The 54018-nt window shown below is 71.5% G+C and carries 56 protein-coding genes and 1 tRNA gene (1 of these 57 only partly in view); 26 read left to right on the top strand and 31 right to left on the bottom strand.

Translation table 11 applies throughout. The annotated features are described in order from the left end of the window. Positions 1 to 2, top strand: a 2-nt sliver of a protein-coding gene (locus ACH4OW_RS22800; protein WP_360130801.1) for an alpha/beta hydrolase. Its footprint begins 925 nt before the window's first position; just 2 of its 927 coding nucleotides fall inside the window; the start codon falls outside the window, past its left edge; the stop codon is cut by the window's left edge — 2 of its three bases fall inside, at positions 1 to 2. 143 nt (positions 3 to 145) lie between these two features. Next, on the top strand, positions 146 to 343 hold the full coding sequence (locus ACH4OW_RS22795; protein WP_360130804.1) for a hypothetical protein: 198 nt from the start codon (positions 146 to 148) through the stop codon (positions 341 to 343). A gap of 42 nt (positions 344 to 385) precedes the next feature. Here the strand turns inward: ACH4OW_RS22795 and ACH4OW_RS22790 are convergent, their stop codons facing one another. The 3 genes from ACH4OW_RS22790 to nth all read right to left on the bottom strand — a co-directional run bounded on the left by ACH4OW_RS22790 (position 386) and on the right by nth (position 3427). Further along, the gene (locus ACH4OW_RS22790; protein ID WP_360130807.1) at positions 386 to 1588 is read right to left on the bottom strand and encodes a MarP family serine protease; all 1203 of its coding nucleotides are present in this window, start codon (positions 1586 to 1588) and stop codon (positions 386 to 388) included. Positions 1589 to 1601: 13 nt separating this feature from the next. Then, on the bottom strand, positions 1602 to 2306 hold the full coding sequence (locus ACH4OW_RS22785) for a CoA pyrophosphatase (protein WP_360130810.1): 705 nt from the start codon (positions 2304 to 2306) through the stop codon (positions 1602 to 1604). Positions 2307 to 2443: 137 nt separating this feature from the next. Then, positions 2444 to 3427, bottom strand: coding sequence for an endonuclease III (nth, locus tag ACH4OW_RS22780; protein ID WP_398029809.1), 984 nt, complete (start codon positions 3425 to 3427; stop codon positions 2444 to 2446). A 320-nt stretch (positions 3428 to 3747) separates the two neighbouring features. On the opposite strand from nth, the gene ACH4OW_RS22775 reads away from it, so the two are divergent. Further along, positions 3748 to 4422, top strand: a complete 675-nt coding sequence (locus ACH4OW_RS22775; protein WP_003981529.1) for a Crp/Fnr family transcriptional regulator — start codon at positions 3748 to 3750, stop codon at positions 4420 to 4422. A gap of 106 nt (positions 4423 to 4528) precedes the next feature. Here ACH4OW_RS22775 and ACH4OW_RS22770 read toward each other — a convergent pair whose 3' ends face one another. Next, positions 4529 to 5611, bottom strand: a complete 1083-nt coding sequence (locus ACH4OW_RS22770; RefSeq protein WP_398029808.1) for an agmatine deiminase family protein — start codon at positions 5609 to 5611, stop codon at positions 4529 to 4531. A gap of 125 nt (positions 5612 to 5736) precedes the next feature. Here ACH4OW_RS22770 and ACH4OW_RS22765 point away from each other — a divergent pair, with 125 nt between their 5' ends. Further along, a complete protein-coding gene (locus tag ACH4OW_RS22765) occupies positions 5737 to 6321 on the top strand; it encodes a TetR/AcrR family transcriptional regulator (protein ID WP_398029807.1) in 585 nt (194 codons plus the stop codon). 77 nt (positions 6322 to 6398) lie between these two features. Here the strand turns inward: ACH4OW_RS22765 and ACH4OW_RS22760 are convergent, their stop codons facing one another. The 9 genes from ACH4OW_RS22760 to ACH4OW_RS22720 all read right to left on the bottom strand — a co-directional run bounded on the left by ACH4OW_RS22760 (position 6399) and on the right by ACH4OW_RS22720 (position 13952). Further along, positions 6399 to 6662: a hypothetical protein gene (locus ACH4OW_RS22760; RefSeq protein ID WP_360130822.1), complete on the bottom strand. Its 264-nt coding sequence runs from the start codon at positions 6660 to 6662 to the stop codon at positions 6399 to 6401. Next, on the bottom strand, positions 6662 to 6937 hold the full coding sequence (locus tag ACH4OW_RS22755; RefSeq protein ID WP_360130825.1) for a hypothetical protein: 276 nt from the start codon (positions 6935 to 6937) through the stop codon (positions 6662 to 6664). The genes ACH4OW_RS22760 and ACH4OW_RS22755 overlap by 1 nt, the downstream gene beginning before the upstream one ends. Before the next feature lie 40 nt (positions 6938 to 6977). Beyond that, a complete protein-coding gene (locus tag ACH4OW_RS22750) occupies positions 6978 to 7844 on the bottom strand; it encodes a peptidoglycan-binding protein (protein WP_360130828.1) in 867 nt (288 codons plus the stop codon). Between the two features lie 76 nt (positions 7845 to 7920). Next, the gene (locus ACH4OW_RS22745) at positions 7921 to 8577 is read right to left on the bottom strand and encodes a hypothetical protein (RefSeq protein WP_398029806.1); all 657 of its coding nucleotides are present in this window, start codon (positions 8575 to 8577) and stop codon (positions 7921 to 7923) included. A 125-nt stretch (positions 8578 to 8702) separates the two neighbouring features. Beyond that, positions 8703 to 8924, bottom strand: coding sequence for a hypothetical protein (locus ACH4OW_RS22740; RefSeq protein WP_398029805.1), 222 nt, complete (start codon positions 8922 to 8924; stop codon positions 8703 to 8705). Continuing rightward, positions 8921 to 11308: a hypothetical protein gene (locus tag ACH4OW_RS22735; RefSeq protein ID WP_398029804.1), complete on the bottom strand. Its 2388-nt coding sequence runs from the start codon at positions 11306 to 11308 to the stop codon at positions 8921 to 8923. Before ACH4OW_RS22735 ends, ACH4OW_RS22740 begins: the two co-directional genes overlap by 4 nt. After that, on the bottom strand, positions 11295 to 12140 hold the full coding sequence (locus ACH4OW_RS22730; protein WP_360130840.1) for a hypothetical protein: 846 nt from the start codon (positions 12138 to 12140) through the stop codon (positions 11295 to 11297). The genes ACH4OW_RS22735 and ACH4OW_RS22730 overlap by 14 nt, the downstream gene beginning before the upstream one ends. Before the next feature lie 6 nt (positions 12141 to 12146). Beyond that, positions 12147 to 13256, bottom strand: a complete 1110-nt coding sequence (locus ACH4OW_RS22725; protein ID WP_398029803.1) for a hypothetical protein — start codon at positions 13254 to 13256, stop codon at positions 12147 to 12149. A 69-nt stretch (positions 13257 to 13325) separates the two neighbouring features. Beyond that, on the bottom strand, positions 13326 to 13952 hold the full coding sequence (locus ACH4OW_RS22720; RefSeq protein ID WP_360130846.1) for a hypothetical protein: 627 nt from the start codon (positions 13950 to 13952) through the stop codon (positions 13326 to 13328). A 74-nt stretch (positions 13953 to 14026) separates the two neighbouring features. Here ACH4OW_RS22720 and ACH4OW_RS22715 point away from each other — a divergent pair, with 74 nt between their 5' ends. Then, complete coding sequence (locus tag ACH4OW_RS22715; RefSeq protein WP_360130849.1) at positions 14027 to 14443, top strand: DUF3592 domain-containing protein; 417 nt, start codon at positions 14027 to 14029, stop codon at positions 14441 to 14443. A gap of 48 nt (positions 14444 to 14491) precedes the next feature. On the opposite strand, the gene ACH4OW_RS22710 is transcribed toward ACH4OW_RS22715, so the two are convergent. The 7 genes from ACH4OW_RS22710 to ACH4OW_RS22680 all read right to left on the bottom strand — a co-directional run bounded on the left by ACH4OW_RS22710 (position 14492) and on the right by ACH4OW_RS22680 (position 17888). After that, positions 14492 to 14866 (bottom strand): hypothetical protein, encoded by a 375-nt coding sequence (locus ACH4OW_RS22710; RefSeq protein ID WP_398029802.1) that lies wholly within the window; start codon positions 14864 to 14866, stop codon positions 14492 to 14494. Positions 14867 to 14931: 65 nt separating this feature from the next. Further along, a complete protein-coding gene (locus ACH4OW_RS22705) occupies positions 14932 to 15222 on the bottom strand; it encodes a hypothetical protein (protein WP_360130855.1) in 291 nt (96 codons plus the stop codon). A 94-nt stretch (positions 15223 to 15316) separates the two neighbouring features. Next, the gene (locus ACH4OW_RS22700) at positions 15317 to 15901 is read right to left on the bottom strand and encodes a phage tail protein (RefSeq protein WP_398029801.1); all 585 of its coding nucleotides are present in this window, start codon (positions 15899 to 15901) and stop codon (positions 15317 to 15319) included. Between the two features lie 106 nt (positions 15902 to 16007). Then, positions 16008 to 16415, bottom strand: coding sequence for a hypothetical protein (locus ACH4OW_RS22695; RefSeq protein WP_360130861.1), 408 nt, complete (start codon positions 16413 to 16415; stop codon positions 16008 to 16010). A gap of 299 nt (positions 16416 to 16714) precedes the next feature. Next, positions 16715 to 16897, bottom strand: coding sequence for a helix-turn-helix domain-containing protein (locus ACH4OW_RS22690; RefSeq protein WP_360130992.1), 183 nt, complete (start codon positions 16895 to 16897; stop codon positions 16715 to 16717). Further along, on the bottom strand, positions 16897 to 17634 hold the full coding sequence (locus ACH4OW_RS22685) for a hypothetical protein (protein ID WP_398029800.1): 738 nt from the start codon (positions 17632 to 17634) through the stop codon (positions 16897 to 16899). Before ACH4OW_RS22685 ends, ACH4OW_RS22690 begins: the two co-directional genes overlap by 1 nt. Then, on the bottom strand, positions 17631 to 17888 hold the full coding sequence (locus tag ACH4OW_RS22680) for a WhiB family transcriptional regulator (RefSeq protein WP_398029799.1): 258 nt from the start codon (positions 17886 to 17888) through the stop codon (positions 17631 to 17633). Before ACH4OW_RS22680 ends, ACH4OW_RS22685 begins: the two co-directional genes overlap by 4 nt. A gap of 235 nt (positions 17889 to 18123) precedes the next feature. Here ACH4OW_RS22680 and ACH4OW_RS22675 point away from each other — a divergent pair, with 235 nt between their 5' ends. After that, a complete protein-coding gene (locus tag ACH4OW_RS22675; protein WP_360130869.1) occupies positions 18124 to 18564 on the top strand; it encodes a helix-turn-helix transcriptional regulator in 441 nt (146 codons plus the stop codon). 21 nt (positions 18565 to 18585) lie between these two features. Next, positions 18586 to 18984 carry a hypothetical protein gene (locus tag ACH4OW_RS22670; RefSeq protein ID WP_398029798.1) on the top strand — a complete coding sequence of 133 codons (399 nt, stop codon included), beginning with the start codon at positions 18586 to 18588 and terminating at the stop codon, positions 18982 to 18984. 43 nt (positions 18985 to 19027) lie between these two features. Here ACH4OW_RS22670 and ACH4OW_RS22665 read toward each other — a convergent pair whose 3' ends face one another. From ACH4OW_RS22665 to ACH4OW_RS22650, 4 genes are all read right to left on the bottom strand, one after another. Then, the gene (locus tag ACH4OW_RS22665; RefSeq protein ID WP_360130875.1) at positions 19028 to 19858 is read right to left on the bottom strand and encodes an MBL fold metallo-hydrolase; all 831 of its coding nucleotides are present in this window, start codon (positions 19856 to 19858) and stop codon (positions 19028 to 19030) included. Next, the gene (locus tag ACH4OW_RS22660) at positions 19855 to 20787 is read right to left on the bottom strand and encodes an NUDIX hydrolase (RefSeq protein WP_398029797.1); all 933 of its coding nucleotides are present in this window, start codon (positions 20785 to 20787) and stop codon (positions 19855 to 19857) included. Before ACH4OW_RS22660 ends, ACH4OW_RS22665 begins: the two co-directional genes overlap by 4 nt. A gap of 158 nt (positions 20788 to 20945) precedes the next feature. Continuing rightward, positions 20946 to 21410 (bottom strand): RidA family protein, encoded by a 465-nt coding sequence (locus ACH4OW_RS22655; protein WP_360139946.1) that lies wholly within the window; start codon positions 21408 to 21410, stop codon positions 20946 to 20948. Continuing rightward, positions 21407 to 21568, bottom strand: a complete 162-nt coding sequence (locus ACH4OW_RS22650; protein WP_003981536.1) for a DUF4177 domain-containing protein — start codon at positions 21566 to 21568, stop codon at positions 21407 to 21409. The genes ACH4OW_RS22655 and ACH4OW_RS22650 overlap by 4 nt, the downstream gene beginning before the upstream one ends. 265 nt (positions 21569 to 21833) lie before the next feature. Between ACH4OW_RS22650 and ACH4OW_RS22645 the strand changes: the two genes are divergently transcribed. Together ACH4OW_RS22645 and ACH4OW_RS22640 are read left to right on the top strand one after the other, a co-directional pair. Further along, positions 21834 to 22880 (top strand): ArsA-related P-loop ATPase, encoded by a 1047-nt coding sequence (locus tag ACH4OW_RS22645; protein ID WP_360139949.1) that lies wholly within the window; start codon positions 21834 to 21836, stop codon positions 22878 to 22880. Further along, complete coding sequence (locus ACH4OW_RS22640; RefSeq protein WP_398029796.1) at positions 22877 to 24301, top strand: ArsA family ATPase; 1425 nt, start codon at positions 22877 to 22879, stop codon at positions 24299 to 24301. The genes ACH4OW_RS22645 and ACH4OW_RS22640 overlap by 4 nt, the downstream gene beginning before the upstream one ends. Before the next feature lie 342 nt (positions 24302 to 24643). Here the strand turns inward: ACH4OW_RS22640 and ACH4OW_RS22635 are convergent, their stop codons facing one another. Beyond that, entirely contained in the window at positions 24644 to 25036 is a 393-nt protein-coding gene (locus tag ACH4OW_RS22635; protein WP_360139955.1) for a WhiB family transcriptional regulator, read from the bottom strand. Positions 25037 to 25537: 501 nt separating this feature from the next. On the opposite strand from ACH4OW_RS22635, the gene ACH4OW_RS22630 reads away from it, so the two are divergent. Continuing rightward, positions 25538 to 27754 (top strand): transglycosylase domain-containing protein, encoded by a 2217-nt coding sequence (locus ACH4OW_RS22630; RefSeq protein WP_398029795.1) that lies wholly within the window; start codon positions 25538 to 25540, stop codon positions 27752 to 27754. 183 nt (positions 27755 to 27937) lie between these two features. On the opposite strand, the gene ACH4OW_RS22625 is transcribed toward ACH4OW_RS22630, so the two are convergent. Beyond that, positions 27938 to 28402: a GatB/YqeY domain-containing protein gene (locus ACH4OW_RS22625; RefSeq protein WP_360139961.1), complete on the bottom strand. Its 465-nt coding sequence runs from the start codon at positions 28400 to 28402 to the stop codon at positions 27938 to 27940. Between the two features lie 227 nt (positions 28403 to 28629). Here ACH4OW_RS22625 and ACH4OW_RS22620 point away from each other — a divergent pair, with 227 nt between their 5' ends. The 6 genes from ACH4OW_RS22620 (at position 28630) to ACH4OW_RS22595 (ending at position 36279) form a co-directional block, all read left to right on the top strand. Further along, on the top strand, positions 28630 to 29568 hold the full coding sequence (locus ACH4OW_RS22620; RefSeq protein WP_360139964.1) for a metallophosphoesterase: 939 nt from the start codon (positions 28630 to 28632) through the stop codon (positions 29566 to 29568). Positions 29569 to 29803: 235 nt separating this feature from the next. Beyond that, positions 29804 to 30619 carry a Pr6Pr family membrane protein gene (locus ACH4OW_RS22615; protein ID WP_360139967.1) on the top strand — a complete coding sequence of 272 codons (816 nt, stop codon included), beginning with the start codon at positions 29804 to 29806 and terminating at the stop codon, positions 30617 to 30619. A 12-nt stretch (positions 30620 to 30631) separates the two neighbouring features. Further along, a tRNA-Pro gene (locus ACH4OW_RS22610) sits at positions 30632 to 30705 on the top strand. Between the two features lie 609 nt (positions 30706 to 31314). Continuing rightward, a complete protein-coding gene (locus ACH4OW_RS22605; RefSeq protein ID WP_398029794.1) occupies positions 31315 to 32151 on the top strand; it encodes an HNH endonuclease in 837 nt (278 codons plus the stop codon). A 716-nt stretch (positions 32152 to 32867) separates the two neighbouring features. Then, complete coding sequence (locus tag ACH4OW_RS22600) at positions 32868 to 34949, top strand: N-6 DNA methylase (RefSeq protein WP_398029929.1); 2082 nt, start codon at positions 32868 to 32870, stop codon at positions 34947 to 34949. Between the two features lie 412 nt (positions 34950 to 35361). Then, complete coding sequence (locus tag ACH4OW_RS22595) at positions 35362 to 36279, top strand: hypothetical protein (protein WP_398029793.1); 918 nt, start codon at positions 35362 to 35364, stop codon at positions 36277 to 36279. On the opposite strand, the gene ACH4OW_RS22590 is transcribed toward ACH4OW_RS22595, so the two are convergent. Beyond that, positions 36221 to 37258, bottom strand: coding sequence for an ArsR/SmtB family transcription factor (locus ACH4OW_RS22590; protein WP_398029792.1), 1038 nt, complete (start codon positions 37256 to 37258; stop codon positions 36221 to 36223). The two genes, ACH4OW_RS22595 and ACH4OW_RS22590, sit on opposite strands and share 59 nt — an antisense overlap. A 150-nt stretch (positions 37259 to 37408) precedes the next feature. Here ACH4OW_RS22590 and ACH4OW_RS22585 point away from each other — a divergent pair, with 150 nt between their 5' ends. From ACH4OW_RS22585 to ACH4OW_RS22575, 3 genes are all read left to right on the top strand, one after another. Then, complete coding sequence (locus ACH4OW_RS22585; RefSeq protein WP_398029791.1) at positions 37409 to 38680, top strand: alpha/beta hydrolase; 1272 nt, start codon at positions 37409 to 37411, stop codon at positions 38678 to 38680. An 89-nt stretch (positions 38681 to 38769) separates the two neighbouring features. Then, on the top strand, positions 38770 to 39021 hold the full coding sequence (locus tag ACH4OW_RS22580) for a hypothetical protein (protein WP_398029790.1): 252 nt from the start codon (positions 38770 to 38772) through the stop codon (positions 39019 to 39021). A 14-nt stretch (positions 39022 to 39035) separates the two neighbouring features. Continuing rightward, the gene (locus tag ACH4OW_RS22575) at positions 39036 to 40208 is read left to right on the top strand and encodes an SPFH domain-containing protein (protein WP_398029789.1); all 1173 of its coding nucleotides are present in this window, start codon (positions 39036 to 39038) and stop codon (positions 40206 to 40208) included. Between the two features lie 109 nt (positions 40209 to 40317). Here the strand turns inward: ACH4OW_RS22575 and ACH4OW_RS22570 are convergent, their stop codons facing one another. The 3 genes from ACH4OW_RS22570 to ACH4OW_RS22560 form a co-directional block, all read right to left on the bottom strand. Further along, positions 40318 to 40878 (bottom strand): hypothetical protein, encoded by a 561-nt coding sequence (locus tag ACH4OW_RS22570; protein WP_398029788.1) that lies wholly within the window; start codon positions 40876 to 40878, stop codon positions 40318 to 40320. Between the two features lie 99 nt (positions 40879 to 40977). Continuing rightward, a complete protein-coding gene (gene ctaD / locus ACH4OW_RS22565; RefSeq protein WP_398029787.1) occupies positions 40978 to 42765 on the bottom strand; it encodes a cytochrome c oxidase subunit I in 1788 nt (595 codons plus the stop codon). A gap of 197 nt (positions 42766 to 42962) precedes the next feature. Continuing rightward, a complete protein-coding gene (locus ACH4OW_RS22560) occupies positions 42963 to 43709 on the bottom strand; it encodes a response regulator transcription factor (RefSeq protein WP_360139994.1) in 747 nt (248 codons plus the stop codon). A gap of 455 nt (positions 43710 to 44164) precedes the next feature. On the opposite strand from ACH4OW_RS22560, the gene ACH4OW_RS22555 reads away from it, so the two are divergent. From ACH4OW_RS22555 to ACH4OW_RS22530, 6 genes are all read left to right on the top strand, one after another. Next, positions 44165 to 45625 (top strand): globin domain-containing protein, encoded by a 1461-nt coding sequence (locus ACH4OW_RS22555; RefSeq protein WP_398029786.1) that lies wholly within the window; start codon positions 44165 to 44167, stop codon positions 45623 to 45625. Beyond that, complete coding sequence (locus ACH4OW_RS22550; protein ID WP_398029785.1) at positions 45622 to 47094, top strand: protoporphyrinogen/coproporphyrinogen oxidase; 1473 nt, start codon at positions 45622 to 45624, stop codon at positions 47092 to 47094. Before ACH4OW_RS22555 ends, ACH4OW_RS22550 begins: the two co-directional genes overlap by 4 nt. 231 nt (positions 47095 to 47325) lie before the next feature. Then, positions 47326 to 47700 (top strand): hypothetical protein, encoded by a 375-nt coding sequence (locus ACH4OW_RS22545; RefSeq protein WP_360140003.1) that lies wholly within the window; start codon positions 47326 to 47328, stop codon positions 47698 to 47700. A gap of 206 nt (positions 47701 to 47906) precedes the next feature. Beyond that, complete coding sequence (locus tag ACH4OW_RS22540) at positions 47907 to 48299, top strand: hypothetical protein (RefSeq protein ID WP_398029928.1); 393 nt, start codon at positions 47907 to 47909, stop codon at positions 48297 to 48299. A 130-nt stretch (positions 48300 to 48429) separates the two neighbouring features. Beyond that, positions 48430 to 49809 (top strand): cryptochrome/photolyase family protein, encoded by a 1380-nt coding sequence (locus ACH4OW_RS22535; RefSeq protein WP_398029784.1) that lies wholly within the window; start codon positions 48430 to 48432, stop codon positions 49807 to 49809. Positions 49810 to 49992: 183 nt separating this feature from the next. Beyond that, positions 49993 to 51018: a hypothetical protein gene (locus ACH4OW_RS22530; protein ID WP_360140009.1), complete on the top strand. Its 1026-nt coding sequence runs from the start codon at positions 49993 to 49995 to the stop codon at positions 51016 to 51018. A 56-nt stretch (positions 51019 to 51074) separates the two neighbouring features. On the opposite strand, the gene ACH4OW_RS22525 is transcribed toward ACH4OW_RS22530, so the two are convergent. Continuing rightward, entirely contained in the window at positions 51075 to 51920 is an 846-nt protein-coding gene (locus ACH4OW_RS22525; RefSeq protein ID WP_398029783.1) for a class I SAM-dependent methyltransferase, read from the bottom strand. A 69-nt stretch (positions 51921 to 51989) separates the two neighbouring features. Here ACH4OW_RS22525 and ACH4OW_RS22520 point away from each other — a divergent pair, with 69 nt between their 5' ends. Next, positions 51990 to 53858 (top strand): prolyl oligopeptidase family serine peptidase, encoded by a 1869-nt coding sequence (locus ACH4OW_RS22520; protein WP_398029782.1) that lies wholly within the window; start codon positions 51990 to 51992, stop codon positions 53856 to 53858. Positions 53859 to 54018: the final 160 nt, after the last annotated feature.

Below are 54018 nucleotides of genomic sequence, written 5' to 3'. Positions count from 1 at the left end.
AGGCCCGGGGCACCTGCGCCGGGTGGGGCGGCACGCCGAGCTGATCCGAACGCACGTATGTCGAACAGCCAATTGCCGCCCGCATAGGCCAATTGACGGCCCGCCGGGCGGTTACGGACCCCGGGGCCCGGGCAGAGTCGTGGGTATGGGCTGGACGCACGACTACCGTGACGTGGCACGCAACCGCCGCAGCAGCGCCGCTGCAGTGGGCACACAGGAGAGGGGCACCTCGGACCTTGTGTCCGGTGAGTCCCCCGACCTCGCCCACCCGCTGGGGATTCCGCGCATCCTGCGCCGCCGGGCGCGCTGGATGACCGCGCGCCTCAAGCATCCACGGGCCTGATCCCCGCCGGAGCCCGCCGGCACCGGCGGGGACCACCGGCCCTCACATCGCGCATCCCTGACTGTCCACCGGCCGCTCGGCCGTACGCCCCTTGGTGATGTCCTCGCGGATCTCGTCGGCGGTCAGCGCGTACCCGGTGTTGGCGTCGTCCCGGGACTTGGCGAAGACGACTCCGTACACCTCGCCGCTCGGCGTGAGCAGCGGGCCGCCGGAGTTGCCGGGCCGGACCGTGGCGTACAGGGAGTAGACATCACGGTCGACCGTGCCGCGGTGGTAGATGTCCGCGCCGTTGTTGGCCTGGATACGGCTGCGGACGCGGGCGGCGCGGACGTCGTAGCCGCCGTTCTCCGGGAAGCCGGCGACGATGGCGCTCTTGCCGCTGCTCGCGTCGTCCGGCGCGAAGCGCAGCGCGGGCGCCGGCAGCGACGGGACGTCCAGGACCGCGATGTCGCGCTTCCAGTCGTACAGGACGACCTTCGCGTCGTAGGTGCGGCCCTCGCCGCCTATCTGGACGGTCGGTTCCTTGACGCCGCCGACGACGTGCGCGTTGGTCATGACCCGGTGCGGCGCGAAGACGAAGCCGCTGCCTTCGAGGACCTTGCCGCAGCTCGGAGCCGTACCCACGACCTTGACTATGCTCTTGCGCGCCTGGGCCGCGACCGGGCTGCCGGCCAGCTTGGGGTCGGGCGCCGGCACCGAGTGGATCGGCTCGTTCGAGAACGGCGTGAAGACCTGCGGGAAGCCGTTCTGCGCCAGGATCGAGGAGAAGTCCTGGAACCAGGTGCTCGCCTGCCGCGGCATCACCTGCTGGACGCCGAGCAGCACCTTGGAGTTGCGGACCTCCTTGCCCAGCGTCGGCAGCGAGGTGCCGGCCAGCGCGGAGCCGATGAGCCAGGCGACCGCCAGCATCGCCAGGACGTTGACCAGCGCGCCGCCGGTGGCGTCCAGGGCGCGCGCCGGTGACCAGGTGATGTAGCGCCGGACCTTGTTGCCCAGGTGGGTGGTGAGGGCCTGGCCCACGGAGGCACAGACGATCACGATGGCGACCGCCGCGATGGCCGCGAAGGTGCCCGGTGTGGCGTCTTCGGTGATCTCGTTCCAGATCACCGGCAGCAGATAGACCGCGACCAGGCCGCCTCCGAGGAAGCCGATCACCGACAGGATGCCGACGACGAAGCCTTGGCGGTACCCGACGACGGCGAACCACACGGCGGCGACCAGCAGCACGATGTCCAGGACGTTCACGCCCGCCACCGTCTCACGCGCGCCGGTCGAGCGGGACCTGCTTGGTGCGGTCCCACGGCCGCTCCCACCCCGCGAAGTGCAGGATCCGGTCAATCACCCCGGCGGTGAAACCCCAGACCAGCGCGTCCTGGACGAGGAAGGCGGGGCCCACGTGACCGCTGGGGTGCCGGGCGGTGACCCGGTTCGCGGGGTCCGTGAGATCCGCCACGGGAACCGTGAAGACCCGGGCGGTCTCCGCCGCGTCCACCGCGCCGACCGGGCTGGGCTCGCGCCACCAGCCCAGGACCGGAGCGACGACGAAGCCGCTCACGGGGATGTACAGCCGCGGCAGCACGCCGAAGACCTGGACGCCGGACGGGTCCAGGCCGGTCTCCTCCCACGCCTCGCGCAGCGCGGCGCGCACCGGGCCCGGCCCCTCGGGGTCGCCGTCCTCGGGGTCGAGGGCGCCGCCGGGGAACGAGGGCTGGCCGGCGTGCGAGCGCAGGGTGCCGGCGCGCTCCATCAGGAGCAGCTCCGGGCCCCGGTCGCCGTGGCCGAACAGGACCAGTACGGCGGACTGCCGGCCGCCGCTCTCGGGCGGCAGGAACCGGCTGAGCTGGTGGGGCTCGATCGTGGCGGCGGCGCGGGCCACCGGCGTCAGCCACCCCGGCAGGCCCTCGGCGGTGACGGCCGCCTCGTACGCCGCGGTCTTCCCGTACTGCTCCCGTGCGCTCGTCATACGCGCCCCCTCAGGCCCTTGGATCGGTGGGATCGATGGTCATTCGGCCGTGGCCGGTCCTATTCGGGCTGAGTCCGTTTGCGGCCGGTTCGGTTCCGCTCCGGCATGTGACGGTTTCGTCCCGGCCTGGGCGGCGGTCAACGGCCCGCCAGCGGGGGCGCGGGCTGTCCCGGGTAGTCGGCCGGGGGCCGCAGCCGCTGGCCCGGCTGGCCGCCCTTCTCGTACTTGAGCAGCTTCTTCGCCTTCTCCGGGTCCAGCTCGCCCTCGCCGTACGAAGGGCAGTCGTGCGCGATGGGGCAGGCGCCGCAGGCGGGCTTGCGGGAGTGGCAGATACGGCGGCCGTGGAAGACGACGCGGTGCGAGAGCATCGTCCACTCGCTCTTCGGGAAGATCTCGGCGATCTCCGCCTCGACCTTCTCCGGGTCCGTCTGCTCCGTCCAGCCGAAGCGCCGGACCAGCCGCCCGAAGTGGGTGTCGACCGTGATGCCCGGTACGCCGTAGGCATTGCCCAGGACCACGTTGGCGGTCTTGCGGCCGACGCCCGGCAGGGTCACCAGGTCCTCCAGGCGGCCGGGGACCTCGCCGTCGAAACGGTCCCGCAGCGCCGCCGAGAGGCCCAGCAGGGACTTCGCCTTGGCGCGGAAGAAGCCGGTCGGCCGGATCAGCTCCTCCAGCCGCTCGGGATCGGCGGCGGCCATGTCCTCGGGGGTGGGGTAGGCGGCGAACAGGGCGGGGGTGGTCTGGTTGACCCGCAGGTCGGTGGTCTGCGCGGACAGGACCGTGGCGACCAGCAGCTCGAAGGAGTTGCGGAAGTCGAGCTCGGGGTGGGCGTACGGGTACACCTCGGCCAGCTCGCGGTTTATCCGCCGGGCCCGGCGCACCATGGCCACCCGGGACTCGGCCTTGGCGGCGGGAGCCTTGGCGGCAGGGGCCTTGGCCGCGGCCTTCTTGGCTGTCGCGGCGGACTTCTTGACGGTCGCGGCGGACTTCTTGGCCGTCGCCGCCGTCTTCTTCGCGGTCGCGGCGCTCTTTTTGGCGGGCGCCGCCGTCTTCTTGGCCGTGGCCGTCTTCTTCGCGGCAGTGGCACCGGTTGTAGCCGTGGCGGCCGACTTCTTACGCACCGCCGCCTTACGCGGCTTCTGTCCGGGTTTCACCGCCTTCGCGGCCTCGCCGGGCGCTTGTTCGCCCACAGCAGAATCACGGCCCGCACTCACTCGCTCAGCCCCCTTGCCCTGTGCTCTCACCGGCGTATTGGACACTCGGCCAGACTAAGGCCACCCACTGACATCCGGTCCGACCACCGGTGCTCGTGGGTCCAATCGGCCCCCTGCCGTATGGCTTGCGCCACGGGTCCGGCATCCTTGTGATTGATCGCACTGTTTTGCATTCCGGCATGATGGGGACCAAGGTCCCTTTGAGCATGTCGACAAGGAGAGATCTCGTGGACGACGTTCTGCGGCGCGCACCGCTCTTCGCGGCGCTCGATGACGAGCAGGCGGCCGAGCTGCGCGCCTCGATGGGAGAGGTCACGCTCGCCCGCGGCGACGCCCTGTTCCACGAAGGGGACCCGGGCGACCGCCTGTACGTGGTCACCGAGGGCAAGGTGAAGCTGCACCGCACTTCCCCGGACGGCCGGGAGAACATGCTCGCCGTCCTCGGCCCCGGTGAGCTGATCGGCGAGCTCTCGCTGTTCGACCCGGGCCCGCGTACCGCCACCGCCACCGCGCTGACCGAGGTCAAGCTGCTCGGCCTGGGCCACGGCGACCTCCAGCCCTGGCTGAACGCCCGCCCCGAGGTGGCCACGGCGCTGCTGCGCGCCGTCGCCCGCCGCCTGCGCAAGACCAACGACCAGATGTCCGACCTGGTCTTCTCCGACGTGCCGGGCCGCGTGGCCCGCGCGCTCCTGGACCTGTCGCGCCGCTTCGGCGTGCAGTCCGAGGAGGGCATCCACGTCGTACACGACCTCACGCAGGAGGAGCTGGCCCAGCTCGTCGGCGCCTCGCGCGAGACGGTCAACAAGGCCCTCGCGGACTTCGCGGGCCGCGGCTGGCTGCGCCTGGAGGCGCGCGCGGTGATCCTGCTGGACGTGGAGCGCCTGGCGAAGCGCTCGCGCTGACGCGCACCGGCTGCACGGCACAGGCAGCACCGAAAGGGTCCTTCTCCTGCGGGAGCGGGACCCTTTCGCATGAAACCGGCCGACCGGCCCTACGGCCCGCGGTCGGCTACGGCGCCACCGGCAGCTGCTGCGTCGCGCAGTGGATGCCGCCCCCGCCCTCACCGACCGCGTCGATCCTGAGCTGCCGGACCTCCCGCCCGGGGTGCAGCTCGCGCAGCGTCCCGGCGGCGCGGTCGTCGGCCCGGCGGTCGCCGAAGCACGGCAGGACGACCACGCCGTTCGCCACGTAGTAGTTGAGGTACGAGGCGAGGAACTCCTGACCGCGGTCACCGATCGCGTACGGGTCGGGCTCCGCGATCTCGACGAGTTCCAGCCGCCTGCCGCGGGCGTCGCGGGCCTCCTCCAGGACGCCGCGGGCCTGCTCGTACACCCGCGTCCAGACGTCCGGGCCGTCCCCGTGCCAGGGGCGGTTCAGGGCGACGACGCCCGGCTCCACGAAGCGCGCGACGGTGTCGACGTGGCAGTCGGTGATGTCCTCGCCGCGCACGCCCGCGACCCAGATCACCCGGGTCGCGCCCAGCACGCGCTTGAGCTCCCGTTCGATCTCGTCCCGGGTCCTGCCGGGGTTGCGGTCCGGGTCGACCAGCGAGCTTTCGGCGACGAGCAGCGTTCCCTCGCCGTCCGTCTCGAAGGAGCCGCCTTCGGCGGTGATCCCGGCGCTGACGCGGGCGATGCCCTCGTGGCGCAGCAGGTTCCGGGCGACCTCGGCGTCGTGCGGGTGGCGCTGTTTGCCGCCCCAGCCGTTGAAGTGGAAGTCGACGCCTTCGCGTGCGGCGCCCGGCCGGATGACGGTGACCGGCCCGGTGTCCCGTATCCACAGGTCGTCGACCGGGATCGGTACGACCTCCACCGACGTGCCGCACGCCCGGCGGGCTCGTTTCTCCTCCTCCGCCGGGCCGGCCAGCAGGGTGACCGGCTCGTACTCGGCGAGCGTGCGCGCCAGCCGGGCGATGTCGCGCTGCACGGCGGGGGCCTGGCCGCCCCAGAGGGAGCCGGCCGGCGGCCAGGCGAGATACGTCGCGGCGTGGGGCCGCCACTCGGCGGGCAGGTGTACGGCCGCCTCGTCAGGCATGTACATGTTCTCCCACTCCCGCTCCTCTATCCGGTTCCATCCGGTGGCAGCCGCCACGAGGCCGACTTCTGACTGAAATTTCAGTCAGGGCCTACGTCGAACGTAGCACCGGGAAGAACCGACGGCGACCGGGTTCCGGCCACCGTCCGCCGCGTCCCGGCCACGGAGTACGGTGGGCGACTGTGTCCGAGCGCCGAGTACAGATCCTGGAAGCCGCGACCCGCACCATCGCGCGGAACGGCGTACGCGGCCTGCGCGTCGAGGAGATCGCGGCCGCGGCCGGCGTGTCGACCGGGCTGATCTACTACCACTTCGGCGGACGCGCCGAACTGCTGCGCCGCACCCTGGACTTCATCGGTGAACGCGCCGAGCGCTACACGGCGCCGGACCCGGAGACCGCGCGCGCCGCGGGCCCGCGCGCCCGGTTGGAAGAGATGCTGCTGCGCGAGCTCCAGGACTCCCCCGAGATGGTCGAGAACAGCACCGCCTGGGGAGAGTTCCAGTCCAGCGCCGTTTTCGACGCGGGGCTGCGCGCGCAACTGCGCGAGGCGACCCGGCAGTGGACCGACGACCTGTCCGACCTGATCCGGGAGGCGCAGATCGCCGGGACGGCCGACCGGGACGCCTCGGTGGCCGACGCGGCCGAGCGGCTCACCGCGCTCGTGGAAGGACTCAGCACCCGCTGGCTGAGCGGTTCGGTACCGCTGGAGCGGGCCCGCGAGCTGCTGCGCGGCGGCATCGAACGCGAGCTGGGCCCGGCGGAATGACGAAAGCCGGCCCCCGCGACCTGTTCGAGGTCACGGGGGCCGGGTGCCGGGTCAGGGGGAAGTGCGCGGACTCCGGGTCACCGCGCGAAGGTGCCGTACGCCGCGGTCAGGAGGGCCAGGACGCCGGTGAGGGCCGCCACCGACGGCAGCGGCCACCGGATGCGTTCCAGGGCGTCCAGGCGGGCCTCGTGGTCGGCGAGCTGCTTGTCGGTCTGGTCGCTGCGCTGGACCAGCAGGGCGAGCGAGCCGTCGGCGCGGGCGAAGCCCGCCTCGACCGTGCCGCGCAGCCGTTCGAGTTCCACGACGACCGGGCCGGCGCCACGCGGTTCGTGATCGGTCATCAGCGGCCCCGGCCGGTGGACGCGAGCCGGCGCCAGTGCTCGTCGCCCGGCGGTTCGGTGCGCAGCCAGGCGGGCAGCAGGGCCTGCACGCCCGGCAGGGCCATCACCCGCGCGAGCCCGCCGGCCACCGCGAGCGCGCCCGCGACCCAGGGGAGGGCCGCCGGGACGCCCGACGCCTGGACGACGGCGGGCAGTACGAGGGCGATGCCCACGGCGGCCTGCACGACCGTGCGGACCGTGCGCTTGAGGGCGTCGTGCCGGGAAGAGTCGCTCATCGAGGGATCCTTTCGGTCGGAGAGAGGGTCGGAGGGGCGGTCAGGCGGCGCGCGGCACGCGCAGCCGGTCCCAGCTCACGCGCCCCGGTATGCCGTCGGCGTCGCCGCCGGTGTACCCGAGTTCGCGCTGCCAGGCGGCGTACGAGTTCCGGTCGGCGGCCGTCCATTCGGGGCCCGGGCCGACCTCGTACCGCCCGCAGCCTTCGGCCACCAGCCGCCGGCCCATCTCGGTGATCACCGGGCTGCGCCGTCCCGCGGCGAAGAACGCGGCCCCGGGGAAGGGTTCGCAGGAGGGTGCGGGGCCGGGCGTGGCGGGTGACGGCGCGCCGCCGAGGCGCTTGGCGATGCGCGTACGCATCGCCGCCATCGAGAAGGACGGGTCGATCTTGCGGGTCGTCCACTCCTTGTGGCCGATGACGCTCTCCGCGTGCCAGCCGTGGGCCCGGCACACCGCGGCGGCGATCCGCTCCACGGCGTCGAGCTGGGCGCCGGGGTAGGAGTCCCGGCCGTTGCCGAGGTTCTCGATCTCGAAGCCGTAGAAGTGGACGTTGCCGTCGACCGTGTCGGGCCCCGGCCGGGCGGGCGGCGCGGACTCGGCGCGTACGCAGTCGTACGCGGCCCGGGCGCCGCGGCCCGCGTGGTTGGTCCGGCCGTAGCCGACCAGGTGCACCGAGCCGTCCTTGGCGACGACACCGATGCACAGCGGTCCCGGCAAATCGTTCATGCCGTCCCGGCACAGGGCCACGCTGTCGCGGCCCGCCGTGTGATGCAGCATCACTCCGTGCACCGGGCCCCAGGGGCCCTTCTGGTTGCGGTTGTGGGTGCGCCAGCCGTCGTGCTCGACGACCCGCACGCCCTCGGCGCGCAGGGCGTCGAGGAAGCGCTCGGCGCTCAGAGGTATGGCCATGGGTGGGTCTCCGTACAGGTGCGTGTCAGGGGGTGCGGTGCGGGGGCCGCGCGAAGGTGGCGGCCCCGTGGGCGGTTCAGGCCGGGTCGACGCGGACGAAGCGGTTGTCGTAGTTGGCGGTGGTGGTCGCGGCGCTCGCCCGGTAGCAGGGGGTCGCGGTGTAGGCGCCGCCCGGCGTCAGGCCCGTGACCAGGAACTGGGTGGTGGACGAGGCGCGCGTCGGGCCGCCGGCCAAGGCGGCGCGCTCGTCGGCGGCGGCCAGGGTGACGGTGGTGCCCTGGCGGATGGTCGCCCCCATGTAGCCGACGGGGGTCCCGGAGGCCCCGGCGGCCGCGGTCACGAACATGTAGGCCCCCACGGTGACGATCACCTTGCCGGAGACCGGCGCGGTGAAGGCCGTCGGCATCGGGTCGCCCACGGCGTCGGTCAGCGTCTCGGTGTACGTGGTGGACACCGTCGTACCGCCGTCGTAGTTGGCGCGCAGGGCGGGGGCCGGCGTCACCTGGGACCAGTGGCCGGCGGCGTAGTGGAAGAGCCGGCCCGGGTTGTCGAGCCAGGCGACCATGCCCGCGACCGGAGAGGTGACCCGGGCGTCACGGGTGGCGGCGTCGGCGAAGCGCAGCACGGTGCGCCCGTCGACCGCTTCGGCCAGCGACTGGAGGTGGACCGGGATGTCGGCGAGGTCGGCGGGCTGGGGGTAGGGCAGGTTCCCGAGCGGGGTGGTCTTGCTCATGCGGTCTCCAGTTCCAGGGGTGGGAGGGGGCGTACGGGCAGGCGGAGGTGCCCGTACGCGGGTGGGCGGCGTACGGGTGAGGGGCCGCGGAAGGCGGTGGCCGGAACGGCGGGGCGGGGCCCGGGTCAGTACCCGACCTCCGGCGGCAGGGTGTCCACCACGGTCCCCGCGTCCCCTTCGCTCGCCGCCGGATCGTCGACCGGCACCGGCACGGCGGGGGCCGGCGGCGGCTGGCCGGGCTGCGGCCCTCCGTCGGACGGCGCGTCCGGCACGGGCTCCGTACCGGGGTCAGGATCGGGTACGTCCATCGGCGCCGCCCCGGCGCCCGGCAGCAGCGACTCGCTCATTGGGGGACCTCCTTGATCTCCAGCAGCTCCCGGTACGTGGTCTTCGCCGTCGTGAGGTCGGCCAGCGTCGGGTAGGCCGCGGTGACGGCCGCGTACCGCCGCCGCTGTCCGTACGCCGGGTCGACCGGCGGGTCCGGGGCCAGGCCCGTGTCCTCGGGAACCCCGTTGAAGGCGGCGCCCCTGAGGGTGAGCACCTGCTGCGGGGCGGCGCCCGCGGTGCAGGTCGTGCGGATGCCGACCACCCAGGCGAGGGTCTGGAGGCTGGCCCCGGCGGAGTCCACCACCCGTACGACGTCACCCAGCTGGACGCGCGGGTCGTGGAGGACCTCGACCTCACCGAGCAGCGGCACCGGGTACCGGCCGGCGGCCAGCATCACCTGGGAGAGCGCGGAGGCGGCGGCGGAGGACTGCACCCATTCCGAGGCGGGCGCCAGCAGCTCCTGTTTGCCGTAGTAACGCTGGCTGAGCGAGTTCCACCTGGCCACCTTGCGCTGCTTGGGGTCCTTGGCCGGCTTGAGGGTCTCGATGTAGACCGACGGTTTGCCGGCCTTGGTGACCGTCCATACAGGTGCCGTGCCGCGATTGGTGAAGCGCACGATGAAGGACGCGCCCACGCGCCGGCAGGCCACCGAGACGCTGCCCTTGACCGCGCTGCCGCCGGTGGCCGCCGTGCCGAAGCGCACCTTCGCGCCGCCGTCGATCGGCACGACGTCGTCGTCGGTGACGGGCGGGCCCACGTCGGACTCGTCCTCGGCCATCGCGTACGCGACCTCGACGGACTTCCCCGGGTCGATCTTGCGCACCGCCGTGTCGGTGACGGTGGTGCCGACCGTGGCGCCGATCCCTCCCCAGTCCTCGTAGGGCTGCTCGCAGTAGTTGCGGCAGGCGTCGATCTCCTCGGTGACGGTGAGGGCGGCGATCTCCCGGGTGCTGGAGACCGTGAGGTCGGCGCGTACGGGCGCGGTCTGGAAGCGGGACGAGTTGTGCCAGCGGAAGACGCCGTACTCGTCGAACTCCGCGGTGGACATGCTCGCCTTGGCGATCTCGGAGATCACGTCCCACTGCGAGCCGGACACCTTCGGTACGGAGATCAGCGGCAGGACGACGTCGTCGAGGACGGCGCCCTTGCTCCACTTGCCCCGCTGCTCCCACTGCTCGGGCGGGTACGACGCGGTGTCGGCCCAGATCCGGTCGGTCACCTGGAGGCACTCCACCGCCATGTCGGTGACGAGGTCGACGCGGTTGAGCTCGGAGCGCGGGTGGACGCCGTCGGCGCCGCCGAACGTGCCCTTGCCGCCCACGTGGTACGACCCGTCGGGGCTGGTCAGCCGCGGCTGGACGACCGGGGCCACGGTGGCGCCCGACGAGGTGGTGTCGACCATGAAGCCGAGGTGCCACACCCCCTTGAGGGCAGCGAACTTCGGGAACGTCCACTGGAGGGCCTGCCCCGCCCCGTTGATCTTGCCCGAGGTGACCGTGACGTTTCCCGTGCCGGTGTCGAACACGCAGCTGATGTGCCCCAGCGCGCCGGCGCTGCGGTCCATGACGACCTTCAGTTCGAACCGGTTGCCCTTGGCCAGCGCGGTGTTGACCCAGCACTCGACCTGGAAGACCCGGCCGGGGACCGTGAAGCGGGAGCGCGGCATCCAGGAGGCGGTCAGCCCGGCCGCCTTGGGCATGAGCGCCAGCTCGAAGGGCGCGCCCTCGCGGACCCAGTCGTACTCCGACGGCACGGGGAAGGATTCCGGCTGCCCGTAGGAGGCGTTGAAGCCGCCGTGCAGCGACGCGTAGAGCACGGTGAGCGGATTGACGTCGTCCGGATCGGTGTCGGGGTCGAACTCCGGTGCGCGCGGCGGCGGGCAGGTGTGGATGCCCGCCTGGCGCAGCAGCTCGTCCACACACCAGGTGCCGGACGCGACCGGCCGCTTCCAGTAGAAGCCGTGGTACGGCCGCGGCAGGGCGGCAGGGCCGCGCAGCCGCTCGGCGCCGTCCAGGCACTGGACGGTGACGGTGTCGGTGCCCGAGGCCGCCTCCCGGGACCGCACGGTCCCGCGGAAGGCGGGCAGCAGGCGGCCGGTGAGCCCGGCCCGGTGGACCGCGGACTGGCCAGGACGTACGGCGTCGCCGGTGGCCCGCGGCGCCCACGCCGAGTACAGGCGCGGACCCGGCACCCCGTCGGCGCCGCCGAGCTGCAACTCCAGCTGCGCCGAGGCACTGCCGGAGAACGCCCGCATCGACTCCGGCAGGTCGGTGTTGTAGGCCCGCTCCACCTTCCACGACTGGACCTGCGGGCCCAGTTCGCGCCCGCCGAGGCGCGTGGAGTGGGCGGGTGCGCGCAGCGGCGCGGCGAGGGCCGCGTCCAGCGCTTCGTCAGAAGGCTGCACCGAGCACCTCCACCAGATCGATGCTGATATTGCGATAGGGAAGGCGGGAAGCGGGCGTGTCGGTGAAGGCGGTGATCGCCATCGCCGGGCAGCCGTCGCCCAGCGCATACGGCTCCGGAGGCTCGCCCATCGTCAGGCAGGCGCCGCCCAGGCCGGTCAGGCCGGTCGCGCCGGGCTTGCCGACAGGGGTGACGAACGCGGCGCCCTCGGGGGCGGTGCCGGTCACCACGGGGCCCGCCGCGCTGACGCTGGACAGGTAGCCGCCGTCGGCGCCCTTCCAGTCCAGCTGGGCGGAGCACAGGCCCGGGTTCCAGTCCGGCGGCACCATCCAGGACATCGCCATACCCGGTACGACGGGGTGGCCGGCCCAGGTGTCGTGCCGCCAGCCGATGGCGGTGGCCGCGTCCTGGCAGTCGCCGATGACGGCGTCGCCGACGAACGGGCTGATGGTCAGGGCGCCGGACACGGTGAACCAGTGGTCGGCGCCGTTGGCGCGCTCGCTCTGCCCGGCGGCCTGGAGCGGGTCCAGAAGGTTGACGGAGGCGGGGTCGATCAGCGCGACGGCGCCGCCCGCGTACACGTTGCGGCCGAGCATGCCGGCGCCGTTGACGCGTCGCGCGAGCCGGGTCAGGTGCTGGGCGTCGGCCGGCTCCAGCCACTCCCACGCCAGCTTCAGACGGCGGGTCGTACGGGCCGGCGCGACCGCCGTCACCCGGCCCTCGAGGGACCGGAATTCGGACAGGTTCAGCTCGGCGCTGCGGTCCCAGCTGCGCGCGGCCTGACTGATCTCACGCAGCAGTCCGGGCTTGCCGATCCACAGGTTTCTGGGCATCCGGGCTCACCTCCTGGCGAGTTGGCGCCGGCCGAGGAAGACCGCGCGGGCGATGGTCTGGGAGTCGACCTGGACATGGACGGGACGGTCGGCGAGCTCCTCGACGGCGCGGGCCAGCCGGTGCAGGGCGGCGCTGCCGCCGGGGTGCCCGCCCATCAGCCGCTGCAGCTTGCTCAGCGGGATGACGGCCTCGGCCTCGCCGCCCTCGGCGATCAGCGCGAGGCGCCCGCCGCGGCGGGCCGGGACGATGCCGCCCTCGGCGAGGGCCGGGATGTTGGGCAGGGTGGGGATGCTCAGCCCGAAGGACTTGCCGCCGAAGACCGGCACCCAGCCCGGGATGTTCACCTTGATCCGGTTGAGGCCGCGGATGGCGCCGTTCATGGCGTTGATCAGGCCGCGGATCGGCGCGGTGAAGAGGTTCACCACGCCCCGCAGGACGGGCGTCAGGAACTTCATCGCCCGGTCCGTGGCGCTCTGGATCGCCCGCCAGGCGACCTCGAAGCCCCTCTTGGCGACCGCGACGACCTTGTCCATGCTGACGAACTTGGCGATCAGCGGCGCGAGCAGCGTCATGATCAGCCCGAAGGGGCTGGCGGACATCGCCAGGTTCAGCCCCTTCTGCGCGAGCGAGGCGCCCTTGAGGCCCTTGCCGAGCCCGCCCATGGACTTGCCCGTACGGTCCGCGTTCTTGCCTGCCTTGCCGACGGACTTCTCCACGGCGTCGGACTGTTTCTTGACGTCCCGCAGCGCCTTCTGCGCCGTGTTCGCGGACGACTTGAGCTTGTCCAGGGACGACTTGAGCTTGTCGGTGCCCGCCTTGGCCTTCGTGAAGGCGCTGGTGGACTGGGTCACGGACGTCTTGACCTTGTTGACGCCGGTGCCGGCCTGCGTGGCCCCCGTACGCAGCTTGCCCAGCGCGGTGTTGGCCTTGCCGGCGCCGGTGGCCAGCTTGGTCAGCGAGCCGACGCCCTGGGTCGAGGCGGTCCTGACCCGGTTGATCCCGCTCTGGGCCTGGGCCCCGGAATTCTTGATTCTGTTCAGCGCCCCCGTACCGGCCTGGGCGCTTCTCTGTAGCCTCCCCATACCGGACGAAGCCTGGGACAGGGAATTGCGCATTCCGCCCAGGCTCTTGGTTGCTTGGTTGACTGCCTGCTTGAAATTCATGTCCACCCCACGGTGAGCCGCTCAGGCGAGGGAAGATGCGGCGTTCTCGGCTTCCTTGGCCAGCGCCTGCATATCCTTGCGAAATTGAACGAAGGAGGAGCTGCTGGCCTTTCTAGCGTCGGCCACGGACTTCGCCTCCTGACTGGCCTTGCGCTCCAGCCGGTGCACTTCCTGGTACAGCCGGCGAACGTCCTTCTGAACTTTCTGCGCCTCTTTCAGGGACTTCTGCGCCTTTTCGGCGGCGGTGATCCGCTCGTAGTCCTGTCCGAAGGAGGGGTTCGCGGCGCCGCCACGCCGGGGTGCGGCGGCCAGCCGGCTCGCCCGCTCCTGGGCCTGCTTCGCCGTCCGGTACGCCTTGTCGGCCTCCTTCACGCCCGCCGCCAGCTTCTTGTCGGCGGCCTCCAGCTTCGCCTTGGCATCCCGCGCGTGCGGCCAGGTCCACTTCTGGACACCGGCGATGACGATGCCCTTCTCGTCCACCTTCAATCCGGTGAAGTCGATCTTTACGGGGGTCAGCCCCAGGGCAAGTCCGGTGAACCCGAACTTGAGGAATTCCACCGAGGTGGCGATGCCGTTCAGCTTGTGCTTGAAGACATCGGCCTCACTTTTCGTCCAGAGATACAGGACGCTGTCGTCCTTCTGTCCCATGTCCAGTCTCCTAGGAGGTTGCATGGCCCACCGATACCTTGTGCACGGTTCGCGCGCCCGGTACTGTCCGGCGAATGAACGGCCTCGCCTGGGTGTCCATAGCGGTATCGCTGTTACCGATACCGTTCATGATCTGGTTCGGTTTCCATCCGCTGTGGGTGGACCGGCGGCTGCGCCGGGCCGGCGTCGAAACCACCGCCGAATGCCGGGGATGCTCGGTGTCCGAGGGCCGTTTCTCGACGAGCTTCGAATTCCTGGACGCCGGGGGATTCCGTACGGTCTACATCTCACCGCTCCTCGACGGCCCGGTGGCCGCCGCGGGGGAAAAGGTGGCCATCGTCTACGACCCCCGCAAACCCGGGCGGGCCCGGACCCGCAGGGAACTGCGCCGGCGGTCGCCCGCCTGGTTCAGCCTGGGCGTCCTCGGCGCCATCGAGCTGTTCTTCCTGTGCTCGATGGCGGCGGTCTTCCGCTATTTCGACGTCTGGTGAACGAGGCGGTGCGGCAGGGCAGTTGTCCGGCGCGGCGGAGCGTACGGCTTAGCTGAAGAAACGAATCAGCTCCGCGGCGGACGGCCCCGCCGCATCCCCCGCCGGAGCCGCAGCACCCGACGCAGCTGCCTGCGCACCGTCGTCCACGGCCCCGGACTCGCCTTCCGGTCCGGCTCCCGGACGCCGGAGCGGCTCGGGGTACTCCAGCGGCTCCGTGTCCTCGTCCCTGTTGACCGTGGCGAACATCCAGTTCGCCACCGCCAGGTGGTCCGCGACCGTGGCCAGGAGGTGGTCGGTCACCGACCACTCGGCGGCCTCGTCGTGCAGCGCGCGGGCGACCGCGCCGTCGCGTGGCAGGTGCGCGAGCAGCACCGAGAGCCGGCGGGCGGACAGCCGGCCGCGGTGCCAGTCGAGCAGGTCCACGCCGTAGTGGTGGAGCAGGTCGGCTTCGAGGGCCTCGGCGTGTTCGTCGACGAACGCGTCGAGGCTCAGCCTTCCCCCAGGCCGAGCCCGGTCTCGGTGCCGTACGCCTCCAGGATCGCGGCGATGTCCTGCATCGTCGCCTCGTGGCGGTCGAAGCGCTCGAACTGCGCCTGGCCCAGCAGGATGCGCAGCAGCCCGTCGACGTCGTTGTCGTCCAGGGCGCGCAGCGCGCGGGCGGTGTCGCGGGGCAACTCGGTCGGCAGCTCGAAGACCTCGTCGTCCAGCTGGAAGGACCAGGCCGTGCCGAGCGCTTCGAGGCGCTGGGCGCGGGCCGCGTTGACGTTGAATCCGGCCATGCGGAAGGGCTCCTTCAAGAGTGGGGTGTGCGGGTGGGTGCCGGAGCGGGTACGGGCGGCGGCGTCCGGCCGCCGCCCGTACCCGGCGGCCGGATCAGGCGGCCGGGGCTCCGTAGGCCTTGTCCTTCATCAGGATGGTCGCCAGCGGCTTGGTGTCGTCCACGGCCAGCGCGGTGAAGGTGACGCCGAGCTTGACCGCCCCGGTGCGGGTCAGGGCCATCTCCTCGGTCTCGGTGACCTGGCCGCGCTGCATGATGAAGCGGTACGTGGCCTCACCGCCGTCCGAGAACTCGATGGCCAGCGCCCGCTCGTCCTTCTTCGGGTTGCTGGCCAGCTCGTACTTGAACTGCCCGTTGGCCGGGGTGCCGACCGCGGTGACCGCGTCGCCGCCCATGAAGAAGGGCAGCGTGTCCTTGTTGAGCTGGAGCAGCTGGAACTTCACGGTCAGGTCGCGGTCGGAGTAGATGAACCGCGCCGGGCTCACCGACTGCCAGGTGTCGACCGGGTCGATCTTGTCCTTCTTGTTGAACTTGATGCCGTCGGTCGTGGTGTAACCGAGGTCGGCCCACTCGGCGGACCAGGGGGCGGCGGTGTCGGCCGGGATGGCCGTGCCCGCCTTGGCGACGAGGATCTTGCCCGTTCCGGCGACGCGGATCTCGGAACCGTTGTTGCCTGCCATGGGAACTCCTGTGTGTGGTGGGTATGACGAAGGCCCCGCCGGTCTCGACGGGGCCCGTATGGGGAGCGGCGCGCCCCGGTGGGCGGCACGGCCGCGGGTGGAGCGGTCAGTTCGCGCGGATCAGCAGGCGCACCGTGGACAGGTAGCGGTTGCCGGCCGGGCGGTTGTAGTCGGGCAGCCAGCGCGGGCCGTCGGCCTCGACGACGTCGGTGACGTACGCGCTGCCGTAGGTGGTCCCGCGGGCCGTGAAGAGCGCGGCGCGGGCGGCCAGCGCCACCGTGTGCGCCGCCGTCTTGTCGGGTCCGTAGACCTCCAGGTCGACCAGCGGCTGGTCGAGCCGCTGGTCGTCCACCCAGGCACCGCCGGTCCGGGAGACCAGCACGGCCTTGGCCGTGCCGTCGAAGCCGGCGGGCGGCCGGTTGTCGACCACCGTGCCGGCCAGCTCGGGGCGGTTCTTGAGGTGGTCCACGACCAGGCGTTCCACGTCGGGGAAGGCGATCAGGGCATCACTCACATGCGGTCTCCTTGTCGACGGCTCCTTGGCGGAGGAAGAGGTGCGTGCGCGGTGCCCGTACGGGCGGATGGAGGAAGGAGTACGTACGGGCGGCGCGCCGCGGACATGCGAAACGGCGGGCCGTCCCGGGTAGTCGGGCACAGCTCCGCCGCTGCTCCAAGTGTGAACGACAGCGCGCGAGCGCGCAACCAAGGCCCGCGCCGGGCCCCGTACGCGCAACGAAAGAGCCCCGCCTCACCAGCATCTGGTGAGGCGGGGCTCATACGCCGGGCCTTCTCTTTAGAACCTGCCGCTACCGGTCACAGCTCGCTTCTGCGGCGGGTGGCCCGCTCGGCGGCGAAGACGTCCTCCAGCCGGAAGAGCAGCGCCCTCCCCTGCCGCCCGACCGCGGCCAGGTGGCCCTGCTGGACCCATTTGCGGATGGTGGCGGCGCTGACGCCGACCTCCGCCGCGGCCAGCGCGCCGGTCAGCAGCCCCGCGATCACAGGGCCGCCCCGTTCGCCGTGCGCCGCGGCCCGCCGGGGCCGCCGGTGCCGCCGAGTTCGGCCCACCGCGCCTCCGGCCAGGTGTGCCGGTAGGCGGGGCTGTCCGTGCAGCCGCAGTCCTCGTCCGTACAGCGGCAGGCCGGGTTGATGCAGAGCACCGCGCCGCGTACGGGAAAGGCGCGCAGCGACACCGAGTCGCACCACGGGCAGCGGCCGTCCACCCGCACCAGCGGTTCGACCTCGCCGAGCGCGCGGCCGCAGCGCCGCACCATCCGCCGGGCCTCGGCCAGTACGTGTGCGGCGAGCACCGGGTCGGCGGCGGCGCGGTCGAGCAGTTCGGCGATGCGGCGCAGCCGCGCCGGTACGTCCGCCTTGCGCGGCCGCCCCTCCCGGAGGCGGTCGCAGACCGCCTCCTCCAGTTCGACGACGCCGTCGGTGATGTCGCGCAGCGCGTCGGAGACCTCCAGGCGCAGCGGTGCCGCGCCGCCGCCGAGCGGGGCGATCCCGTTGCGCTCGTTCCAGCGGGCGGCGGCGCGGTCGGCGCGCGCTTCGTCGGCCTGCCGTTCCAGGGCCGCTTCGTCCAGGACGTAGGAGGGGCGGGAGCCGGGCCGGCCGGGGACGAGTTCGGTGACCAGCTCGGAGAATTGGCGGCTCAGCATGCCGAGCAGGGCGCGGGTGCGGGTCGCGGTGCCGGTCGGTGCCGCGGCCGCCGCGGCTTCGATGATCAGGTTCATGACAGAGGGACCTCTCGGCCGTTGCTCCAGAGCCGTCCGCCGCAGACGCCGTCGAACCAGGTGTTCGCGGGGTCCACGGTACGCAGACAGGTTTCGATGACAGGACAGGCGTTGCACGCACGCAACACGGGACGGGCCTCGGTGACCGTACGGGAGAAGACCGCGGCGACCGGAAGGTCCGCACAGCGGGCACGCTCCCGCCAGTCCGGGAATTCGGGGGCCGGCCGCGGTATGAGCGGGGTCTGCTGCGTCATGTGCACTCCGATGAGAGGTGACCGGACGGAGTGGGGGGACCGTGGGGGAGAATATTCGAACGCCTTTTCGAGGCTCTAAGAATCTTGCCACGTTGCGCGCACGCACGCAACTCACACACCCTTCACATCCCCTACACGACGCGTTCTTCCCACTCCTCTATGGCCACCGGACCCGCGGCATTTCGCTCGCGCACGCGCGTTAGGCTGTCGCGCGGATGGAGGGAGCGGACTGCCCATGAAGGACGAACTGGAGGACTTCGCAGCCTGGATGGAGGACCTGATGAGGTCCCGGGGCTACGACATCGACCATCCGCGCGGCGGCGGACGGTCCAAGATCGCCGACGATGCGGGGGTGCACCGCGCCGCGGTCACCCGGCTGCTCCAGCGGCAGAGCATGCCCGACCTCGCGACGATGCGCGGCCTGGCCCGTGCGCTGGAGGTGCCCGTACGGGACGTACTGATCCGATCGGGGAAACTGACCGAGGAGGACCTGCCACTGCCCGTGGCGTACTCTCCCCGCGGCACGGACCGGACCCGCGCCATCACCCTGGAGGAAGCAGCCGAACTTCTGGAGGTCCCGGAAGACCGGCGGGCACTCTTCGTCCAGGTGGCAGCACCGTTTCTGCCGTCGGAGGTGAGCAGCCCGCGGCAACGCCGGGCGGCGGGTGCCGGCTGAGGAAGGATCAGGGGGACACAGATGGGCCATGACGACGGGACAGCCGAACACCGGCGCCCCGGAGACGTCCGCGACGCCCCGGTGCAGGGCGACCGGGACTCCGCCCGGACCGTCACGCTCGGCTCCCGTGAACTGGCGGACCTGCTGCTGGAGATGGGCCGCGCGGCGACCAGCGGCGAGCTGGGCGTCTACCGGCACGACGAGCTCGACCGGGCACACGAATCGGGCTACGCGCAGGGGTGGCAGGACGCGGTGCAGTTCCTCGCCGAGCAGGGCGGCGCCGACCCGCAAACCACCTCGCTCGCCGAGGTCATCGCCCTCATGGACGCCCCGCTCCCGGCGCCGCGCGCCAGCGAACTGCGCACCCAGGAGCCCCTGATGCCGCACCGCAAGCGCAAGCCCGGCGAGCGGTCGGGGTGAGCGGTCGAAGTGAGCGGTCCGGCGCCTGCCGGGTGAGCGCCCCTCAGATCAGCCCGTGCTCCCCCAGGTAGTCCAGCTGCGCCCGTACGGACAGTTCGGCAGCGGGCCACAGCGTGCGGTCCACGTCCGCGTACACGCTCGCGACGACCTCCGACGGCGTCCGGTGCCCCGCCTCCACCGCCGTCTCGACCTGCGCCAGCCGGTTGGCGCGGTGCGCGAGGTAGAACTCCACGGCGCCCTGTGCGTCGTTCAGTACGGGCCCGTGGCCCGGCAGCACGGTCGTGACGCCGTCGTCCACCGCCAGGGACCGCAGCCGCCGCAGCGAGTCCAGGTAGTCGCCGAGCCGGCCGTCCGGGTGCGCGACGACGGTGGTGCCGCGGCCCAGGATCGTGTCGCCGGTCAGCACGGCGGCGTCGGCCGGCAGGTGGAAGGAGAGCGAGTCGGCGGTGTGCCCCGGGGTCGGCACGACCCGCAGCTCCAGGCCGCCCGTGGTGATCACGTCGCCCGCCGCCAGCCCCTCGTCGCCCAGGCGCAGCGCCGGGTCCAGGGCCCGTACGGGCGAGCCCGTCAGCTCGGCGAACCGCCCGGCGCCCTCGGAGTGGTCCGGGTGACCGTGCGTCAGGAGGGTCAGCGCGACCCGCTTCCCGGCCTGTTCCACGGCGTCGACGACGGCCTTGAGGTGGGTCTCGTCCAGCGGGCCCGGGTCGATGACGACCGCGAGGCCGGAGTCCGGCTCGGCGACGATCCAGGTGTTGGTGCCGTCCAGGGTCATCGGGGACGGGTTCGGGGCGAGCACGCACCGGGCGCGGTCGGTGGCGGGCCCGGCGATGTCCCCGCCTCGGGGCTGGCCGGGAAGGGCGGCTGCGTACGTCATGCGGTGGGCTCTCCGGAGGTCGTGGACGGGGCGGTGGCGGCCGGGGCGGACCGCGGCCCGGCGCCGATGCGCTTGGTGAACTCCTCGTGCCCCGGCCAGCTCAGCACGATCTCGCCGTCCCGGATCTCCGCCCGCGCGAGGACCGGCGCCAGATCCTGCCCGCCGGCCGCGGCGAGGGCCTCGGCGGCCGTCCCGTACGGCTCCAGGCCGCGCAGCGTCGAAATCGTCGGCGGCATCATCAGCAGCTCGCCGCGGTCGTAGCCGGCGGCGGCCTCGGCGGGGCGTATCCACACCGTACGGTCCGCTTCCGTAGAGGCGTTCCGGGTGCGCTGGCCCTCGGGCAGCGCGGCCACGAAGAACCAGGTGTCGTAGCGGCGCGGCTCGAACTCGGGGGTGATCCAGCGGGCCCACGCCCCCAGGAGGTCGCTGCGCAGCACGAGGCCGCGGCGGTCCAGGAAGTCCGCGAAGGACAGCTCGCGGGCGACCAGCGCCGCGCGGTCCGCCTCCCAGTCGTCGCCGGTGGTGTCCGCGACCACGGTCCCGGCGGAGGACCCGGCGAGCAGCACGCCCGCCTCCTCGAAGGTCTCCCGGACGGCCGCGCAGACGACGGCCTGCGCAGCCGCCTCGTCCCCCGCGCCGAAGCCGAGGCGGGCGGCCCACTCGGCACGCGAGGGCCCGGCCCAGGCCACCGGCCGCTCGTCGCGCGGGTCGACGGAACCGCCGGGGTAGGCGTAGGCGCCGCCGGCGAAGGCCATGGAGGTGCGTCTGCGCAGCATGTGAACGGCGGGGCCGCCCGCGCCGGTGTCCCGCAGCAGCAGGACGGTCGCGGCCCGGCGGGGCGCCGCCGGAGTCAGCTCGCCGTGCGCGAGGGCCCGGATGCGGTCCGGCCATTCCGGCGGATACCACTGGCCATTGGGGGTCGACGACATGGCCGGATGCTATGCGTTTGCGGCCGGATGTTCGAGAGGGCGCCGGAGGCCGGAGCGCGCCCCGACGGCGGCCGCCGGGCCGGCGTACGGCGCATACGGGCGCGGGGCGGGCCGGTTCCCCCGGCCCGCCCCGCGACGTCGTACGCGGTCACGTGACGTCAGTCCGCGACCTCGACCTGCATCTCGACCTCGACCGGCGCGTCGATCGGCAGCACGGCCACGCCCACGGCGGAGCGGGCGTGCACGCCCTTGTCGCCCAGCACCTCGCCCAGCAGCTCGCTGGCGCCGTTGACGACGCCGGGCTGGCCGGTGAAGGCGGGGTCCGAGGCGACGAAGCCGACGACCTTCACGACCCGCACGATCTTGTCGAGGTCGCCGATCACGGACTTCACGGCGGCCAGCGCGTTCAGCGCGCAGGTCGCGGCCAGCTCCTTGGCCTGCTCGGGGCTGACCTCGGCGCCCACCTTGCCGGTGGCCGGCAGCGCGCCGTCCACCATCGGCAGCTGGCCGGAGGTGTGGACGTACGCGCCCGAGCGCACCGCGGGCTGGTACGACGCCAGCGGCGGCACGACCTGCGGCAGCTTCAGGCCCAGCTCGGCGAGCCTGTCCTCCACCGCGCTCATGCCTGCTTCTCCCGCTTCAGGTAGGCCACCAGCTGCTCGGGGTTGTTCGGGCCCGGCACGACCTGGACCAGCTCCCAGCCGTCCTCGCCCCAGGTGTCCAGAATCTGCTTCGTCGCGTGCACGAGCAGCGGCACGGTCACGTATTCCCACTTGGTCATGGGGCGAGCGTAATGCCTGTCCCCACGGTGCGCGGACGCGGCGGGGCGACCCGTCCGCACGGCGGGTTCCGGACCTTCCGCCGGCCCGTCCGCACGGTGGGTTCCGGACCTTCCGCCGGCCCGGTCGCACGGCGGGTTGCGGGCCTTCCGCCGGCCCGGCGCGGCACCGCGCCCACCGCGCACCGCACCCCTTCCGCGCCCCCGGCGCACAACCCGTCGCCGGTCCCGTGCGTAGCCCGCCCCCGGACTGGTTAGGCTCCTTGGCGTGAGCAGGCTCCATGTCGTCAGTGGCAAGGGCGGTACCGGCAAGACCACGGTCGCCGCTGCCCTCGCCCTCGCCCTGGCCACCGAGGGACGCCGTACCCTCCTGGTCGAGGTCGAGGGCCGGCAGGGCATTGCCCAGGTATTCGAAACCGAAGCGCTTCCCTACGAGGAGCGCAAGATCGCGGTGGCGCCGGGGCCCGACCCCAGAGGTGCGCCACGCGGCGATTCCGCCGGGAGCGGCGGCGCGCGGCGGGCGGGCGAGGTGCACGCACTCGCCATCGACGCCGAGCGGGCCCTCCTGGACTACCTCCAGATGTTCTACAAACTCGGCGGCGCCGGCCGGGCCCTGAAAAAACTCGGCGCCATCGACTTCGCCACCACCATCGCGCCCGGCCTGCGGGACGTCCTCCTGACGGGCAAGGCGTGCGAGGCGGTGCGCCGCAAGGACAAGCGCGGCCGGTACGTGTACGACGCGGTCGTCATGGACGCCCCGCCCACCGGCCGCATCACCCGCTTCCTGAACGTCAACGACGAGGTCGCGGGCCTGGCCAAGATCGGCCCGATCCACAACCAGGCACAGGCCGTGATGCGCGTCCTGAAATCCCCGGAGACCGCGGTCCACCTGGTCACGCTCCTGGAGGAGATGCCCGTACAGGAAACCGTGGACGGCGTCGCGGAGCTGCGCGCGGCCGGACTGCCCGTGGGCGGCGTCGTGATCAACATGACCCGGCCCGAGGTGCTGGACACCGGCGAGGTCGACATCGCCGCCAACGGGGCGCGCCGCGGCATCGCCGAGGCGCTGGCCGGCGCCGGGCTGAGCGGAGGCCGCCGTGGCGCGGCCGGCGTGACGTGGGCGGACGGGCTCATCGACCCGCTCCTCGAAGAGGCCCGCGAGCACGCGCAGCGCGTCGACCTGGAGCGCACCGAGCACGCCGAGCTGGCGGGCCTCGGCCTGCCCACCTACGAGCTGGAGCTGCTCCCCGAGGGAGTGGACCTCGCCGGGCTGTACCGGCTGGCGAGAGACCTGCGGAAACAGGGGCCCATATGACCGAGGAAGCGAGCACCCCGGACGAGAGCGCCACGCAGGCCCGGCGCACCGCGCCGCACGCCCCCGGGCACGGCGCGCTGGACTCGCCCGCCGCCCCTCTCGAAGTCGATGCGCTGCTGGACGACCCGCACACCCGCATCGTGGTGTGCTGCGGCTCCGGCGGCGTCGGCAAGACCACGACCGCCGCGGCCCTCGGCGTACGCGCCGCCGAGCGCGGCCGCAAGGCCGTCGTGCTGACCATCGACCCGGCCCGCCGGCTGGCGCAGTCGATGGGCATCTCGGAGCTGGACAACGTCCCCCGCCGGGTCAAGGGCGTCGACGAGAGCGCGGGCGGCGAGCTGCACGCCATGATGCTGGACATGAAGCGCACCTTCGACGAGATCGTCGAGGCGCACGCGGACGCCGAACGGGCCCGCGCGATCCTGGAGAACCCCTTCTACCAGTCCCTGTCGGCCGGCTTCGCGGGCACGCAGGAGTACATGGCCATGGAGAAGCTGGGCCAGCTGCGCACCCGCGACGCGTGGGACCTGATCATCGTCGACACACCGCCCAGCCGCTCCGCGCTCGACTTCCTGGACGCGCCCAAGCGCCTCGGGTCGTTCCTGGACGGCAAGTTCATCCGGATACTCATGGCGCCGGCGAAGGCCGGCGGGCGGGCCGGCATGAAGTTCCTCAATGTCGGCATGTCGATGATGACCGGCACGCTCAGCAAGATCATGGGCGGCCAGCTCCTCCGCGACGTACAGACGTTCGCGGCCGCCATGGACACCATGTTCGGCGGCTTCCGTACGCGCGCGGACGCGACGTACCGGCTGCTCCAGGCGCCCGGCACCGCGTTCCTCGTGGTGGCGGCGCCGGAGCGGGACGCGCTGCGCGAGGCGGCGTACTTCGTCGAGCGGCTGGCCGCCGAGCGGATGCCGCTGGCCGGGCTCGTCCTGAACCGGGTGCACGGCAGCGGCGCCGCGCAGCTCAGCGCCGAACGGGCGCTGGCCGCAGCCGAGGCCCTCGCGGACCGGGCCGCCGCCGAGGACGACCAGTGCGAAAATCTTGGTGGCGACGGCATTGTGGATCTAGAGGGCGGGAAGGCTGATTCTCGTACCGCCGACGGCCACTCCCCCGCCGCGGCGGCCTCACCCCCAACGGACGACACTCCCTCGGCGGCCCGCCTCGCCGCCGGACTGCTGCGGTTGCACGCCGAACGCATGCAGGTGCTCGCACGCGAGCGGCGCACCCGCGACCGCTTCACCGCGCTGCATCCCGAGGTACCGGTGGCGGAGATCGCCGCGATGCCCGGTGACGTCCACGACCTGGCAGGACTGCGCGCAATCGGCGACCGCCTCGCGGTACAGCAGCGCGCGGTTCAGCAGCACGCCGTAAAGCAGCACGACGACGCCCACCACGCCGACGGCCACACCGCCTAGGACTGGCACCGCCCCTCGGACGGCCGCCCACGGCTCTCCAACCCCGGTACGTTGCGGCATGCTTCATCCACAGCACCGGTCACAGGGCCAACCGGGGCATGGCTGACCGACCCACCGGCCACCCTGCCCGAATCCGGCCGCATACGGGCGCCTACGGCCCTGGGCACGACCTGGGCATGCCTGACCGCCACAACGGGCCCTGCCGCCCTGCCCGACACAACGGCACCGACATAACAGCGCCGTCACAACGGCCCTGCCCGTCACACCGCACAGCTACCCGGGCACCACGCACCGCACGACCGACACTGGACCGGTCGGCGTACGGCCTACGGCCACCGCCGTCTATCCGACGGCGGCGTAGTTGTCGTAGGTGCCGTCGTAGCGGTCGCCGTACGCATTGTCGTAGGTGTTCTCGTACGTCTCGTCGTCCTCACAGTCCACGGGCAGGATGCCCGTGCTGCGCTCGTATTCCGTACGCGCCGTCTCCAACAGCCGGCGCCACGAGGTGACGGTCGGGCGGCGGCGCAGCAGCGCCCTCCGCTCGCGCTCGGTCATGCCGCCCCAGACACCGAACTCCACGCGGTTGTCCAGGGCGTCGGCCAGGCACTCCGTCCGCACCGGGCATCCGGTGCAGACCGCCTTGGCGCGGTTCTGGGCCGCCCCCTGAACGAACAGCTCGTCCGGATCGGTGGTGCGGCAGGCTGCCTGTGTACTCCAGTCGGTTACCCAGCTCATGCTGGCGCCGTCCTCTCCCGAATCGAGGCTCCCCCACGGCGGCAAGCGGCATATTCACCGTTGCCAGTTGAGGACGTTACGGAAGGCAGGCAGGGCGCAACACCCCCTTCGGGTCCAATCTTGGATGGCCCGAACGGACTATGCGTACGCGGCAGATCACCCAACGGAGTGAGCCGACGGCATACGTCACCTTCCCGGCAGTGTGGGGCACTTCACCAATGCCACAGCGGGATTCGGGCGACACATCCGGGCGTAAGGGACACGGTCCGCGGGGGATTGCGGGGTTGACGGGCCGGCACGATCTGCCTTCCCGGACCGGACGGAATCAGATTAAGCGAACAGATGCCCGCCTGTCCGGCGATTGAGAACGTCCCCACCTCGTGAAGTCGAGATCACCGGCCGCCCCGCCCACCGCCCCCCAATGTCACGGTCCGGTACGCGAACGGCCTGAGGGGGCTCCGCTCCTCCTGAACCCCGCCTCCTAGGGATTAGGGTGCCCTTATGGGTAAGAAGCGCGACGGCGGGGGTCTGACCAAGACCCAGCAGGCCGCTAAATTCCTGGGCGTCAGCGTCCTCGCCGGAGCGGTGCTGGCGGGCCTGGCCCTCCCTGCCGCCGGCGCGCTGGGCCTCGCGGCCAAGGGATCGGTCGAGGGCTTCGACGAGATCCCCGCCAACCTCAAGACTCCGCCGCTCAGCCAGCGGACCACCATCCTCGACGCGAACGGCGGCGAGATCGCCAAGGTCTACTCGCGCGACCGCACCGTGGTCGACCTCAAGGAGATGTCGCCGTACATCCAGAAGGCGATCGTCGCCATCGAGGACGCGCGCTTCTACCAGCACGGCGCGATCGACCTGAAAGGCATCCTGCGCGCGCTGAACAAGAACGCGCAGTCCGGCGGCGTATCCGAGGGCGCCTCGACGCTGACGCAGCAGTACGTGAAGAACGTCTTCATCGAGGAGGCCGGCGACGACCCCGACAAGGTCGCGCAGGCCACCCAGCAGACCATCGGCCGCAAGGTCAAGGAGCTGAAATACGCGATCCAGGTCGAAGAGGAGCTGGGCAAGCAGAAGATCCTGCAGAACTACCTGAACATCACCTTCTTCGGGCAGCAGGCGTACGGGGTCGAAGCGGCCTCCCAGCGCTACTTCAGCAAGCACGCCAAGGACCTGACGCTGGACGAGTCCGCGCTGCTGGCGGGCATCGTGCAGTCGCCTAGCCGGTACGACCCGGTCAACGACCCCAACGAGGCGATGCGGCGCCGCAACATCGTGCTCCAGCGGATGGCCGACACGAAGGCCGTCACACAGGCCCAGGCCGACGCCGCCGCCAAGAAGCCGATCAAGCTCAAGGTCAGCCGCCCCAAGAACGGCTGCATCACCGCGGGTTCGGGCGCCGGCTTCTTCTGTGACTACGTCCGCGAGGTGCTGCTGAACGACCCGGCGTTCGGCAAGACCAGGAAGGAACGCGGAAAGCGCTGGAACCAGGGCGGCCTGACGATCCGTACGACGCTCGACCCGCAGACCCAGCAGTCGATCCAGTCGGCCGTCACCGGCCGGGTCTACGACAACGACCCGGTCGCCGCGGCGGCCACCATCGTCCAGCCCGGCACCGGCAAGATCCTCGGCATGGGCCAGTCGCGGCCGTACGGCTTCGGCACCCACCAGACCCAGATGAACCTGTCCGTCGACCAGAAGATGGGCGGCGGCGCCGGCTACCAGCCCGGCTCGACGTTCAAGCCGGTGATCGCAGCGGCGGCCCTGGAGGCGGGCAAGAGCCCGGAGCAGTCGTACTCGTCGCCGTACAAGATGCCCTACCCGAGCCCGATCTCCACCTGTACGGGCCAGTGGACGGGCAGCGCCCCGGTCCAGAACGAGAACACCTCGGAGGTCGGCCCGTACAGCATGAAGGAGGCGACCGCGAAGTCGGTCAACACCTACTTCGTACAGCTGATCAGCGACATCGGCATCTGCCCCGCGACCAAGATGGCCGCCAAGATGGGCATCCAGCGGGCCGACGGAAAGCCGGTGGAGCAGAAGCCCGCCATCGCGCTCGGCTCCCCCGAGGTGTCCCCGCTGACCATGGCCAACGCGTACGCCACCTTCGCCAACGAAGGCATCGCCTGCACGCCGGTCGCCATCGAGTCGATCACGGACACCACCGGCAAGGCGCTGACCGTACCGAAGACCAGCTGCCGGCGCGCGATGTCGCAGCAGACCGCCAAGACCATCAACACGCTGCTCAAGGGCGTGGTCGAGGACGGCACGGGCAAGCAGGCCGGGCTACAGGGCCGGGACAGCGCGGGCAAGACCGGCACCACCGACAGCCGGTACGCCGCCTGGTTCACCGGCTACACCCCGAACATGGCCGGCGCGGTCTGGGTCGGCGACCCGGCCCACAAGCGCCAGATGTTCGACATCACCATCGGCGGCACCTTCCACGACAAGGTGTACGGCGCGGACACCCCCGGCCCGATCTGGCGCGAGGCGATGTCGGGCGCGCTGTCGGGCAAGCCCGCCCCGTCGCTGCCCACCGTCCCGATCGGCGACGACGGCAAGAACAAGGGCGACGGCAAGAACGGCGGCGGCCGGCCGCGGCCCGGCGGGGGCGGCGGGGGCGGGGGCGGCCAAGGTCACGGCGGCGGCCACGGCGGCGGCCACGGCGGCGGCAAGCCGGGCGGCGGCTGGGACATCCCCGGGTTCCCCGACATCTTCGGCTGACCCCGGCCGGCCGCGGTGCCGGTCGTCGGCGGCACGGCGGCCGACGGCCGGCAGCACGGCGCTTATGGCATTAACGGCGCCACGGCGCTCACAGCGCTCACAGCGCCCACAGCGCCCACGGCGAAGGGGCGCCCCCACCGGATCACCGGACGGGGGCGCCCCTTCGCCGTCGTAACCGCTACCTCACCCGGCGAGCAGCTTCTTGACGACCGCGGCCACCCGGCCGCCCTCGGCCCGGCCCGCGATCTTCGGGTTCACGATCTTCATGACGGCGCCCATGGCCCGCGGCCCCTCGGCGCCGCCCGCCTTCGCCTCTGCCACGGCCTCGGCGACCAGGCTCTCCAGCTCCTCGTCCGACAGCGGCTTGGGCAGGTACTCGGCGAGCACCTCGCCCTCCGCGCGCTCCCGCTCCGCCGACTCGGCACGACCGCCCTGGTCGAACGCCTCCGCGGCCTCCCGGCGCTTCTTCGCCTCACGCGCGACGATCTTCTCGACCTCGGCGTCCGACAGCTCGCGCGCCGAGGTACCGGCCACCTCTTCCTTCTGGACGGCGGTCAGGGTGAGGCGGAGGGTGGAAGAGCGCAGCTCGTCACGGGCCTTGATGGCCGTGGTGAGGTCGTCCTGCAGCTTCGACTTGAGCGTGGTCATGACGTCGAGTATGCCCGTACCCGGCGCCGAACGCCCCACCATTACGTACCGGTGGCACCGGCCGGCCCGGTACCTTCGCCGCTGCGGCGGCTGGTGCGATGCCTTCGCCGCCGCGGCGGCCGGTGCGGTCGGTGCAGCCGGCGCGGTCGGTGCAGCCGGCGCCACCAGGTACCGACGCCGCACCGCCGATGCGCGTCTCCCCCGCTCCCTCTGCAACGATGGGGAGTATGCGCGCCCGTTACGGAGTCCCCCTGTCCATCGCCGCGGCCGGTGCGGCGGGCCTGGCCTACGCCGCCGGATTCGAAGCCCGCTCCTTCAGACTGCGCCGGGTCACCGTGCCCGTACTACCGCCCGGCATGCGGCCGTTGCGCGTCCTGCAGGTCTCCGACATCCACATGGTCGGCGGGCAGCGCAAGAAGCAGCGCTGGCTCCAGTCGCTGGCCGGGCTGCGCCCCGACTTCGTCGTCAACACGGGCGACAACCTCTCCGACCCCGAGGGTGTCCCGGAGGTGCTGGACGCGCTCGGCCCGCTCATGGAGTTCCCCGGCGCGTACGTCTTCGGCTCGAACGACTACTACGGGCCGAAGCTGCGCAACCCCGCCCGCTATCTGATCGAAAAGGCTCAGAAGCGGCACGGCCTGAACGGCAACCCGCCCGCCGTCGGCGTCATCCACAACCCCTGGGAAGACCTGCGCGACGCCTTCGACACAGCCGGCTGGGTCAACCTCTCCAACACCCGCGGCCGCCTCAAGCTCGACGGCACGGCCGGCGGCTTCGAGATCGCGCTCACCGGCCTGGACGACCCGCACATCAAGCGGGACCGCTACGCCCAGGTCGCCGGCGGCCCGGAACCCGACGCGGACCTTTCCCTGGCCGTCGTACACGCCCCGTACCTGCGCACCCTGGACGCCTTCACCGCCGACGGCTACCCGCTGGTCCTGGCCGGGCACACCCACGGCGGCCAGCTCTGCATCCCCTTCTACGGGGCGCTGGTCACCAACTGCGACATCGACACGCAGCGGGTCAAGGGCCTGTCCACCCACACAGCGGGCGGCCACACCTCCTTCCTCCACGTCTCCGCAGGCTGCGGCACCAACCGCTACACCCCGGTCCGCTTCGCCTGCCCCCCGGAGGCGACCCTCTTGACCCTTACGTCCCGGGACTGACGCACCGAACGGGGCCCGGCCACAGCCACCGGGCCCCACAGAACCGGCCCACAGGACCGGGGCCCACGGGACCGGCCCACAAACCGGGGCCCACGGGCCCGGGCCCCACAGGACTGGCCCCTCCCCCACCTCCCCCCACCTCCCCTCCCTCCCCTGCCTCCCCCTCCCCTGCGGATTCCCACACACCTTCCACACACCATCCCCATCCCGCCCCACTCCCGTCTAGCGTGGGGGGATGATCGACCCCACCAGCGCCCGCGTCCCCCGCTCCCGACCGTCGCAGGAGACCTCACACGCCTCCTCCCGCTACGCCCGCGGAGCGGCGTTCGCCTCCGCCCAGACCCCGGCGTCCGCGGTCGTGCCCCCAGTCCGCCGCCCGCTGGCCGCCGCCTTCCGGCTGCTGATCGCGCTGGCCGCGCTGACCGGCATCGTCCTGGACGTCGCGATCACCCCGGACCTGAGCCGCCTCTTCAGCTACTTCACGGTGCAGTCGAACATCGCCGTGGCGGTCTGCTTCGCCTGGTCCGCCCACCGCGCCTGGTCCGCCCGCCCCCCGATATCCCCGCGGATCACCGGCGCGGTCCTCCTCTACATAGCCATCACCGGCCTCGTCTACCACTTCGTCCTCACCAACGACTCCAGCGGCTTCTCGATGACCGGCACCCCGGAGAACGACACCCTCCGCACCGTCTCGACCCACCTGCTGCACACCGTCACCCCCATCGGCGCCGCCCTGGACTGGCTCCTGCTCACCCCGTCCCGCGGCTTCCGCTGGCGCTTCGCCGGCCAGTGGCTGGCCTACCCCTTCCTCTACCTCCCCTTCGCCCTCATCCGCGGCGCCCTGATCACCCCGGGCGCCGAAGGCCGCTACCCGTACCCCTTCCTCGACGTCGAGATCCACGGCTACGCGGGCATCGCCCTGAACACCCTCATCTTCGGCTCGGCCTTCTACGCCCTCGCCCTGGTCCTCGTCGCGATCGACCAGTTCAGGCCCCAACCCCGTCGCCCCGAGAACCGGATTTCACCTATGGGGATCGGTCCGCTAAAGTAGAGCTCGTTGCTTCGGGGTGTAGCGCAGCTTGGCAGCGCGCTTCGTTCGGGACGAAGAGGTCGTGGGTTCAAATCCCGCCACCCCGACTGAAGGAACACCAGGTCAGGGCCTGATCCACCTAGTGGGTCAGGCCCTGACTCGTTCTCGAAGACTGTTCGGACGCAGCGACCCGCATCTGCACGCTTGCGAACTCCGGCCGCCAACTCGAACCCAGCCGAGGACAACCCGTGGATTACGCCTTGATCACCGACGACGTCAGTGACATCTTGGAGCCGGCCGGGCGACCTTGTGTGATCTGCGGCACGGTAATGGAGTACGGGCGCCCGCGCAGTCAGAAGTACTGCTCCGATCCCTGCCGTGCTGCGGCAGCCAAAAAGCAGCGGGCCGAGCGCCCGAAGAGCACTCCGAGGAAGCGCCGCCCCAAGCCGACGCTCACGCCGGGGACCCCGCCCGTACCCGACCCAGCCAGGACCCGCGAGGTACCTGGCGACCCATATTGGGGACCCATCCTCGCCGCCGCCGCTCGTGCCACCGGTGGTCAGCCGTGCCGGGTCTGCGCCGAACCCCTCTCCGCCAAGGCGCCATGGTCCTACCGGGACCGACATGTGTGTTCGTCCCGGTGCAATGAGACACTCAAGCGCCGCACAGCAGCCAGGCTCCGACGCGGCGAAATCGACCTCAACTCGATCCCTGGCATGGGCACCCGTGCCACCACAGATGAGGAACAGCACGCTCACTTCGGCCGCGATCGCCAGCCGAACGTCTTCCGCACCAGGGACGCTGACGCCGACTTCCCCTACGAGTTCTACGGGCTCGGCCCCATACCGGGTGACGCCGTCGAGCGGCACGGATCAGTCACCACGTATGCCACCGCTGCTTCTCTGGACGCGAACTGGCTTGTGGATCTGGTGCGGAACAATTCCGAAGACAATGCGGAACCGCTCCTCGCGATCCATAAGCAGACCGGCGCACACCTCGCCTATACGCACCGCACCACGTGGTGGACCAACGTGCCGGGCCAGGAACATCCTCTCGAACAGAAGCGGTCCTTCGAGGGCGAGGACGGGCAGCGATGGGTCTGGCAGAACGAAGTCATTCGAGACGTGGACGAGAACGGTAAGACCTACGACTGGGAAGCCTGGGTCTGCGTAGCCGAACGCACTCCGATCCTTTGGACACCCGCGTACACCGCGCGCTCCGAAAAGCAACGGCGCTCCACCAGAGCACGCAACAGCTATCAGGCCCGTATGCGCGATTATGGCGTCCTCGACGCCGACGCAAACCCAGTGGATCCTCTGGACATCTACGAACGCGACCGATGGATTTGTCAGTTGTGCCACGGAGGTATCGGATCGGCAGTTGACTGGCCTGATCCGTGGTCGGCAACCCTCGACCACATCAAGCCGGTCTCACTGGCCGGCAAGCACGAGCCGGAGAACCTTCAAACCGCCCACTGGATCTGCAATGTCCGCAAGGGAGATGCTTGGGGGCCAGGGGAGGCCCCGTCTTCCGCTGAAGAGGACCCGGCCTGATGCCCCTGGCCGGATTACCCAATCAGACTCTGGTCGCTGACCAAACCCCTTCTGATTGCGACCGACCAGCACCCCGATAACCCCGTCCGGGGTACTGCGCAGTGGGACACTCCTCTGACAACGTCGGCCCGTCGGCGGACGCACCGGCGGGGTAACCGCCTTACGGGCGCGCCGAGCAGTTCCACGGCACCGCACACAACGCGCTGAAGAGCTGGACAAGTCCGCCGCCCTGTTCTCAGGCGAAGGCACCCGCACAATGTGACCCGCGCCACAACTTGGGGTCACCTCCGCCACTACCCACCAAGCGCCGCGCTCCCCTCCGCACGCACTTGATCAGCAAACTCGCCCTCGAAAGGGTTGCGCAGCATCGCTGCGCACTCGCGCCTCATGCCCACAGTTGCGGGTTAACCGCCGTACGCCAAGCGTTGATCGCTGCTAGATTCCCTCTCACCTAACTCCTGCTCCAGATTGGAGCGGCCACCACGCGAGTGGATGCCTTGAGTGGGCGCCTGCGCAGTAAGGCTGCGCAGTTTCGGCAGATGAAGGTAGGGGGCCCTAAGGTGAAGTCACTCTTCGAGCTGCTTGGGAAAGCGATCCAGAGCACAGGCATGACACTGCGTCTGTGCCTGCTGCTGATGGTTGTCGCCACAACGTCGTATGTGATCGGTCAGCTGAAGTAAACCGGCACGAAACGAGGAGACTCGCACGTGGACATCATGAAGACGGAGGACCAGGCCGCGGTTGTAGTCGACCGGGCTTGGCGAGCATACGTCCCCTTCCAGCGGGGTCGGAACACGTTCGGCGACCTTACGTCCATGCTCGCAATCCTGGTTCTTGCAGGGTTCGTCGAGTCGGTGGGCGAACCGGAGGACGAATTCGTCAAGCGGTGGGATCGAGCAGTAGCGGAGGCCCAAGTCGGTATCTCGCCACTGATGGACCTGGGCGCTGCGATGAGGAGTGCCAGCAGGCATGCGCGCTTCCCCCTGCCCGACATCGACAAGCTGGGTATCGGTTTTCTCGACAGTGGCGAGGGGGCGGACGACGTTCCGTGGGCAGCCTCCTTTCTCAGCGCACTGACGCAACGCCCGCCGACGCTGGCCGGGGCCGACTTGACGGAAGTTTGCGAACTGCTCCTCGAACGGCACGTTCAGGAGGGCTCCTTTTCCGCGGGAGAGTTTTATACACCGCGTGCAGTCGCGAGCCTGCTGGTCGAATTCGCGTCTCCGCAGCCCGGGGACCGGATCCTGGATCCGGCCTGTGGATCTGGCGGTCTCCTCGCAATCACAGCGCAGCGAGTCGCCGAACTCGGCCGCATCGACGGAGCTTCCTTCGAGGCATACGCCACGGATCGCAGTAACCCGCCGCTGGCGATGATGAACCTGGCCATTCACGGAGTGGATCAGCCGCACGTAGGCGCTTCCGACCCAGTGTCACTGTTTCAGCGCCGGGGCCACGGCCTAGCCGACCTGGTGCTGAGCAATCCCCCCTTCAACCAGCGTATCGACGACACCCACGTCGTCGACTGGCCCTTCGGCCGGCCACCCGAGTCCAATGCGAACTTCGCTTGGCTTCAGTTGGCGTGGAACAAGCTGAGCGAGAACGGGCTTGCGGCGGTGATCATGCCTCCGCGCGCCGCTTGGTCCAATGGCTGCGAGGCGGATATCCGCAGGCAGATGATCGTCAACGGCACGCTCCTTGCCATTATCGCGTTGCCATCGCATCTCTTCGCTCCGCACACTTCCATCCCCGTGCACATCTGGATACTTGCCCGCGACAAGTCACTCCACTTGCCGGACGGCGACGGGGATACCGTCCTCTTCATCAACGCCGACCGCCTCGGTACTCAGCTACCGCGGCGACCGCGCGTACTGACCGCAGAGGACACACAGCGCATCAGCAGTCGGTTTCACGCGTGGCTCAGGTCTCCTCGTGCAACGCCCGATGAACCAGGGTTCTCTCGTTCGGTCGCGCACGAAGAGATCCTTGAGAACGAGGGCAGTCTCGACCCCCGGCTGTACGTCGGAGATGAGCAAGAGCGGCAGCCGACGGCACTGGATACCAGTCACATGCTCGATGAACTGGATCAGCATCACGATGCGACGTCCAGTTCGAGCATCGCCCTCCGGAAGAGCTTCCACACGTGCGAGCGGCTGACGCGCAGCGGTGCCGAAGCTCCCCGCATGCCGCTCCGGAGCATTGTGAGTGGCACGGTGGAAGGTGAGTTCCGGGGCTCAACGCCGGGCCTGCTCCTCGCCGGACCTTCGGGAAGCCTCATCCGCGCCGAACACTACGTGCATACAGGCATCCCCGTCGTTATGCCCAAGGACCTGACAGGCAACGGCTTCGACGTGGCGAGCATCAGACACATCACCGGGGAACAAGCCGAACGCCTGGAACGCTTCCGTCTCCGCCGTGACGACGTGGTGCTGGCGCGCCGTGGAGAGCTGGGGCGATGTGCTGTCGTACGTGAGGAACAGCAAGGTTGGGTCTGCGGAACCGGCTGCTTCGTACTGAGGCCCCCCACCGAGCTGAACGCCGACTACTTCGCTGCGTACCTCCGCAGTCCGGAGGCGCGCAGGTGGCTCGTGTCCCACTCCACCGGGAGTATGACCATGAAGACCATTTCTCTTGACGTACTGGCAGAGTTGCCGGTTCCACTGCCCGATCTCGGGGCACAGCAAGCCATCGCCGGCGCGATGGCTCGACTGGACGAGCATGAGCAGCTGTTGCGGGACCAGCTCGCACAAACACAGAGGATCCGCAATGGTGCACTGAAGGGGATCCTGTCGAGCTATTAGGTCAGCACTCACCTCGGCCATCAGAATGCGGCACGGCACACGGAGGGCAGAAGTGCGGCGTGTAGCGGTCTGAACAGAGCCACCAGATGCAGCAGCGGCACAGCGATCAGGGGCGCGGCACCGGGGCGGGGTCGGCCAGGTGCCGGTCGCGGGGTGGGGCTCGGGGTGGGGTTCGGGGTGGCCGGGGGGTCGTTGACGAGGGGGCGGTGGGGCGCTTGTCTCCCAAAGGACCGGGGGAAAGAACTACCCGCCCACCCACCCTCCCGGCCTGCGTCACCCGTCCGGGTGAGCAGCTTGCGGGGGCGGGATTCGGGCGGTTACGTTCGCCGCGACAACCACAGACAGAGACGGCCCCCGCCGGGACTGGCATCCCGAACGAGGGCCTGACCGCTCAGGAAGCGAGACCTTCCCGATGGCTGACTCGCAGTTTAACGCGTCTCCGCGCGCGGATGCCGGAGCTCCGACATCCGGCGTGATCCACGTACGTACCCGGCTCACCGCCGAATTCACCGTGCTCTCCAACGCCCTGGCTCAGCGGCGCGGCAGCGCGGTTACGGTTGGCGTCGCCGCCTACATCCTCTCCCTGCCGGACGGCGCGCCCGTCAGCATCGTCGCGCTGTGCGAGCACTTCACCGAGGGCGAGATCCTGATCTCGCGGGCGCTTCGGGAGCTCGAAGAGGCCGGGTACCTGGAGCGCCGCCGCGTGCGGCTGGCCACCGGGCAGGTTCGTACGCGGACTCGTTTTTACGATGTTCCTGGGGGTGGCCCGGGGCCGGGAGGCGATCCGGGGCCGGGGCCGGAAGGGCCGCCCCCGTCCCCTGGTCCGGGAGCGGGCGGGGTTCCTGGTCCGGGTGTGGCAGGGCCTGCTGCTCCAGGTCCGGCCGTTTCCGTGACGCCCGCCTCGCTCGCTGACGCCGATCCGAAGGCTGTCGCCGTGCTTGCCGCCCTGCGCCGGGTCGACCCACGTTTGGTTCTGTCCAAGGAAGAGGCTGCGCGGCTGGCGCCGGGTGTCGCCGAGTGGCTCGCGGACGGTGTCGAAGCGGGCCAGATCATCGAGCGGCTCACCGCTGGGCTGCCCGGTCGCTTCCGTGCCCGGCCCGCGAGCATCCTCGCCTTTCGCCTGCGCGAGACGCCCCTGCCCGCTCCGCCCGCGCCGACGCGCCACCCGGATCGTCCCTCCGCGCTGCCGTTCCAGACCTGCGACGGCTGTGAGCGGGCCTTTCGTGCGCCGCAACCGGGGCGTTGCCGCGACTGCCGGGGCGATCACCACGTCACACAGGCCCCACGCGATGAGCCAGAAGCGTCCCCAGCGCTGTCCGCGTGTGCGTGACCGAGCGTCCCGTGCGGGTCGTGGTCAGGAGGCCCGCGTTGCGTAGGGCTGTGGTGTGGGTGGAGATGGTGGGGGCGCTGAGGTTGAGGTGGTGGGCCAGGGCTGTGGTGGTGTGGGGGTCCGTGAGGCGACGGAGGATTTCGGCGCGGGTGCGGCCCAGGAGGGAAGCCAAGGGGTCGGAGGTGTCGGGGGTGTTGGTGGCGTTGGTGGTGTTGGTGGGGTGGAGCGGGAGGCCCGGGCCTGCTGGGTAGGTGAGGGCCAGTGGGTGGCCGGGGCGGTCGGCTATGAGGGGGTGGCCGGTCCAGTGGAAGGTGGGGTGGAGGATTACGCCTCGGCCGTTGAGGGTGATGGTGGGAGTGGGGTGGGTGCGGTGAGTGGGGTGGGTTGGGTGGGTGGGGTGGGTTGGGTGGGTGGGGATTTCCCAGGTGCTGGAATTTAGGCGCGAGTTGGGGAGGAGTTGGGTTAGGGCTGTGGCCGTGCCGTGTTCGGCGGTGGTGAGGGCGTGGCGGGTGAACTCGGCGCGGTGGAGGTCCTGGATGACGGGCCATACGGGGCGTAGGACGGTTTCGAAGGCCGTGTGCTGTGCCTGGCGGATGAGGTGCCAGGCGTCGGCGTCGCCTCGGTGCAGGTCGCGGATCCATGGGGGTGGGGCGTACGTGCTGGTGGCGTAGACGCGCTTCAGTTCGGAGCGTACGTGGGTGGCCGGGTGGGCCGACCGTACGGTGTCCAATGCCTCCTTGAGGGAGTCGTCGTAGACGTCCAGGAAGGCGGGGGCCCGGCCTGCGGGGACCAGGTCGCGCAGGGGCAGGACGGCCGGTGGCAGGGAGCGGAGCAGGCGTTGCCGCCAGCGGCCGAAGAGGAGCGGGTCATCGCCGGCCGCCGCCTTCATGAAGGCCGTGTTCAGCTCCAGCAGGGGCGCGGGGCGGGGCGCGAAGCGGACCCGTGCGAAGTCGGCGGCGGTGAAGTGGATTCGGAGCACTACTCCCCCTGGTCGTGTCGCGCCATCGTTTAGGGCAGGGCCAAAAGCATCGTCCGTGGGCTGCTCTGGGCGCCATCGTCCAACTGTGGCTGGTGCGTTCGCGCCGGCCGCCGGTGACGGTGACGGTGACGTGGGAGGAGAGGGGCGGACATGGTGCGTGCGGATGCTGGAGGGCCGGGGCGGCGGGCTGTTGTGAAGGGTGTGGTTGTGGGTGCTGTGGGGGCGGGATGGGGCGGGGTCGCGCGAGCGCAGGGTGCGCCTGGGCGGGTGGCCGGTGAGGTGAGGTTGCGGTTGCCGGAGCCGGGCGGGCCGCATGGGGTGGGGGTCGCGGGGCTGTATTTGGTTGATCGTGGGCGGCCGGATCCGTGGGTGGCGGGCATTGGCGTACGGGAAGTGCTGGTTACGGTCTTCTATCCGGCGTGGACGGCGTTGACAGGGCGGGCGGGGCGGGCGGTCCGAGGGTTTCCGGTGGCGCGGCAACTGTCCGGTGGGGTGGCCGAGGTGTTTGGGGTGGTGATGCCGTGGGTGCATCCCGAGTTGCCTTCGGCGGGCGTGGCTTGGGGGGCTACGGAGACGCATTCGCACGTCGGTGCGCCTGTGTTGGGCGGTCGGCGGCCGGTGTTGGTGTACAGCCCGGGTGGTGGGGATCCGAGTGGGCTGGGGGTTGGTGTGGCTGAGGAGTTGGCGAGTTGGGGGTGGGTGGTGGTGTGTGTCGATCACCCTGGGGACGCGGTGGCGGTTGAGTTTCCGGTGGGGAGAGTGGGGCGGGAGATGGTGCGGAGGACGGTTTTCGTCGGAGATCCGCGGGGCGATGCGGCGCTCTTTCGGACGGTTGTGGGGACGCGGGTGGCGGATGTGTCGTTCGTGATTGACGAGTTGGAGAGGGTGGTGGGAGGTCGGCAGACGGATGCGGCGGGGAGGGCCGTACCGAAGGGGCTCGGGCGGGCGTTGGATCTGCGGCGGGTGGGTGTGTACGGGCATTCGGTCGGCGGTACCACCGCAGTCCAGGCCATGTACGAGGACCGCCGTATCAGGGCGGCAGTGAACTGGGAGGGCTTCCTCGACCAGGCGCCGGAGGCGTCCGGCCGCCCCGGGGAGCTGCTGCCGGTGGCCCGGTACGGGGTGGACCGGCCGCTGCTCTTGGTGGGTACGGACGGTTTCTCCGGCGGGAAGGAGATGGCACGGTCCTGGGCGGCGACGCTCGCGCATTCGGGGGGACGTACCCGTCGGCAGCGCATCGGCGACACCGGGCACTGGGTGTTCACGGACTACGCGACGATGGTGCCGCAGTTGCAGGCCGCCGGGCTGATGACGGCCGAGGGGCGGAAGAAGCTGGTGGGTGCCGTGGCGCCGGGGGTGGCGGTGCCGGCCGTACGCCGGAGTGTGCGGGAGTTCTTCGAACGGTGGCTGCCGATCGGATGACGCGAAGAGCGACCAAGGGAGGATGGGCGCGCGTGCGGCCGGGCGCTAAGGTCGTTTCGCAGGCCAGAGCGACGAGGGGGCGGCCGCCGATGGTGCAGGACGAGGCTGTGATCGGTTGTGCCGGGGAGCTGGTTCTCGGGACCCGTGGCGAAGCCGGGCCCGGTGAGGTCCTGGTACGGGTCAGGGGCGGGACGGAGACGTTCCTCGCCTGGTCGGCCGAACCCTTGCCGCGCGGGACGCACGTACTGGTCGTCACCTCGCGGGGTGGCCGGCAGGTCGACGTCATCGAGTGGGCCGACCCATTGGACGCGTTGGCCGGTGACACCGGCGACGCCGGTTGAGGAGACGACGAAAGATGTTCGGTTACCGCGTTCCCGCGCCCGACGAGGCAATGCTGATCTCGGGTGGCAGGCGTGGCCTCGGGGGTGCGCCGTTCCGTGTGGTGACCGGCCACGGCAAGTTCGTGCTGCCGATCTTCCGCAAGACCCGCTTTCTGACGCTGTCGATGTGCGAGTCGGAGGTCGTCGAGACCTGTGTCACCCGGCAGGGCATCGCCCTGACGGTACGCGCCGTGATCGCCTTCAAGGTCGGCAACGACACGGAGAGCATCGTCAACGCGGGGCAGCGCTTCCTCTCCGACCAGGACCAGATGTCGGTCCTGACCGGCCGGATCTTCGCCGGTCACCTGCGGTCCATCATCGGCTCGATGACGGTCGAGGAGATCGTCACCGAGCGGCAGAAGCTGGCCACCGAGGTGCTGGACACCTCGAAGTCGGAGATGGCGAAGATCGGGCTGCACGTGGACTCGTTGCAGATCCAGTCGATCGACGACGGTGACACCGGCTACATAGACGCCATGTCGGCTCCGCACAAGGCGGCGATCCAGCGGCAGGCGCAGATCGCGCAGGCGCAGGCGACCCAGGCCGCGGCGGAGGCCGAGCAGGAGGCCGCGCGCAAGCAGGCCGAGTACGCGCGGCAGACCGCCGTCGTACAGGCCCAGTACTCGGCCGAGGTGGACCGCGCGCAGGCCCAGGCCGCGCAGGCCGGGCCGCTGGCGCAGGCACACGCGCAGCAGGAGGTGCTGGACGCGCAGACCGAGCTGGCCGAGCGGGCGGCGCAGCTGCGGCAGCAGCAGCTGGTGGCCGAGGTCGTCAAGCCCGCCGAGGCGGACGCGGAGCGCATCCGGGTGCTGGCCATGGCCGAGGCGGAGCGGATGAAGATCCAGGCGGAGGCCGCGGCGTCGTACGACCGGGTGGCACTGGACCGGATGCTGATCGACCAGCTCCCGCAGATCGTCAAGGAGGCCGCGGCCGGGCTCTCCGGCGCCAATGTGAACGTGCTCAACGGCGCCGACGGGCTGGGCGAGATAGCCGCCGGGCTGGTCGGCCAGGGGCTGACGATCCTGGATTCCGTACGGCGCAACCTGGGGGCGCCAGAGGGCGGGCCGGGCGGCGAGGGCGGCACGGACGGCACGGACGGCACGGACGGCACGCAGCAACGGAACAACGGGCGGGTGGAGATCGAGTAGATCGACTGGATCGGCTAGGTCGAGTAGATCCAGTAAACGACGGCGGTGTGCGCGCCCGCGTAGTTGTAGCGGCCCCCATGCGAGGTCGCCGATGTGGACGGTTCCCGGCTCAGTGGCGGCGTATGGACTGGGCGCGGTTGCCGGCGAGGGCCAGGGATGCGGCGGAGATGCCGACGGCGGTCATGGTCACGGTGATGGCGCCCTGGCGGGTCAGGGAGTCGGCCGTCAGCAGCACGGTGGCGGCGAGTACGGAGGCCACGATGTTGCCGGGCAAGAGGTAGAGCACGAAGGCCAGTTGCGGGCGGACCGGATCGGGGCGCGGTTCGGTGAGGGGGGTCGTGGTGGGGAGCGTGCTGCGGAGGGTGGTCCAGCGTTCGGATTCCTCGTGCTGTTCGCGGGTGCGTTGCAACCGGGCCACGACCAGGAGGGCGGCGGCCGTAAGTGCGCCCGCGGCGGTTACGGCGCCGAGGACGGCCCAGGGCAGCGGGGTCAGCAGGAGCACGGCGAGGAGCGCGGGCGTACCCCAGAAGGTCAGGCAGGAAGCGGCCGTGATGCGGTGGGAGTACGGGCGGTCGGCGCCGGCGCGCAGGGCCGCGGCCGCCGGGAGGTACCAGACGCAGCCGGCCGCGAAGAGTGCGGTGGCGCCCAGGGCGAGGGTGGGGTGGGACATGGTGGGTTCCTCCCTCGGGGGTGAGGGGTGTGCCGTCGGGGTCCACGGCTGCGGGCGCGTCGGCGGGCGCCCGCAGCCGTGGGCGGGGAGGGGCGGGGTTCAGGTGCGGGACGACTCCAGGGCGGCGATTTCGGGGTGGTGCAGGTCGAAGGCCGGGGATTCGCTGCGGATGCGCGGCAGCGAGGTGAAGTTGTGGCGGGGCGGCGGGCAGGACGTGGCCCATTCCAGGGAGCGGCTGTAGCCCCAGGGGTCGTCGACGGTGACCTTCTTGCCGTATTTGGCGGTCTTCCAGACGTTGTAGAAGAAGGGCAGGAAGGACAGGCCGAGCATGAAGGAGCCGATGGAGGAGAGGGTGTTGAGGGTGGTGAATCCGTCGGCGGCGAGGTAGTCGGCGTACCGCCTGGGCATTCCGGCCGCGCCGAGCCAGTGCTGTACGAGGAAGGTGAGGTTGAATCCGACGGTGAGGGTCCAGAAGGTGATTTTGCCGAGCCGTTCGTCGAGCATTTTGCCGGTGAACTTGGGCCACCAGAAGTGGAATCCGGCGAACATGGCGTACACGACGGTGCCGAAGAGCGTGTAGTGGAAGTGCGCGACGACGAAGTAGGTGTCCGAGACGTGGAAGTCCATGGGCGGGGAGGCCAGGATCACGCCGGTCAGGCCGCCGAAGACGAACGTGACGAGGAAGCCGGTCGCCCAGAGCATCGGCGCTTCGAAGGAGAGTGAGCCCTTCCACATGGTGCCGATCCAGTTGAAGAATTTCACTCCGGTCGGCACGGCGATCAGGAAGGTCATGAAGGCGAAGAAGGGCAGGAGTACGCCGCCGGTCACGTACATGTGGTGGGCCCAGACCGTGATGGACAGGCCGGCGATGGAAATGGTCGCGGCGATGAGGCCGATGTAGCCGAACATCGGTTTCCGGGAGAAGACCGGGATGACTTCGGAGACGATGCCGAAGAACGGCAGGGCGAGGACGTAGACCTCGGGGTGGCCGAAGAACCAGAACAGGTGCTGCCAGAGCAGGGCGCCGCCGTTGGCCGCGTCGAAGATGTGCGAGCCGAATTTGCGGTCCATTTCCAGGGCGAAGAGCGCCGCGGCCAGCACGGGGAAGACCATCAGGATCAGCAGCGCGGTCAGCAGCACGTTCCAGGTGAAGATCGGCATCCGGAACATCGTCATGCCGGGGGCGCGCATGCAGATGATGGTGGTGATGAAGTTGACGGCGCCCAGGATGGAGCCGAAGCCGGAGAGCGCCACGCCCATGATCCACATGTCGGCGCCGACGCCCGGCGAGTGCACCGCGTCCGACAGCGGCGCGTACGCGAACCAGCCGAAGTCGGCGGCGCCCTGCGGGGTGAGGAAGCCGGCCGCGGCGATCAGCGAACCGAACAGGAACAGCCAGTAGGCGAGCATGTTCAGGCGCGGGAACGCCACGTCGGGGGCGCCGATCTGGAGCGGCATCAGCCAGTTGGCGAAGCCGGTGAACAGCGGCATCGCGAACAGCAGCAGCATGACCGAGCCGTGCATCGTGAAGGCCTGGTTGAACTGCTCGTTCGACATGATCTGCGTGCCGGGGCGGGCGAGTTCGGCGCGCATCAGGAGCGCCATGAGGCCGCCGACCAGGAAGAACACGAAGGCCGTGACGAGGTAGAGGGTGCCGATCTTCTTGTGGTCGGTGGTGGTCAGCCATTCGACGGGGATGCGGCGGCGGACCGGGCGGGGGCCGAGCGCGGCGGGCGGCGGACCGGGAACCGGCCCGCTCCCGCCGGCCGCACTCTCGTGCCCGGCCGGATCCGGACGGGAATCCGGCCGGGTGCCGGTCCCGCCCTGGGCGCCGGGGCTTCCCTGCGCTCCGGGGTCTGTCTGCGTACTGGTATCCGATCCGTCCACCGGGCTGTGTCCTTCACCTCTGGCGCATGACTCCGACTGGCCGGGAAGAGCCTCAGCACGGGGGAGAGACCGGCTCTTCCCGGCGGCTCCAGGATCAGCCGCGGCGGCGGTGGCGAAGTAGGGCCGTCAAGGCCCGATAAGCGGCCGAGGGGCCCGGATTGCCAGGGACCTGCTCGGGGGACGGTGGGGCCGGTCGGCTACCGTCCGCCGCGGTGCTCGTTCCTCTCCTGCTTCTCCTGCTGTCCCAGGATCCGGCCGGCGATCACCGCGGCCTGTACCCGCCGGCCCACGCCGAGCTTGGACAGAATGGTGGAGATACGGTTCTTCACCGTCTTCTCCGCGAGGAACAGCCGGTCGGCGATCTCCCGGTTGGTCAGGCCCTCCCCGATCAGCTCCAGGATCTCGCGCTCCCTGGGCGCGAGCCGGTCCAGCTCGGATTCCGGCGACGCCTCCGCCTGCTGCGGGGCGCGCAGCCGCGCCATCACCCGCGACGCGGTGCGCGGGTCCAGCATCGACTTGCCCGCCGCCACCGTCCGTACGGCCTTGACCAGGTCGGTCCCGTTGATCTGCTTGAGCACGTAGCCGGCCGCGCCAGCCATGATGGCGTCGAACAGGGCCTCGTCGTCGTCGAAAGACGTCAGCATCAGACAGGCCAGTTCCGGCATGCGGGCGCGCAGTTCGCGGCAGACCACGATGCCCTCGTGGTCGCCGCCAGACGGCTCGCCCCGCTCCCCCAGCCGTACGTCGAGCACCGCCACGTGGGGCCGGACGGCGGGCACCCGGACGAGCGCCTCGGGGCCGCTGGACGCCTCGCCCACGACCTCGATGCCGTCCTCGGCGTCGAGCAGGTCGCGCACACCTCTGCGGACCACCTCGTGGTCGTCGAGGATGAAGACGCGCAGCGGCTCCGGGGTCGGGCCGGCGGTTCCGGTGTACTGATGCATGCGCTTCTCGATCTGTCGGCCGGGAGTGCCGGGTACCGGGTAACGGGTCCCGGCGGGTCGGTCCGGCGGGCCGCCGGGCACAGGGCCACCGGGCCCGGCCGCCCGCCGTAACACCCAGTATGTCCGCACGCGTTGGGGCACCTCGCAGCGGTAGCCGAGGGAGTCGCGCACAAGGGGTGCGCAGGGAATCACACACCCGTTAGGCCGTGCCCGGCGAGGGCCGAAGGTCCTGGGGGAATAGGGCCGATCGGGCACCTTTGCCCGGTGCCATACTGACGCGCCCCATCCCCTTTTGGAGGTCCGCTCATGCCACGCCTCGCGTCGTATGCCCGCACCGTCAGACCGCTCCGAGCCGTCCCGGTCCTCCCGGCCTCCCCCGCCTCCCCGTTCCGCCCGGCGCGCGCGGCCCTTCGGACTGCCGCCGGTGCCGTCCCCATGGATCCGGTCGTACGTTCATGAGTACCGTCAACGACGATTACCACGCCCTGCTCGCCCGGCACGAGGCGATGCGCCTGCGCAGGAGAATCCTTTCGCCGCGCCCCGAGCGCGAGGACGCCGCCCAGGAGCGCCCGGCGTACGGCGGCCCGGCCGCGGGCCCCCGGGCCCTCGGCTCGTCCGGCAGCGCGGGCCCGTACCCGGCGGCCACCGCGCCCGGGTCCTACGACGGAGCCGCCGACCAGCGGGTGATCACCGAGTACCTCGAACTCGTGACGCCGTTCGGCGAGCTGATCACGCACCTCTACGAGGCGATGTTCCGGCGGTGGCCCTACCTGCGCTCCCTGTTCCCCGAGTCGATGGAGTTCCAGCGCGCCCATCTCGCGCGTGCCTTCTGGTACTTGATCGAGAATCTGCACCGCCCCGACGACATCGCCGAGGTCTTCGGACGGCTCGGCCGCGACCACCGCAAGCTCGGCGTGCGGCCGGTGCACTTCGAGGCGTTCGAGCTCGCGCTGTGCGAGGCGCTGCGCCGCACAGCGGGGCCGCGCTGGGCCGAGTCCGTCGAGCAGGCGTGGGTGCGGATGCTGCGGTTCGCCGTCGCGGCCATGGTCAGCGGCGCCGAGGCCGCCCTCGCCGAGCCGCCGTACTGGCAGGCCACGGTGACCGCGCACGAGGTGCGCCGCCCGGGGCTGGCCGTACTGCGGGTACGGGCGCACGAGCCGTACCCGTACCGTGCCGGGCAGTTCGCCGCGGTGGAGTCGCCGCTGCTGCCGCAGGCGTGGCGGCAGTACTCGATCGCCTGCGCGCCCCGCACCGACGGCGAACTGGAGTTCCACGTACGGCAGACGTGCACCGGCGGGGTGAGCGAGGCCCTGGTGGCGCACACGCGGGTCGGTGACACGCTGCGCGTCGGACCGGCGCGCGGATCCATGACGCTGGACGACGAGCTGGCGAGCGACCTGGTCCTGGTGGCGGCCGACACCGGGTGGGCGCCCATCAAGGCGCTGCTGGAGGAGTTGTCCGCGCGCCGCGGCCACCGCAATGTGCGGCTGTTCCTCGGCGCCCACAGCTTCGCCGACCTGTACGACGCCGGTACGCCGTCGGAGCTGGAGCGGCGGCGGCCCTGGCTGCGGGTGCTGCCCGTCATCGGGCGGCGCGAGAAGGAGAGCGGCTTCGGGCCGGACGCGTACGGCTTCGACGCGCTGGCCGAGGCACTGGCCGACGCCGTGACGCGGCGCGGCGACTGGTCCGGGCACCTGGCGTACGTCAGCGGGCCCACCGCGGTGGTCGAGACGACCGTGGCCCGGCTGACCGCGGCGGGGCTGCCGCCCGGCAGCATCCGGCACGACCCGCTCACCGACATCCTGCGCCCGTCCGCCGGCCAGGACGCGGGGAGCCCGGCGGCCACGGTCTCCCGCAGGACCACGGCCGCCACACCGACATCATCGGCCACCGCTTTCGAAGGAGCGGACTCATGAGCGTGCCGTCGACCACATCCGCCGTACCGTCCACCACCACCGCCCCGCCCGCGCTCGCCCGGCACGTCGTCGTCATCGGCGGCGGCATCGCGGGCCTCGCCGCCGCCCACCGGCTCACCGGCGCCGGCCTGCGCGTGACGCTGCTGGAATCCACCGGACGGCTGGGCGGCAAACTGCGCTCCGGCGAGATCGCCGGGACGCCGGTGGACCTGGGCGCCGAGGCGCTGCGGGTGCCCCGCCCCGAAGCGGTCGACCTGGCGCGGGAGGTCGGTCTCGGCGACCGGCTGCGGGCCCCGGCCGCGACGGCGGCCGCGCTCTGGACGCGAGGTGCGCTGCGCCCCATCCCGAGCTGCCGCGGCCGCGACGTCCTCGGCAGGTCGCGGACGCCCGACACGTACGAGGTGTCCCTGCGGGCCGCCGTACCGCAGCTCTTCGAAGCCGCGCGGAACGACGGCGCGATGCTCACCGGCGTGCGTTCGGTACGGCGGCGCACCGCCGAGCAGCAGCGGCGGCTCGCCGAACAGCGGTACGGAGCCGAGCGGCGGCTCGCGGAACAGCGGCGGCTCGCCGACCAGCCGGGGTCCGGCCCGTTCGTGCCGCGGCCGCGCCCCGAGTTCGCCCGCACCGGTCCCGGCACGGGCCCCTCCAAGCGGAGCACCGGCAGCACCGGGACCGCCCGCACGATCCCGGACCTGGCCCGCGGCGGCCCCGACTACCTGGGGCTGGAGGGCGGCGCGGGCACGCTGGCGGGCGCCGTGGCCGACGCCGTGCGCGCCGCCGGCGGCGCGATCCTGCGCAGCACCCCGGCACTCGCGCTGAACCGGACCGCGTACGGCTGGGAGGTGCGCACCGCCGCCCGGACGCTGCTGTGCGACGGCCTGGTCCTGGCGACCCCGGCCTGGACGGCGGCCACCCTGCTCGCCGCCGAGGCGCCGCTCGCCGCGGCCGAGCTGTCCGAGGTCGCGTACGCGTCGATGGCGCTGGTGACGATGGCGTTCCGGCGCTCGCACCTGGAGGGGCTGACAGCGTTCGACGACCGGTGCGGCTTCCTGGTGCCGCCGGGCGACGGGCACACCATCAAGGCGTCCACGTTCCTCACCCGTAAGTGGGACTGGCTCTCGGAGCGGGCCAAGGACCTGTTCGTGCTGCGCACGTCCATCGGCCGGTACGGCGAGGAGGAGGTGCTCTACCTCGACGACACGGACCTCGTGGGCGCCGCGCTGCGCGACCTCGGGGCGGCGACCGGGCTGACCACGCGGCCGGTGGCGACCGAAGTGACCCGGTGGATCGGCGGGCTGCCGCACTACGCCGTCGGCCACCCGGCGCGTGTGACGCGGGTGCGCAACGGGCTGTCCCGGCTGCCGCAGCTGCGGCTGTGCGGCGCGGCGTACGACGGGGTGGGCGTGGCCGACTGCGTGGCGAGCGGGCAGCGCGCCGCCGACGAGATCATCGCCGCGGCGGCTGCCTGACCGCGCCCGACCGGCACACCGACCGACGCACCGACCGGCGTACCGTCCGGACCTCTTCGGCCTCATGTGCCCCTCCTGATGCTGCGTCATGAAGACGCGAAGCGTGCCAGGATGGGCGCGTGGGGCCCGCAGCGCCGTGTCCCTGGTGTGCCGGGAAGTCTGGTCGGCGGTCTATTCGGCGTGCGAGCTATACGGCGTGCGAGCGGGAGCAGGCGCCCGGGGCAGGTGGCCATGGCAGGCATCGAGGAGACGCTGCGGGAGCTGGTACGCCAGGACGGCGTCCTCGGCGCCTCGGTCGTCGACTACTTCAGCCGTCTCACCCTCGGGGCGCTCGGCGGCCCGGCCGGCCCCGACCTCGAAGCGGCGGCGCGCGGCGACACCGACGTGGTACGCGCCAAACTGTTCACGCTGGAAATGCTCGGCTACCGCCAGGACCGGATCGAAGACATCCTGATCACGCTGGACGACGAGTTCCACCTGATCCGCCCCCTCACCCGGCGCAGCCGCCAGGGCATCTTCGTCTACCTGGTCCTGGACCGGGCCACCGGCGACCTGGACACCGCCAGGGACAGCCTGCGGAAGGTCGAATGCGAGCTGGACGTCTGACGCGCCCGCTCCCCCCCCCGTGCGACTTACCCCTCTGTTCTGTACGCCGCGTCCCTTCGTACGCCGTGCCGTGTGCCGCCGGGCGCGTTGCCCGGGCACCGGGCGGCGGAGGGGGAACAGTGGGTACCCGGCAGGACCGGTGACGGACCCGGCGGCGCTTTGCGCCGGGGCGCACCGCCCGGACCGTGGAGCGAAGGAGGCGGATGATGCACGTGGGTCTGCTGCGCATGGTGGGCGCATCGACGGCGGTCTACGGCCTGGCGATCACCGCCTGGCCCGGCCTGCTGGCCAAGCCCTCCGGGCTGGCCGGCGAGGACGGGCGCGTGGCTCCGGCCACCCGTACCTCGCTGCGCCCGCTGGCCTGGCGCGACGCGGCGAGCGGGCTGGCCCTCGCGCTGGCGCCGCCGGGACCGGCGCTGCGGACCGCCGCCTGCCTCCGCATCGCGGCGGACTTCGGCGACGCGGCGCTGCTGGGCGGCACGCTGCCCCAGCGGAAGCGGCGCGCGGCCGTGACCGTCTCTGTGGGGTGGGGCGCCCTGTCGGTCGCGGGCCTCCTCTGGCCTGCCAAGCGCCCGCGCCACTCCCGTACGCCCCTCTAGGCATCCGTACGCCCCACCCACGAGGCCCACGAGGCCCACGAACTAGAAGAAGTACAAGAAGTACAAGAAGTACACGCCGCCCACGAAGTACATGACGCCCTCGAAGCCCTCGAAGCACGGAGCGACCCGCGTGAGCACTGTCTCGATCGCCCTGTTCACCTCCGACCTGCGGGTCCACGACAACCCCGTGCTGCACGCCGCCGCGAAGGGCACGGGCGGCGTCGTGCCGCTGTTCGTCCTCGACGACGGAGTGCGTGCCGCGGGTTTCGACGTGCCCAACCGCCGCGCCTTCCTGGCCGACTGCCTCGCTGACCTGGACGACGCGCTGCGCGCCCGCGGGGGCCGGCTCGTGATCCGTACGGGAGACGTCGTCGAGCAGGTCGCCAAGGTGGCGGACGAGGCGGACGCGCGCGACGTGCACGTCGCGGGCGGGGTCAGCGGCTACGCGCAGCGCAGGGAGGAGCGGCTACGGCGCGCTCTGGAGGCCGACGGGCGGCAGCTGCACGTACACGACGCGGTGGTCACCGCCCTCGCACCGGGCGAGGTCACCCCGGCCGGCAAGGACCACTTCGCGGTCTTCACGCCGTACTTCCGGCGCTGGCAGGCCGAACGCCACCGTGACGTGCTGCGGGCGCCCCGCCGCGTGCGAGTGCCCGAGGCCGTCGGCTCTCTTCCCGTACCGCGGCGCGGGGACGTCGCCGGGGTGTCCCCGGGGCTGGCGGCGGGCGGTGAAGAGGAGGGGCGCCGCCGGATGGCGGACTGGCTGAAAGGGCCGCTCGGCCGCTACGCGCTGCGGCACGACGACCTCGCGGGGGACGCGACGTCCCGGCTCTCCCCGCACCTGCACTTCGGCACGCTCTCCGCGACCGAACTGGTCCACCGCTCCCGTAAGGCCGGCGGCGACGGCGGTGACGCCTTCGTACGGCAGCTGGCGTGGCGGGACTTCCACCATCAGGTCCTCGCGGCCCGCCCCCGTGCGGCGCACGCCGACTACCGGACGCGGCACGATCTGTGGCGCCACGACGCGCATGAGGCCGAGGCGTGGCGTACCGGCCGCACCGGCTACCCGATCGTGGACGCGGCCATGCGGCAGCTCGCCCACGAGGGCTGGATGCACAACCGCGCACGGCTGCTGACCGCCGGCTTCCTGACCAAGACGCTGTACCTGGACTGGCGGCTCGGCGCGGCACACTTCCTGTCGCTCCTGGTGGACGGCGACCTGGCCAACAACCAGCTCAACTGGCAGTGGGCGGCGGGCACCGGCACCGACACCCGCCCCAACCGGGTCCTCAACCCGCTGGCCCAGGCGCAACGTTTCGACCCCGACGGCGCGTACGTGCGGCGCTGGGTGCCGGAATTGGCGGACGTGCCCGGCCTGGAAGGGGGCGCGGTGCACCAGCCGTGGAAGCTGCCGCCCGCCGCCGCGCGGGCGGCCGCGGCCTACCCGTCGCCGGTCGTCGACCTGTCCAAGGCGCTGGCCCGCTTCAAGTCCGCCCGCGGGCTGGAGTAGGGCCGTATCCGTATCACCGGGCGATGGTTCAACCAATAGTTCGCCGATGCCGCTCTTGGCCGGGTATGCGCGGTGATTCCGGTCAATCGCCGGGCCGCGTTCCCGGCGGCTTCCTGGCGGCGGTTCCCGTTGGCTAGCGTGTGCGCCGACCTGCTCCACTCGTACGTACGAAGGAGAGCGTTCATGGTCGACATCCCCACCACCCCCGGACTGGCCTGGGACGACGTCAGCTCCTTGCACGGGCAGATCGTCGGTAACCCCTCCGTGGCCCCCAACGCCGACGGCCGCCTCCAGGTGTTCGCGCGCGGCAAGAACGAACAGGCCCTGTGGTCCATCTGGCAGAAGCGCGACGGCGGTTGGAGCGACTGGGAGAACCTGGGCGGTTCGCTGGGCAGCGAGCCCAACGCCATCCGCGGCCGCGACGGCCGCATCTCGGTCTTCTACAAGGGCTCGGACGGGCACCTGCACCACGTGCGCCAGGGCGCCATCAACGTCGGTTTCAGCCCCGACGACATCATCGTGCGCAACATCGGCGGCGACCCGGTCCCCGCCCTGAACGCCGACGGGCGCCTCGACGTCTTCTTCCGCGGCACCGACACCCAGCTGTGGCACGTGTACCAGCAGAACGTCGACTACGAGAGCTGGGTGGCGCCGTCCAGCCTGGCCGGCGGCGTGCAGGGCAACCCGGCCGTCGCGCGGGCCGGCGACGGCAAGCTGGAGGTCTTCCACCACAGCACCAACGGCAACCTCTACGACAACCAGCAGAAGGTCCCCGACTCCAGCGACTCCTGGAGCGGCCACTTCGAGCTGGTACGGAACATCGGCGGCGGCGTCGAGGCCGGTCTCGACTCCGACCAGCGCATCCAGGTGTTCTTCCGCGGCACCGACACCCAGCTGTGGCACATCCAGCAGAAGGCCGGCTACGACTCCTGGACCTCGGCGTCCAGCCTGGCCGGCGGCGTCCAGGGCACGCCGGCGCTGGCGCGCGGGGCCGACGGGCGGCTGGTGGTCTTCCACCACAGCACCAACGGCCACATGTACGCGGCCGAGCAGTCGAAGATCAACGGCATCGACTGGAGCGGCCACTTCGAGGTCGTGCAGAACGTCGGCGGCGACCCGGTGGTCGGCACCAACCGGGACGGCCGCCTGGAGCTGTTCTTCCGCGGCACGGACGAGGCACTGTGGCACCGGCCGCAGAAGTTCGTCTGAGCGAGCCGGAGCCGCACCGGCCGGTGAGCGCCACGGGCACGCGGGTCCGGTGAACCCTACGGGCGCGACGCCTTGAGCGAGTACATGAGCGGAACGCGGGGACGGCCGGCAGGCTGGCGGTAGTAGCCGCCGTCCCCGCGTTCCAGCGAGCCGAAGCGCTGGAACAGCGTCATGTCGTGCTCGTGCAGGAAGTCGACGCGCAGCCCGGCCGCCGCCAGGGCGGACACCACGTCGCCGAGGGTGTGCTGCCATTCGACCCGGCGGTTGTTGACCGTCGGCGCCTCGAAGTCCGTATACGTGCCGGGGCTCTCGTCGATCCAGGCGTCCCGGCTGAAGTAGTCGTGCGCGATGCGCGAGCCGCTCTCGTCGTCCAGGGCGTCGGTGATCGGGTGGAACTCGGCGAGGTAGAGGAACCCGCCGGGCGCCACCAGGGAGGCCGCGGTCTCGGCCCAGCGGCGGACGTCCGGGAGCCAGCAGAGCGAGCCGATGCCGGTGTAGACGACGTCGTACGCCGGGATGTCCGGGGCACAGGCGGCGACGGCCTCGGCGGCGTCGTAGACGTCGGCCGCGACGAAGGCGGCACGGTCGGTGCCGATGCCCAGCTCCGCCGCCGTGGCACGGGCGGCCTCGATCGCGGGCTCGGAGAAGTCCAGGCCGACGACGCGGGCGGCACCCCGGTGGGCCCAGGACAGGGTGTCCTGGCCGATGTGGCACTGGAGATGCAGGAGCGTCCTGCCGGTGACGTCGCCGACCTCCGCCACCTCGAAATCGCGGATGACGTCGCGGCTCCGGCGGAAACCGTCCTGGTCGTAGTAGTCGCTCGCGAGGTGGATGGGAACCCGCTCGTCCCACATGGCCCGGTTGGCCGCACGCCAGTCCTCAGGTCCCGTGTGTGTCAGCATCCGGCGAAGTTATCCACAGGCTGGGGGCCGTGTCAGCGGATTTTTTCCGACCCTGCGCAGAATGGGGCCATGACTGACGAGACCACCACCGCCAACACCGACGAATCCGGGGCGACGGCAGCCCCGGGAGCGGCCGGTTCCCCGCGCATCCCGGACTGGGAGAAGCGCTTCCGGGCACCGCGGGTCGGCCTGCCCGAGTGGGCCGAGGACGCCCCGGACCGCTCGCTGTTCGTCTCCAACGCGACGGGCACCTTCGAGCTGTACGCATGGGACCGGTCGACCGGCGAGCAGCGGCAGGTCACGGACCGGCCGAACGGCACGACGGACGGCACCCTGACGCCGGACGGCGCCTGGATCTGGTGGTTCGCCGACACCGACGGGGACGAGTTCGGGGTCTGGCAGCGGCAGCCGTTCGGCGGCGGCGAGGACGAGCCGGCCGCGCCGGGCCTGGAGCCCTCGTACCCGGCGGGCCTGGCCCTCGGCCGGGACGGCACGGCGGTGATCGGCCGCTCCACGGACGAGGACGGCTCCACCGTCCACGTCGTACGGCCGGGGCAGGCGCCCGTGGAGATCTACCGGCACCGCGAGTCGGCGGGCGTGGGCGCCCTGTCGCACGACGGCTCGCTGATCGCCATCGAGCACACCGAGCACGGTGACGCGATGCACTCGGCGATCCGCGTCGTGCGGCCGGACGGTTCGACGGTCGCGGAGCTGGACGACACCAAGGGCGGCACCGAGGAGCTGGGCCTGTCGGTCATGGGCTTCGCGCCGGTGGACGGGGACTCCCGGCTGCTGGTCGGGCACCAGCGGCGCGGCCGCTGGGAGCCGATGATCTGGGACCCGCTGTCGGGCGAGGAGAGCGCCCTGGACATCGACCTGCCCGGCGACGTCGGCGCCGACTGGTATCCGGACGGTGCGGCCCTGCTGGTGGAGCACGAGTTCCGGGCCCGCGCCGAGCTGTGGCGCTACGAGCCGCTGACCCGGCAGCTGACCCGCGTCGAGACGCCCGCCGGTACGGTCTCCGGGGCGACGGCGCGGCCGGACGGCGCGGTGGAGTTCCTCTGGTCGTCGGCCGCGCAGCCGCCGGAGGTGCGCTCGACGAGCGGGCGGGTCGTCCTCGACCCGCCCGGCATGAAGGCGCCCGGTTCGGTGCCGGTGACGGACGCGTGGGTGGAGGGCCCCGGCGGCACGGTCCACGCGCTGGTGCAGCAGCCGCCCGGCGATGGCCCGTTCCCGACCGTCTTCGACATCCACGGCGGCCCGACGTGGCACGACAGCGATGCTTTCGCGTCCGCGCCCGCGGCGTGGGTGGACCACGGTTTCGCCGTGGTGCGGGTCAACTACCGCGGCTCGACGGGCTACGGACGGGAGTGGACGGACGCGCTCAAGCACCGCGTCGGGCTGATCGAGCTGGAGGACATCACCGCGGTGCGGGAGTGGGCCGTCTCCTCCGGCCTGGCCGACCCGGAGCGGCTGGTGCTGACCGGCGGCTCGTGGGGCGGCTACCTGACGCTGCTCGGGCTCGGCACCCAGCCGGACGCGTGGGCGCTGGGCCTGGCGGCGGTCCCGGTGGCGGACTACGTCACCGCGTACCACGACGAGATGGAGGCTTTGAAGGCGATGGACCGCACCCTGCTGGGCGGCACGCCGGAAGAGGTGCCGGAGCGCTTCGAGGCGTCCTCGCCGCTGACGTACGTGGACGCGGTGCGCGCGCCGGTCTACATCTCCGCCGGGGTGAACGACCCACGCTGCCCCATCCGCCAGGTGGAGAACTATGTCGACCGCCTCAAGGAGCGCGGCCACCCGCACGAGGTGTACCGCTATGAGGCCGGGCACGGCTCGCTGGTCGTCGAGGAGCGCATCAAGCAGGTCCGCCTGGAGCTGGACTTCACGCGCCGGTACCTGGGACTGGGCGGGGACGGCGAGCTGAAGGAGTAACGGAGCGGAGGAGCGGGGGGGGTGGGGGCGGGGGGGGAGGGGGAGGGGCCCCAGAGCCGCCCGGGCCCCCCCCCCCCCCCCCCCCCCCCCCCCCCCCCCCCCCCCCCCCCCCCCCCCCCCCCCCCCCCCCCCCCCCCCCCCCCCCCCCCCCCCCCCCCCC

This window comes from Streptomyces sp. NPDC017056, assembly GCF_044332485.1.
GTDB lineage: Bacteria > Actinomycetota > Actinomycetes > Streptomycetales > Streptomycetaceae > Streptomyces.
This window is presented reverse-complemented; position numbering and strand designations above follow the sequence as displayed.

Excerpts from the sequence above, each read along its gene's own strand:
- ACH4OW_RS22785 (WP_360130810.1), bottom strand. The coding sequence starts at position 2,306 with ATGACGAGCGCACGGGAGCAGTACGGGAAGACCGCGGCGTACGAGGCG.
- ACH4OW_RS22740 (WP_398029805.1), bottom strand. The coding sequence starts at position 8,924 with ATGAGCGAGTCGCTGCTGCCGGGCGCCGGGGCGGCGCCGATGGACGTA.
- ACH4OW_RS22795 (WP_360130804.1), top strand. The coding sequence starts at position 146 with ATGGGCTGGACGCACGACTACCGTGACGTGGCACGCAACCGCCGCAGC.
- ACH4OW_RS22600 (WP_398029929.1), top strand. The coding sequence starts at position 32,868 with ATGAAGACGGAGGACCAGGCCGCGGTTGTAGTCGACCGGGCTTGGCGA.
- ACH4OW_RS22680 (WP_398029799.1), bottom strand. The coding sequence starts at position 17,888 with ATGACGCAGCAGACCCCGCTCATACCGCGGCCGGCCCCCGAATTCCCG.
- ACH4OW_RS22720 (WP_360130846.1), bottom strand. The coding sequence starts at position 13,952 with ATGGGACAGAAGGACGACAGCGTCCTGTATCTCTGGACGAAAAGTGAG.
- ACH4OW_RS22755 (WP_360130825.1), bottom strand. The coding sequence starts at position 6,937 with ATGAGCGACTCTTCCCGGCACGACGCCCTCAAGCGCACGGTCCGCACG.
- ACH4OW_RS22575 (WP_398029789.1), top strand. The coding sequence starts at position 39,036 with ATGTTCGGTTACCGCGTTCCCGCGCCCGACGAGGCAATGCTGATCTCG.
- ACH4OW_RS22530 (WP_360140009.1), top strand. The coding sequence starts at position 49,993 with ATGGTCGACATCCCCACCACCCCCGGACTGGCCTGGGACGACGTCAGC.
- ACH4OW_RS22760 (WP_360130822.1), bottom strand. The coding sequence starts at position 6,662 with ATGACCGATCACGAACCGCGTGGCGCCGGCCCGGTCGTCGTGGAACTC.
- ACH4OW_RS22650 (WP_003981536.1), bottom strand. The coding sequence starts at position 21,568 with ATGACCAAGTGGGAATACGTGACCGTGCCGCTGCTCGTGCACGCGACG.
- ACH4OW_RS22585 (WP_398029791.1), top strand. The coding sequence starts at position 37,409 with ATGGTGCGTGCGGATGCTGGAGGGCCGGGGCGGCGGGCTGTTGTGAAG.
- ACH4OW_RS22560 (WP_360139994.1), bottom strand. The coding sequence starts at position 43,709 with ATGCATCAGTACACCGGAACCGCCGGCCCGACCCCGGAGCCGCTGCGC.
- ACH4OW_RS22605 (WP_398029794.1), top strand. The coding sequence starts at position 31,315 with ATGGGCACCCGTGCCACCACAGATGAGGAACAGCACGCTCACTTCGGC.
- ACH4OW_RS22685 (WP_398029800.1), bottom strand. The coding sequence starts at position 17,634 with ATGAACCTGATCATCGAAGCCGCGGCGGCCGCGGCACCGACCGGCACC.
- ACH4OW_RS22655 (WP_360139946.1), bottom strand. The coding sequence starts at position 21,410 with ATGAGCGCGGTGGAGGACAGGCTCGCCGAGCTGGGCCTGAAGCTGCCG.
- ACH4OW_RS22620 (WP_360139964.1), top strand. The coding sequence starts at position 28,630 with ATGCGCGCCCGTTACGGAGTCCCCCTGTCCATCGCCGCGGCCGGTGCG.
- ACH4OW_RS22715 (WP_360130849.1), top strand. The coding sequence starts at position 14,027 with ATGAACGGCCTCGCCTGGGTGTCCATAGCGGTATCGCTGTTACCGATA.
- ACH4OW_RS22595 (WP_398029793.1), top strand. The coding sequence starts at position 35,362 with ATGGCTGACTCGCAGTTTAACGCGTCTCCGCGCGCGGATGCCGGAGCT.
- ACH4OW_RS22545 (WP_360140003.1), top strand. The coding sequence starts at position 47,326 with ATGGCAGGCATCGAGGAGACGCTGCGGGAGCTGGTACGCCAGGACGGC.
- ACH4OW_RS22580 (WP_398029790.1), top strand. The coding sequence starts at position 38,770 with ATGGTGCAGGACGAGGCTGTGATCGGTTGTGCCGGGGAGCTGGTTCTC.
- ACH4OW_RS22520 (WP_398029782.1), top strand. The coding sequence starts at position 51,990 with ATGACTGACGAGACCACCACCGCCAACACCGACGAATCCGGGGCGACG.
- ACH4OW_RS22660 (WP_398029797.1), bottom strand. The coding sequence starts at position 20,787 with ATGTCGTCGACCCCCAATGGCCAGTGGTATCCGCCGGAATGGCCGGAC.
- ACH4OW_RS22555 (WP_398029786.1), top strand. The coding sequence starts at position 44,165 with ATGAGTACCGTCAACGACGATTACCACGCCCTGCTCGCCCGGCACGAG.
- ACH4OW_RS22550 (WP_398029785.1), top strand. The coding sequence starts at position 45,622 with ATGAGCGTGCCGTCGACCACATCCGCCGTACCGTCCACCACCACCGCC.
- ACH4OW_RS22570 (WP_398029788.1), bottom strand. The coding sequence starts at position 40,878 with ATGTCCCACCCCACCCTCGCCCTGGGCGCCACCGCACTCTTCGCGGCC.
- ACH4OW_RS22665 (WP_360130875.1), bottom strand. The coding sequence starts at position 19,858 with ATGACGTACGCAGCCGCCCTTCCCGGCCAGCCCCGAGGCGGGGACATC.
- ACH4OW_RS22745 (WP_398029806.1), bottom strand. The coding sequence starts at position 8,577 with ATGAGCAAGACCACCCCGCTCGGGAACCTGCCCTACCCCCAGCCCGCC.
- ACH4OW_RS22640 (WP_398029796.1), top strand. The coding sequence starts at position 22,877 with ATGACCGAGGAAGCGAGCACCCCGGACGAGAGCGCCACGCAGGCCCGG.
- ACH4OW_RS22625 (WP_360139961.1), bottom strand. The coding sequence starts at position 28,402 with ATGACCACGCTCAAGTCGAAGCTGCAGGACGACCTCACCACGGCCATC.
- ACH4OW_RS22635 (WP_360139955.1), bottom strand. The coding sequence starts at position 25,036 with ATGAGCTGGGTAACCGACTGGAGTACACAGGCAGCCTGCCGCACCACC.
- ACH4OW_RS22675 (WP_360130869.1), top strand. The coding sequence starts at position 18,124 with ATGAAGGACGAACTGGAGGACTTCGCAGCCTGGATGGAGGACCTGATG.
- ACH4OW_RS22725 (WP_398029803.1), bottom strand. The coding sequence starts at position 13,256 with ATGCGCAATTCCCTGTCCCAGGCTTCGTCCGGTATGGGGAGGCTACAG.
- ACH4OW_RS22525 (WP_398029783.1), bottom strand. The coding sequence starts at position 51,920 with ATGCTGACACACACGGGACCTGAGGACTGGCGTGCGGCCAACCGGGCC.
- ACH4OW_RS22700 (WP_398029801.1), bottom strand. The coding sequence starts at position 15,901 with ATGGCAGGCAACAACGGTTCCGAGATCCGCGTCGCCGGAACGGGCAAG.
- ACH4OW_RS22670 (WP_398029798.1), top strand. The coding sequence starts at position 18,586 with ATGGGCCATGACGACGGGACAGCCGAACACCGGCGCCCCGGAGACGTC.
- ACH4OW_RS22730 (WP_360130840.1), bottom strand. The coding sequence starts at position 12,140 with ATGCCCAGAAACCTGTGGATCGGCAAGCCCGGACTGCTGCGTGAGATC.
- ACH4OW_RS22630 (WP_398029795.1), top strand. The coding sequence starts at position 25,538 with ATGGGTAAGAAGCGCGACGGCGGGGGTCTGACCAAGACCCAGCAGGCC.
- ACH4OW_RS22615 (WP_360139967.1), top strand. The coding sequence starts at position 29,804 with ATGATCGACCCCACCAGCGCCCGCGTCCCCCGCTCCCGACCGTCGCAG.
- ACH4OW_RS22705 (WP_360130855.1), bottom strand. The coding sequence starts at position 15,222 with ATGGCCGGATTCAACGTCAACGCGGCCCGCGCCCAGCGCCTCGAAGCG.
- ACH4OW_RS22750 (WP_360130828.1), bottom strand. The coding sequence starts at position 7,844 with ATGGCCATACCTCTGAGCGCCGAGCGCTTCCTCGACGCCCTGCGCGCC.
- ACH4OW_RS22540 (WP_398029928.1), top strand. The coding sequence starts at position 47,907 with ATGCACGTGGGTCTGCTGCGCATGGTGGGCGCATCGACGGCGGTCTAC.